Here is a 53,886-nt window from a genome sequence, read left to right as displayed (position 1 = left end):
CCGGCCTGGAACTGCACGGCACGCAAGGCTCGCTGTTTGCGCGCGACGTGATGACGCAGCGCCCGGTGGGCGAGATCGTGCTGCGCAGCGCCGATGGCGAACGCGTGATCGAGGTCGAACACGCCAGCCTGTACGACTACGCCGTGCAGCGCTTCCATGCCGCCATCGCCGGCGAGGGCACGCCTGCCGCCACCGGCCAGGACGGCTACCGCTCGCTGCTGGCGGCCCTCGCGCTGGCGCAGTCGGCGCAGTCGGGTGCGCATGTCACGGTCGACAGCCGCTTCGGCAAATAAACACCCCTTAAAAAACCAGGAGAAACACCGTGGTAGCAAGTAAAGTCATGACAATGGCGGACGCCGCACGCCTGATCAAAGACGGCGACGTCGTCACGGTCAGCTCGTCGAGCGGCCTGGGATGCCCCGATGCGCTGCTGGCCGCCATCGGCGCGCGCTATGACGAAGAGCAGCATCCGCGTGCGCTGACCATGCTGCACCCGATCGCCGCCGGCGACATGTATGGCATCAAGGGCATCGACCACCTGGCCAGGCCCGGCCTGATCGATACGATTATCGCCGGCTCGTTCCCCAGTGGCCCGTCCAGCCTGCCGATGCCGGCCATCTGGCGCCTGATCGAAGACAACCAGGTGCGCGCCTTCAACCTGCCCAGCGGCGTGCTGTTCGACATGCACCGCGAAGTGGCCGCCAGGCGCCCGGGCGTGCTGACCAGGGTCGGCCTCGACACCTTCGTCGATCCGGAGCGCCAGGGCGGTGCCATGAATGCGCGCGCCGCGGCCGATCCCGTGGTGTCGAAAGTGATGTTCGGCGGCGAGGAGTGGCTGCACTACCAGAATGTGGTGCCGCGGGTGGCCATCGTGCGCGCCACCACCGCCGACGAAAAGGGCAACCTGTCGTTCGAGCATGAAGGCGCCTTGCTGGGCGGGCGCGACCAGGCGCTGGCCGCCCGCAACAACGGCGGCATCGTGATCGCCCAGGTCAAGCGCGTGGTCAAGGCCGGCTCCCTGCCGACCCAGTCCGTGCATATTCCATGCAACCTGGTCGACGTGATTGTGGTCGACCCGCAGCAGCAGCAAACCACGCAGATCGCCTACGACCCGGAAATCAGCGGTGAAATCAAGCTGCCCGACAGCGCCTTTGCCTATGCCGAATGGCATGCCGACAAGATCATCGCGCGCCGCGCCGCGATGGAAGTGGCGCACGGCGACGCCGTCAACCTGGGCTTCGGCATTTCCGCCAACGTGCCGCGCATTTTGCTGGAAGAGGGCTATCGCGACGACGTGACCTGGGTGATCGAGCAGGGCGCCGTCGGCGGCGTGCCGCTGCTGGGCTTTGCCTTCGGCTGCGCCGGCAATGCCGACGCCATCATGCCGTCGCCGTCGCAGTTCGTGTATTTCCAGGGCGGCGGCTTTGACGTCTCGCTGCTGTCGTTTTTGCAGATCGACCGGCACGGCCATGTGAATGTCTCGCGCCTGCCCAGCAAACCCTACCTGACGGCCGGCTGCGGCGGCTTTATCGACATCACCACCCATGCGCGACGGCTGGTCTTCAGCGGCTACTTCACGGCCGGCGCGCAGCTGGCGGTGGGCGACGGCAAGCTGTCCATCCTCAGGGAAGGCAAGCGCAAGCTGGTCGCCGAGGTCGACCACGTCACCTTCAGCGGCCGCATGGGACGCGAGCGGGGCCAGGAAGTGCTGTATGTCACGGAGCGCTGCGTGATGCGCCTGACGGATTGCGGGCTGGAACTGACGGAAATCGCGCCCGGCGTCGAGCTGCAGCGCGACATTCTCGACCAGGCCGGCTTTGCCCTGGCGGTCTCGCCAGACCTGAAACTGATGGATGCGGTCATCTTTACCGATGCGCCATTTGCACTGCAACTGAAGGAGGCCCGCCATGGCTGAAGCAGACCTGATCCGGATTGAAACGCGCGGCGAGATCGCCATCGTCACCCTGGACCGGCCGGCCAAGCTCAATGCACTGACGCCGGCCATGCTGGACCAGCTGGAAGCGGCGGCCGATGCGCTGGAAGCCGACACCGGCTTGCGCGCGGTGGTGCTGACCGGCGCCGGCGAACGGGCTTTTTGCGTGGGCGCCGATATCAATGAATGGGCGGCGCTGGCGCCGCTGGACATGTGGCGCCGCTGGGTCACGCGCGGCCACCGCGTGTTCGACCGCTGGGCCGGGCTGCGCCTGCCGGTGGTGGCCGCCATCAATGGCCCGGCCATGGGCGGCGGCCTGGAGCTGGCCGCCGTGGCCGATATCCGCGTCGCCGATCCTGGCGCCACCTTTGCGCTGCCCGAGGCCAGCATCGCCACCTGCCCGGGATGGTCCGGCACGCAGCGCCTGGTGTCGCTGATCGGCCCGGCCCACGTCAAGGCGATGGCGCTGACGGCGCGCCGCATCGATGCGCAGCGTGCGCTGGCGATCGGCCTGGTCGATGAGATCGCCGAAGCCGGACAGTCGCTGGCGGCGGCGATTGCGGTGGCGCGGCAGATCGCCACCCTGGCGCCGGTCTCGGTGCAGCTTACCAAGCAGTTGATCAACGCCGCCGCCGGCCACGGCACCGGCGCCACCCTGGAAGCGATGGCCGGCGCGCTGTCGGCCACCACCAGCGACGCCCAAGAGGGCATGGCCAGTTTTCGCGAACGCCGCAAGGCATACTACAAGGGACAATAAGATGAACCAGAGCACCCATAACCAGACCCTGCCAGCCGCGCCTGCACTGCTGGCCGGCGCACCGAAGCCTGATCACGCCGTCTTCCACGGCCAGCTGTATATCGACGGCGCCTGGCGCGAAGCGCTTGACGGCGCGCGCTTCGAGCGGCGCAGCCCGGCCCATGGCCATTTGGTCAGCACCTTTGCCGAAGCGGGCAGCGATGACGTCGAGGAAGCGATCGGCGCCGCCCAGCGGGCGTTCGACGATGGCCGCTGGGCCGGCCTGAAAGGCGTGGAGCGCGCGCGCATCCTGCTGGCGGTGGCCGATGGCATCACGGCGCGCATCGACGAGATGGCGCTGCTGGAGTCGCTGGAAACGGGCAAGCCGCTGGCCCAGGCGCGCGGCGAAGTGAGCGGCTGCGTCGACCTGTGGCAGTACGCGGCCAGCCTGGCGCGCACCCTCAGCGGCGACGCCTACGACAGCCTGGGCCAGGACATGCTGGGCATCGTGCTGCGCCAGCCCATCGGCGTGGTGGGCCTGATCACGCCGTGGAATTTCCCGATCTGGATACTGTCGCAAAAGCTGCCGTTCGCGCTGGCCGCCGGCTGCACCTGCGTCGTCAAGCCCAGCGAACTGACGTCGAGCACCACCGCCATCCTGATGCAGATCCTGGCGCAGGCGGGCGTGCCGCCGGGCGTGGTCAACCTCGTCACGGGCCAGGGACCGACTGTCGGTCAGCCGCTGGCTGAACACCCTGCGATTGCCATGCTGTCGTTCACGGGCTCGACCCGGGTCGGCAGCCTGCTGGGCGGCATCGCCTCGAAGGGCCTGAAAAAAGTGGCGCTGGAACTGGGCGGCAAGAATCCGCAGATCGTCTTTCCCGATTGCGACTGGGACGCCATGATCGACGCGGTGGTGTTCGGCGTGTATTTCAATGCCGGCGAATGCTGCAACAGCGGCAGCCGGGTGCTGGTGCATGCCTCGATCGCCGAACGATTCACGCAGGCCGTGGTCGAGCGTTCGCGCCAGGTAGCGATCGGCGATCCGCTCCATCCCGACTGCAAGGTGGGCGCCATCGTCAGCGAACGGCAGATGGCCGACATCCTCGGTAATATCGAACGGGGCGTGGCGGCCGGGGCGCGCCTGCGCCTGGGCGGCAAGCGCTATGACGCCGACGGCCTGTACCTGGAGCCGACCGTCATCGGCGACGTGACGCCCGACATGCCGATCGCGCGCGAGGAAGTGTTCGGCCCGGTGCTGGTGATCATTGCGTTCGACGACGCGCGGCAGGCGGTCAGCATCGCCAACGATACGGCCTACGGCCTGTCGGCCGCCGTCTGGAGCCGCGATATCGACACTTGCCTGACGGTGGCGCGCGGCGTCCATGCCGGCACCGTATGGGTCAATACCTTCCTCGACGGCTATCCGGAACTGCCGTTCGGCGGCGTCAAGGCCAGCGGCGTGGGCCGCGAACTGGGCAAGCAGGCGGTGGAGGACTACACCGAAACCAAAACCATTCAACTGCATATGGGAGGACGAAGCAACTGGTGGCTGCCACGCCCGGCGGCCTGAAGCAAGGTAGGGAATCACCGACAAGCCCACAGACAAAAAATGCCCAACAAGGGTGTGTTCAAAGGAGACGAAAATGTTGAAGAAAACCGTAGCTGCCGCCGCCGTCGCGCTGATCGCGGCGCAAACCCTGCCTGTACTGGCGGCCGATGTCAAACAGGTCGAGGTCATGCACTGGTGGACTTCCGGTGGCGAGGCCAAGGCCCTGGGCGTGCTCAAGGACGATCTCAAGCAGCGTGGCTACAGCTGGAAGGACAGCCCGATCGCGGGCGGCGGCGGCGAGGCGGCGCGCACGGTGCTGCGCGCGCGCGTGGCGTCGAACAATCCGCCGGACGCGATGCAGATGCTGGGCTTCAGCGTGCAGGATTATGCCGACGAAGGCTTGCTGACCAATCTGGATGCGATCGCCGCCAAGGGCGGCTGGGACAAGCTGATTCCGGCGCCCATCCAGCGCTTTTCCCGCGCCGGCGGCAACTGGTTCGCGGTGCCGGTCGGCGTACACAGCACCAACTGGCTGTTCATCAACAAGAAGATCTTCGACGAACTGAAACTGACGCCGCCGCAGACCTTCGACGAGCTGGTGGTGACGGCCGACAAAATCCGCAAGGCCGGCTATATTCCGCTGGCCCACGGCGGCCAGGCCTGGCAGGACGCCACCCTGTTCGACAGCGCCGTGATGTCGGCCGGCGGCACCAGATTCTATACCGATGCGCTGGTCAGACTGGACCCGAAGGCGCTGGGTTCGAAGACCATGGAAAAGGCCTTCGACCAGATGCGCAAGCTGCGCGGCATGGTGGACGCCAACTTCTCGGGCCGCGACTGGAACCTGGCCAGCTCCATGGTCATCAACGGCAAGGCCGCCATGCAGATCATGGGCGACTGGGCCAAGGGCGAATATGCCAACGCCGGCAAGAAGCCCGGTGTCGACTATGTCTGCGCGCACTACCCGGGCACGCAGAACGCCTTCATCTTCGTGACCGACCAGTTTGCCACTTTCAAGGCGGGCAAGGAGCGCACGGCCGGTCAGTACGCGTTTGCCGAAGCCATCATGGACAAGAATACGCAGGCCAGGTTCAACCAGACCAAGGGCGCCGTGCCGGCCCGGCTCGACACGCCGATGGACGGTTTCGACGAGTGCGGCGTGAAAGCCATGACCGACATGCGCTCGGCCCTGCAGGCCGGCAATATGGTGGGCAGCTTCGCCCACGGCCAGGCCATGCCGGAAGCGTCGAAGACGGCCGTGTATGACGTGGTGACGCACTTCTTCAACTCCAGCCAGAGCTCCGCCGACGCCGTCAAGCGCCTGGTGGCGGCCGTCGAGGGCTCGAAGTAAGCCGGCAGCAGCAAGGGTGGCGGGGGCCCGGTTCGCCGTCCCCGTCCCGATCCACTCCGTTCTTTGTCCTGCAGGTGACGCCATGTACCTTGAAAATCGCGCTCCGGTGGCTTCGGCCGCCGTCGCCAATGCCGGGCGCGGCGCAAGCGCGCCGCTGACCCGGCGCTCGCTGCGCAACCGCTTCGAAGCGCTGCTGCCGAAGCTCGTGCTCGGCCCCACCCTGATCATCACCCTGGTGTTCGTGTATGGCTTTATCGCCTGGACCACCATGCTGTCGTTTACCCGCTCGCGCGCGTTCGCCAAGTTCGACTGGGTCGGGCTGCTGCAATATGCGCGTGTGTGGGACCATCCGCGCTGGCATGTGGCGGTGTCCAACCTGGCCGTGTACGCCACCTTGTACGTGGTGCTGTGCCTGGCCATCGGCCTGTTCCTGGCCATTTTGCTCGACCAGCGCATCCGCGCCGAAGGCGGGCTGCGCGCCATCTTTTTGTATCCGATGGCGCTGTCCTTCATCGTCACCGGCACGGCCTGGAAGTGGATACTCAATCCCGGCCTGGGCTTGACCAAGCTGTTTCACGACTGGGGCTGGACCAGCTTCGAGTTCGACTGGATCATCAACGACATGGCCATCTACACGGTGGTGATCGCGGCGGTCTGGCAGGCCTCGGGTTTCGTGATGGCGATGTTCCTGGCCGGCCTGCGCGGCATCGACCAGGAAATGATCAAGGCCGCGTCCATCGACGGCGCGCGCATGCCGGCCATCTACCGCCGCATCATCATCCCGCAGCTGCGCCCCGTGTTCATCTCGGCGCTGGTGATCCTGGTGCACCTGGCCGTGAAAAGCTATGAGCTGGTGATCGCGCTGACCGGCGCCGGACCAGGCTACTCGACCGAGCTGCCGTCGACCTTCATGTATTCGTTCACCTTCACGCGCAATGAGCTGGGCATGGGCGCGGCCAGCGCCGTGATGATGCTGTGTACCGTGGCCGCCATCATGGTGCCGTATCTGTATTCCGAAATGCGGCCCCGCTCGTCGGCTGGCGGCCATTAAATAACAACAAGGAGACAACAATGGCTGCCAAATCATGGGACTCGCCGCAAATGGTGGTGGGCAAGCACAATACGATGTCGCGCGTGGTGATCTACACCTTGCTGCTGGTGCTGGCCGCGGTGTACCTGACGCCGCTGCTGGTCATGCTGCTGACCTCGTTCAAACCGCTGCCCGAGGTCTACTCGGGCAATATCCTGGCGCTGCCGCAGGAATGGACCACCGCCGCCTGGCAAAAAGCCTGGGGCACGGCCTGCGTGGGCCTGGAATGCGAGGGCGTGAAAGGCTATTTCTGGAACTCGTTCCGCATGGTGTTCTGCGCCGTGGCCGTATCGACCATTATCGGCGCGCTGAACGGCTACGTGCTGACCAAGTGGCGCTTCAAGGGCGACAACGTGCTGTTCGCGCTGGTGCTGTTCGGCTGCTTCATTCCATTCCAGATCGTGCTGATCCCGATGGCCACCTTCCTCGGCAAGGTGGGGCTGGCGCAGTCGATCACCGGCCTGGCCTTCGTGCACGTGGTGTACGGCCTGTGCTTTACCACGCTGTACTTCCGCAACTACTACATCGCTTTTCCCGATGAACTGGTCAAGGCGGCGATGATCGACGGCGCACGGTTTTTCCGCATCTTCTTTCGCATCCTGCTGCCCAATTCGGTGCCCATCATTACGGTCACCGTGATCTGGCAGTTCACCAATATCTGGAACGACTTCCTGTTCGGCGCCTCGTTCACCACCGGCAGCGCGGCGCCGATCACGGTCGCGCTGAACAATATCGTCAACACCTCGACCGGCGTCAAGGAATACAACGTGCAGATGGCCACGGCGATGATCGCCGCGCTGCCCACGCTGCTGGTGTATGTCGTCGGCGGTCGTTATTTCGTGCGCGGCCTGATGGCCGGCTCAGTCAAGGGGTAAATCATGTCTTCTTTATACGTATCGAATGTCAGCAAGTCCTACGGCGCCACCGAAATCCTGCGCGATATTAATATCGACGTGGAAGATGGCGATTTCCTGGTGCTGGTCGGCCCTTCGGGCTGCGGCAAGTCCACCTTGCTGTCGCTGATCGCCGGCCTGGACACCCTCTCCGGCGGCGAAATCCGCATCGGCAAGGACAAGGTCAACGACCTGCATCCGAGCGAGCGCGATATCGCCATGGTGTTCCAGAGCTATGCGCTGTACCCGAACATGACGGTGGGGCAGAACATCAGCTTCGGCCTGGAAATGCGCAAGGTGCCCAAGCCTGCGCGCGACAAGGCGGTGCAGGATGCGGCGCGGCTGCTGCAGATCGAACACCTGCTGGACCGCCGCCCGGGGCAATTGTCGGGCGGCCAGCGCCAGCGCGTGGCGATGGGGCGCGCGCTGGTGCGCGACCCGAAGATCTTCCTGTTCGACGAGCCGCTGTCCAACCTGGACGCCAAGCTGCGGGTCGACATGCGCACCGAAATCAAGAAGCTGCACCAGCGCCTGGGCGCCACCATCGTGTATGTCACGCACGACCAGATCGAGGCCATGACCCTGGCCACGCGCATCGCCGTGATGAAGGGCGGCATCCTGCAGCAACTGGGCACGCCGGCCGAGATCTACAACACGCCGGCCAATACCTTTGTCGCCACTTTCATGGGTTCACCGTCGATGAATCTGCTGCCGGCGCGCGTCGAGCGGCGCGGCGACGCACTGCATTTGCTGGTGGGCGAGGGCGCCGCCGCCATCGACCTGCCGCTGCCGCCGCAGTCAGCCGCCATCGACAGCCATGTGGGCCGCGAGGTGATCGCCGGCCTGCGCCCGGAAGCGATCGGCGTGGAACACGGCCGCCCCGGCGCGGTGCTGCGCAGCGTGCCCGTCACCATCAATGTGCTGGAGCCGACCGGCCCCGACACCCTGGCCATGCTGGAACTGGGCGGCATGGAAGTGTCGGCCCGCCTGGGGCCGGACCTGTCGCGCCTATGCGGCGAACGCTGCGAGCTGATGGTCGACCTGTCCAAGCTGGTGCTGTTCGACGCGCAAACCCGGCAGCGCATCGCGTGAACCTGCAAGGAGATCATTCATGAACCATATTCCTGCCAGCCGCCCGACGGCGCTGGTCACGGGCGGGCGGCGCGGCATCGGCCGGGCGATCTGCGTGGCCCTGGCCGAACGCGGCTACGACATCGTGCTGACCGACGTGGTGCAAGACGCCGAGGCCGACGCTACCTGCGCACTGGTACGCGCGGCCGGCGCGCAGGCCTGTTTTGTCGTCTCGAACCTGAGCCAGCTGGACTCGCACCAGGCGGTGCTGGACGCGGCGCTGGCGTTCAAGGGCGGCATCGACTGCCTGGTCAACAATGCCGGCATCGGCTCGCCCAGCCGCGGCGACCTGCTCGATGTCTCGCCTTGCGCCTTCGATGCGGTACTGGACGTCAACCTGCGCGGCACTTTTTTCATGACGCAGGCGGTGGCGCGCCATATGGTGTCGGTGCCTTCGCCGCACCCGCGCGCCATCATCACCGTGTCGTCGGTGTCGGCCGAGATGGCCTCGGTCGAGCGGGCCGAGTACTGTCTGTCGAAAGCGGCGCTGCCGATGCTGTCGCGCCTGTTCGCCTTGCGCCTGGCCAGCGCGCAGGTCGCCGTGTTCGAGGTGCGGCCCGGCATCATCCGCACGCCGATGACCGAGGGCGTGGCCGAACGTTACGAGGCGCGCTTTCGCGACGGCCTGGTGCCGGCCGCGCGCTGGGGCGAAAGCGATGAGGTGGCCCGCGTGGTCGCCACCCTGGCCGACGGCTCGCTGCCTTTCTCCACCGGCAGCGTGCTGCACGTCGACGGCGGCCTTTCGATTCCCGTTCTTTGAAAACAAACCAGATGAAACCACACTACGACTATGTGATCGTCGGCGGCGGTTCAGCCGGCTGCGTGCTGGCCAACCGCCTCAGCGCCGACCCGTCGGTGACGGTGCTGCTGCTCGAAGCGGGCGGCTCCGACCGCCACCCGTTTTTCGCCATGCCGGCCGGTTTTGCCAAGATGACCAAGGGCATAGGCTCCTGGGGCTGGCACACGGTGCCGCAACAGCATCTGAACAACCGCGTGCTGCGCTATACCCAGGCCAAGGTGATCGGCGGCGGCTCGTCGATCAACGCCCAGCTCTATACACGCGGCGTGCCGGCCGACTACGACGAATGGGAAAGCCGCGCCGGCGCCACCGGCTGGTCCTACCGCGACGTGCTGCCGTACTTCAAGCGCTCCGAGAACAACCAGCGCTACGCGAATGAATTCCACGGCTATGGCGGCCCGCTGGGCGTCTCGAACCCGATCAGCCCGATGCCGATCTGCGAAGCGTTTTTCCAGGCCGGGCAGGAACTGGGCATCCCCTTCAATCCCGATTTCAACGGCGCCAGCCAGGGTGGCCTCGGCTACTACCAGCTGACCCAGCTCGACGCGCGCCGCTCGTCGGCGGCCACCGGCTTTGTCAAGCCCGTGCTGGACCGCCCCAACCTGACGGTACAGATGCAGGCGCGGACCTTGCGCGTGCTCGTCGACGCCAAGCGCGCCACCGGCGTGGAAGTGGTGCTGGGCGGCAGCCGTGATGTACAGGTCGTGCGCGCCGCGCGCGAGGTGATCGTCTCGTCGGGCGCGATCGGCACGCCCAAGCTGCTGATGCAGTCGGGCATCGGTCCGGCCGAACACCTGGAGTCGGTCGGTGTGCCGGTGCGCCACGGCTTGCGCGGCGTGGGTGCCAACCTGCAGGACCACCTGGACCTGTTCGTGATCGCCGAGTGCACGGGCGACCATACCTATGACAAATACAACCGGCCCCACCATGCGGCGTGGGCCGGCCTGCAGTACCTGCTGCTGAAAAAAGGCCCGGTGGCGTCCAGCCTGTTCGAGACGGGCGGCTTCTGGTATGCCGACCGCGATGCGGCCGAACCTGCCCGTTCGCCCGACATCCAGTTCCACTTGGGCCTCGGTTCCGGCATCGAGGCCGGCATGGCCAAACTGCGCAACGCGGGCGTGACCCTGAACACGGCTTATTTGCGGCCCCGTTCGCGCGGCACCGTGCGCCTGGCGCATGCCGACCCGGCCAGCGCGCCGCTGATCGATCCGAATTACTGGTCCGATCCGCACGACAAGGCGATGGCCCTGAAAGGCCTGCGCCTGGCGCGCGAGATCCTGCGCGCGCCGGCCCTGCGCCGCTACGTGCAAAGCGAAGTGCTGCCCGGCAGCCGGCTTGAAACCGACCAGGAACTGTTCGAGTACGCCTGCGCCAACGCCAAGACCGACCATCACCCGGTCGGCACCTGCCGCATGGGGCAGGAAAACGATCCGGACAGCGTGGTCACGCCGGACCTGCGCCTGATCGGCCTGCAGGGCCTGCGCGTGGTCGATGCGTCCGTGATGCCGTTTGTCCCCTCGTGCAATACCAACGCCCCCACCATCATGGTCGCCGAAAAGGCGGCCGACATGATCATGCAATCGCGCCAGGAGAGAACATGAAGATTATTTTACCGACTGAACTGGCCACGCTGCATAGCCATGCCATGCTGCAGGTCGACGACACCGTGGCGCCCACGGCGCTCCCCCCATTCAACCGCATCGCCTACGCGGCGGCGCACGTGGTGATCGATCCGCGCCGCCCTTACGATCCTTCCGGCCAGGCGCCGCCCATTGACTGGGATGCGACCCTGGCCTTCCGCGGCTATCTGTATGGCCTGGGCTTCAAGGTGGCCGAGGCGATGGATACGGCGCAGCGCGGCATGGGCATAGGCTGGCCGGTCGCGGCCGAGCTGATACGGCGCAGCATCGCCCATGCGCGCACCATTCCCGGCGCGGACCTGGCCTGCGGCGTCGGCACCGACCACCTCGATGGCGGCGTGGCGCATGGCCTGGATGCCATCACCGGCGCCTATGGCGAGCAGTTCGAGGCGGTCGAAAAGGCCGGCGGGCGGCCCGTGATGATGGCCAGCCGCGCCCTGTGCGCCAGCGCGCGCGGTGCGGCCGACTACCAGCGCGTATATGGCGATGTCCTGAGCGCCTCGCGTGAAAAAGTGATCCTGCACTGGCTGGGCGATGCGTTTGATGCTTCGCTACGCGGCTACTGGGGCAGCGAGGACGTGCCGACCGCGATGGCCACCGTGCTGGAGATTATCCGCCAGCACCGCGACAAGATCGACGGCATCAAGATTTCGCTGCTGAACGCCGGCCATGAACGCCTGCTGCGCGCCCAGCTTCCCGACGGCGTGCGCATGTACACGGGCGACGATTTCAACTACGGCGAACTGATCGCCGGCGACGAGACCGGCCATTCGCATGCGCTGCTCGGTATTTTCGATCCGATCGCGCCGGTGGCCGCGCGCGCGCTGGCGGCGCTGGCGGCAGGCGATAGCGACGGCTACCAGCGGCTGATCGCGCCCACCGTCACCTTGTCGCGCCATTTGTTCGCCGCGCCGACCCAGTACTACAAGGCCGGCGTGGTGTTCCTGGCCTGGCTCAATGGCCATCAACCGCATTTCACCATGGCCGGCGGCATGCACGCCATGCGCAGCGTGGTCCATTACGCGCAGCTGTTCCGGCTGGCTGACGCGGCCGGGGTGCTGATCCGCCCCGAACTGGCGCGCCGGCGCATGGCGCAATTTCTCCAGCTGCAAGCGGGCATCGATCAATGACGGGAGCGTACACCATGACACAACAGATGCAATCAGACCTGGCGCGCATCGCCGAGCAGGAACGCCGGCTGCAATTCCCCACGCTGGACCTGGACCAGCTGTGGCGGCTGGGCAGCCTGCTGCGCACCATGGCCCGGGAACGCGGCATGGCGCTGGCGATCGAAATCCGGGTCGGCGCCGACACCGTGTTCCAGTCCATCATGCCGGGCGCCAGCCCGAACAACGCCGACTGGGCGCGCCGCAAGCGCAATACCGTGCAGATGCTGCACACCAGCTCCTATGCGGTGGGCCTGGCCGCGCGCCTGAAGGGCGTCAGCCTGGAACAGGAATCGGGCCAGCCGCTGCGCGACTATGCCACCCATGGCGGCAGCTTTCCGCTGCTGCTGGCCCATTACGGCGTGGCTGGCGCCATCACGGTGTCCGGCGCGCCCGAGCGCGACGACCACGCGCTGGTGGTCGAGGCGCTGGCGCAGCTGCTGGGCGTGGAGCATGCGGCGCTGGCCTTCGACCGTCCAGCCTGACCGCGCGCGGCTGGTGGATTCGGCGCAGCCTGGCGTCGCCGGCCGGTGACCGATGCTGCAAATTCACCAGTTGGCGCGGCGATAAGGGGATTTCCCCCGGTTTTTGCTGGCACGTATCCTGCCTATAGGTGCTCAAGCGCAGGCGATGCCGTCTGCGCGTCCTTCCACCTACAGGAGCCACCATGAGCCATATCGCCGTCGCGGAACAAGTACAAGTCGACATCGTGAAATTCGTCCAGCAGTTCGAACAGGAATTCGAGCAGGCGCATCAGCTGCTATTGAAAAGCAAAACCCTGTCCGTTACCGAAGCGGGCAACCTCAGCCTGCGCGTGCCGGGCCAGGACAAGCTGGTGATCGCCAGCTTCAACGGCGCCGGCCACGGCGTGGCGGGCGTGGTCGATTTCGACCTGAACGGCCATATCGGCACGCTGTCACCCAGCCTGGCCGAAGTGGCGGCCCTGCATATCGCCATTTTGCGCGAGCGCCCGCAAACCAATGCCGTGATCCACACCCATTCGCCCTACCTGACGGCCTGGTCGATCGCGGGGCGGCCGCTGCCCGTGCGCTATGCCACCTTGCTGGGCCATGGCACCGACGACGTGCCACTGGCGGCCTGGGGCGCGCGCTACGCGGCCGAACCGGTGGTCGCCGCACTGCGGGCCCATCCGAACGCCTACGCCACCCTGTTGGCCAACCACGGGCCATTTACCTGGGCCGACAGCGTGCTGGGCGTGGCCAAGCAGCTGGTGTTCCTGGAAGAAGCCGCCTATTTTACTTTCCTGGCCGAACAGCTGGGCGGCGCCAAGCCCTTGCCGGAAGGCGCGTTCGAGGCGGTGCAGGCGGGCAAAAAGAAGTTTTACGCGGCTTGAATAGTGGTGTTTGGCCCGACCTGCGGTTATTTGACGAGCAGGTCGGGTTAGCGGGGCCGCCGAGGCGCGCAGCGCGTAAGCCGACAATATTGCTGGCGGCGCTGGTGGTGTAGGGTTACGCGCGCAGCGCTAACCCGACCTACGCGACATGCGCTTATTTTTCCAGCGACTTCAATGCCTCCTTCAAATAGCTGTCATCGGCCCACTGGCTTACCTCGAAATCGTTCTCGATATAGCCCTGGGCCAGCAGGAAATTCTTCTTGATCGCTATCCCCTTCAGGTTTTGCGCCGATAGTGCCGGCACGAAGTCGCGCTCGCCGATGGCCAGGGCGGCGATCCGGGCATTGGGCAAAAACGTCACCCTCGGGAAGATCTCGGCCGCCGCCGCGCGGTGGGTGTTGATCCATCGCCCGGCCCGTATCGAGGCGCGCAAAAAGGCGATGATGACTTCCGGGTGGGCTTGCGCGAAATCCGTGTTGACGGCATTGGTGTAAGGGCCGTTGGCGATCTGCAGGGTCCAGTCGGGCTGGGTGGACAGATCGAGGATGACCTTGAACTGGCCGCTGTCGACCAGCTTGCGCGTACGCGCCAGGCTGCTGTGAATGGCGTCGACGCGGCCGTCGCGCAGGGCGTCCGCTTCCGGGTCGCCATGTTCGCGGGCGGCAGCCTTGAGCTGGCTCCACAGTTCCACCGGCCGTGCCGCCGGTGCCAGCGCTGGCGCGTCCGCCGCCTGCGCAATATCGACGATTTCGACGTCGGCCAGACCCACGCCGCCCAGCTTCAATGCCTGGTGCAGGCCGAAATGGCTGGCCGCGCGCGAAAAATCGATGCGCTCGGGATTCGACGAGCGGGACAGGCCGATGCGCTTGCCGCGCAGGTCGTCGATGCGGTACAGGTCGGCGTCGGCGCGCACCACGATCTGGCCGCCGGACTGGGTGGCCGTGCTGGCGATCAGGGTGGTATCTGTCAAATCGGCTTTCGCCCAGATGGTGGGAATGGCGCCGCCGTCGCGAAACAGCGGGTTCAATGAATGGCGGTAATGCGGCAGCCAGCCCGCGTTGCCGGCCAGCGAGCGCAGATAGGTGGGCGTTGCGCCCACGCGCTTGAATTCCTCGTCGAGCCAGCCGAATTCGACGGCGATATTCGAGGCGACCAGCACCGGGCAGATGGTGTAATAAGCGTGCGGGGAGGTACTGCTGTCGTTCAGTTTCGTCATGGTGGTTTCCTAGTGTGGATCAGGGTGTCAGGCTTCGATCGGCGCGCCGACCAGGCTGCCCCATTCCGTCCACGAGCCGTCATAGACGCGCACCTTGTCAAAGCCCAGCAGCTCGGTCAGCACAAAAAAGGCCAGGGTGGAGCGGTGGCTCAGACGGCAGTAGACGGCCGTCTCGCGCCGGGCATCGATGCCCTTGCCGGCCACCAGCGCGCGCAGCGCGTCGACAGGCCTCAGGCGGCTGTGCTCGTCGAGCAGCTCGGCAAACGGCAGCAGCACGGCGCCCGGGATATGGCCACTGCGTTCGGCGCCATGGTTGCCGCCGTCCGGTCCCACTCGCAGGCCGGCATATTCTTCCGGCGTGCGGATATCGAGGATCTGCAAATGATCGTCGCCGAGCCTTTGCTGCAGCTGGTCGCGGCCGATGCGGATATCGTTCGTCTCGCGCGCCGGCGCCTGCAGGTCGCCATCGGCCGGCGGCAGCGGCGTGTGCACGGTGGCCAGCGGCGTGGTGGGCAAGCCGCCGGCCAGCCAGGCGCGCAGGCCGCCGTCGAGCACGCTGACATTGGACAGCCCCGCGCGCAGCAGGACCCAGCGCGCATAAAAGGCGAACTGGCTATGGTCGCCGTACAGCACCAGTTGCCGTTCGGGGTCCACGCCGGCGGCGCGCAGGCGGCGGCGCAAGGTGTCGGCGCCAACGAACTGGCGCTGGCGTTCATCCCACAGCAGTTCCTTCCAGTGGAAAGCGTGCGCGCCTTCGATGGCGACCGCAGGGCCGCCTTCCTCGGGGCGCCTGCTGAGGATGGCGATCACGTTGACGGACGGGTCGTGCAGGTGTTCGGCCAGCCAGGCGGCCGGCGCCAGCAGCGGGAGTGTGGTGGAAGCTTGAGCGGGTGCGTTCATGGTTTTCCTGTCGTGGTGGGTGGTCGTGCTGCTGATACAGCAAGGACCGGGCCAGATGGCGACAGGAAGGGAAAGCGTGGATTTATGAGGCGTTGCGCCGGATGGTGAAGGGCAGCGCTGCTGCAAACGCAACGCCCGCCGGTGAAAAATCACCGCCGTGGCGGCCCGATTACGCCAGCCGCGCGCTCCATACCACGCCGCCCACCACGGCCAGGCTGGCCGGGTCGACGTCGATGGCGCGATAGGCGGGATTGTCCGGCACCAGCCGGATACGCCCGCCCACTTCCAGCTGGATGCGGCGCAGCAGCAGGTTGCCGCTGTCTTCCAGCAGGAACACCTGGCCGTCGGCCAGCTCCTTGCGGGTGATATCGATCAGCAAGGTGTCGCCCGGCAGGAAGTGGGGCGCCATGCAGTCGCCGGGCATGATCAGGGCTTTCAGGTGCGAAGCGTCGAGGCCGTTGCGCTGCAGCCAGAAGCGGCAGAAGGCCAGTTCAGTCAGGGTGGTCGGGTCCAGCCGTGGTGGCGCGTGGTCGTTGGCCGCCTGGCCCTCGTACAGCGGCAGCAGGGTCAGGCTTTGCTTGGGCATGCCGGACGTCATTTCGCCGTGGCCGGTGGCCAGCCACGCCAGGTCGACATTGGCCGCCTGCGCCAGCGCGACCAGCACCTTGCGCGACGGGTCGCCGCCACCGAGGTAGCGCAATAGCCCGCTATGCGAAATGCCGGCCTTTTTGGCCAGCGCGCTGACCGAACCGGCGCGGGCGACGAGGGCTTTCAGGCGCAAGGTGAAGTCGTCGAGGATATCGAGCTGCAGTGTTGCCGTGGATTCGTTCATAGTTCGCTTTAGCATAAGGTCATGCCAAATTCTTCGTTAAGTATCAGGGGTTGATCATGCTATCGTTACAATGTAACACGGTGCTTATCGCGCTTTAGTAAAGCTTTTCACACTTTAGCGCAAAGCTGCCGCTACTTTCCACTTTTATTGAAAGCCGCTTATCGTGAGTGTCCTGCTGACCCTGCCCACCTCGAGTGGCGCCGCGCTGTCGATCCGAGCCAAGGCGCTGGTGTTCAACGATCCCCGTTCCGAAGCGCTGCTGGCGCTGGCCACGCATATCGCACCGACCGACGCTACCGCCCTGATTATCGGCGAAACCGGCACCGGCAAGGAATTGCTGGCGCGCTATCTGCACACGCACAGCAAGCGCAGCGGCCCGTTTATCGCCGTCAATTGCGGCGCCTTCAGCGAAACCCTGATCGACGCCGAGCTGTTCGGCCACGAAGCGGGGGCATTCACGGGCGCCACCCAGGCGCGCCAGGGCTGGTTCGAGGCGGCCAATGGCGGCACCCTGTTCCTCGATGAAATCGGCGACTTGCCGCTGTCGATGCAGGTCAAGCTGCTGCGCGTGATACAGGAGCGGCAGATCGTGCGCCTGGGATCGCGCCGCACCACGCCGCTCGACGTGCGCCTGGTGGCCGCCACCAATATCGACCTGTACGACGCGGTGCAGGCCGGGCGCTTCCGGGCCGACCTGTATTACCGGCTCGGCGTGGCCACGTTGGCCCTGCCGCCGCTGTATGCGCGCCAGGGCGATATCCTGCCGCTGGCCCAGCACTTCATGAAATACTATGCCGAGCGCCTGAAGATCGCCGATATCGTTATCGACGAGGCGGCGCGCCAGGTGCTGCTGGACTATGGCTGGCCCGGCAATATCCGCGAACTGGAAAACACGATTCACTACGCGATGATCGTCTGCCGCGATGGCGTGCTGCGCGCCGAAGACTTGCGCCTGGGGCGCCAGCCGGCCGCCACGCGCGCGCTGGCGCAGGTCCACCCCTTGCCGCTGCGCGAGCCGGAGACTCACATACCTGTGCCGGTACAGGAAGTGGTAGAACCGGTCGAAGCTGGCCTGCAGCAGCAACTGCGCACCATCCTCGAAGCGCTGCTCGACGCCGGCGAGGATGCCGCCTTCGACCAGATCGAGGCGGCCGTGACGGGCGCCGCGCTGGCGATCGCGCACAACAACCAGACGCAGACGGCGCGCCTGCTGGGCATTTCGCGCAACGTGCTGCGCACCCTGCTCAAGCGCCACCATTTTTCCGGTGGCGAGCAGGAAGCCGGCGAGGCCTGCACCGCCTGAGCACATGGCTTGCTTATTGTCGTGCTCGGGCATATGTAAACGCGCCTAGTGCGTGATCGAGATCGGCGATCAGGTCCCCCACCGATTCCAGCCCCACGTGCAGGCGGATGATCTGCCGTTTCGGATCGAGCGGCTGGAACGTGCGTGTCGCATGCGGCAGCTTGACCAGGCTCTCGTAGCCGCCCCAGCTTGCGCCCATGGCGAACAGCCGCAGGTGGTCGAGAAAGGTATTGAGCACCTGCGGTGCCGTCGCCGGCAATTCGAATGAAAACAGGCCCGACGATCCCGTGAAGTCGCGCTTCCACACGGCGTGGCCCGGATGGTGCTCGAACGCCGGGTGGCGCACGCCGAGCACCGCTTCGTGGCGCGACAGCCATTCGGCCACCTCGATCGCCGAGCGCTCGTGGCGGTCCAGCCGCACGCCCAGGGTGCGCAGGCCGCGCAGCGCCAGGTAGGCGTCGTCGGGGCCGGCGATATAGCCCAGGCCGCGCACGGTGGAGCGTACATCGCTGTAAATCTCCTTGCGCGTGACGATCAGGCCCAGCATCGCGTCCGAATGGCCGACCAGGTATTTGGTGGCCGCGTGCAGCGAGATATCGACGCCGTGCTCGAACGGCTTGAAGAAATAGGGCGTGGCCCAGGTATTATCGAACAGCACCAGCGCGCCATGGGCATGGGCCACTTCGGCGATACGCGGCACGTCCTGCACTTCGAAGGTGTCGGAGCCCGGTGCTTCCAGGTAGACCACGCGCGTATTCTTGCGGATATGCAGCGCCAGGTTGTCCACATCCAGGGGATCGAAGAAGCTGGTGTCGATGCCGTAGCGCGTCAGCACGTTGAGGAACACATTGCGTGCGCTGGGGTAGACGTTGTCGGTCACCAGGATATGGTCGCCCGACTTTGCCACGGCCAGCACGGCGCCGACGATGGCGGCCAGGCCCGAGGGCATGATCAGGCCGCGATAGCCGCCTTCCAGTTCCGCCACCGCGTCTTCGAAGGCCACCGTGGTGGGGTTGCCCAGGCGGCCGTACATGGTGCCGCGATACGCCGGATCTTGCGCCAGCTGGCGTTGCGCCTCCAGGCTGGCCGTGTCGGGCCAGATAAAGGTCGAGGCGCGATAAATCGGCGTGTTGACCGTGCCGCCATGCGCGGCCGGGTCGCGCCCCACATGGCCCAGGCGGGTGGCGAAACTGTGATCGCGGCTGGCGCCGCCTGCGTGCTTGTCAATGCTCATTACAAAACCCTCTCCAGAAATGCGCGCGTGCGGCTGTCGCGCGGCGCGGTAAAAATATGCTCGGGCGTGCCCGATTCGACGATGCGTCCGCCGTCCGTGAAGTGGACGACGTCGGCGATTTCGCGCGCAAAGCGCATTTCGTGCGTGACGATCAAACAGGTGACGCCGCTGGCGGCCACGTCGCGGATGGTGGTCAGCACCTCCTTGACGGTTTCCGGGTCCAGCGCGGCCGTCACCTCGTCGAACATCATCACGCGCGGCTGCATGGCCAGGCTGCGGGCAATCGCCACGCGCTGCTGCTGGCCGCCGGACAGCTGGCCCGGGTAGGCGTGCTCCTTGCCGGTCAGCTTGACCTTGGCCAGCAGGGCGCGGGCGCGCTCTTCGGCCGGTCCCCGTTCTTCCTTGAGCACCGTCAGCGGCGCCAGGGTGATGTTGTCCAGCACGGACAAATGCGGGAACAGGTTGTAGCTCTGGAAGATCATGCCGACCTGGCGGCGCAGTTTCAGCAGGTCCGGCGCGGCGTCCGTCACGCGGATGCCGCACACGTCGATGGTGCCGCTGTCGACGCCGGCCAGCGCATTGATGGTGCGCAGCAGGGTGGACTTGCCGGAACCGGAAGGGCCGATCAGGCAGGCGATCTCGGACTGGCGCACGTCGAGCGACACGCCATTGAGCACGGTGTGGCTGCCGTAGGACTTGACCAGGTCGCGGATCACGATCTGGTGTTCGCCGGTGGATGACTGGCTCATTCTTTCACGCTCCATTTTTTTTCAAGACGGCGCGACAGGCGCGAAATCGGATAGATATAGACAAAGAACACGATGAAGGTATAGGCGTGGGCCGGCAGCAGCAGGTCGGGCCGGGTTTCGCCGGCCAGGCGCAGGCCGACCGAGGTCATCAGCTCTTCCACGCCGAGGATATTGGCCAGCGAGGTGGACAAGGTGACGATGCAGTACAAGCTCATCCACGGTGGCGTCATGCTGCGCAGCGCCTGCGGCAACACCACCTTGCGCAATATCTGCCGGCGGTCCAGGCCCAGGGCGGTGGCCGCTTCCCATTGCTGCAGCGGGATAGAACGGATGCCGCCGCGCACGATCTCGGACATATAGCCCGAGGCGGGCACGCCGATGCCGATGGCCGCCTTCAGCCAGTCGGGCAGGAAGAGGTATTCGCCGAACACCTTGATTTCATACGGCACCAGGTACATCAGGTAAAACACCGCCACCAGCCACGGCGCATTGCGCAGCACCAGGGTGAGCTGGCGCGCCACGGCCGCGCGGCGGCGGTGCGGCGAGCACTGCACGATGCCCAGCACGGTGCCGCCCGCGGTGGCAAAGGCAATCGCCACCAGGCCCATGACGATATTCAGGACGAAGCTGGACAGCAGGCCCGGCGTCCAGGCCACCAGGTAGCTTATCGGTTCGCGGTAGCGGTCATGCGTCCAGGCGGCCAGTGCCAGCAGCGCCGCCCAGCGCGCCCAGCGCCACAGCCGGGAGGCGCCGTTGCCATTGGTGGCGGTCAGGCGGGCGCTCATGCGGCCACGCTTCCCGGCAGCTGCAGCCGGCGTTCGATGGCGCGCATGCCGGCCGATACGCCGCCGATCAGCAGCAGATAGGTGACCAGCAGGATCTGTATCATCACCGGCACATTGAAGCTGTCGGACCAGATGCGGTTGCAGGCATAGGTCAGTTCGGGCACGGCGATGGCGAACGCCACCGAGGTCGCCTTGATGGTCTGGGCGATGCTGTTCGACAGGGCCGGCAAGCTGTGGCGCAGGGCCAGCGGCGCGATCACCTGGCGGAAGATCTGCAGCCGGCTCAGGCCCAGCGCTTCGGCCGCTTCGACCGTGGCGCGCGGCACGGCGTCGATGCTGCCGCGCAGCGCCTCGATCTGGAAGGCGCCCGAATGCAGGCCCAGCACGATCACGGCCCAGCCGAAGCTGCCCAGCAGGCGCACCTGTTCGCCGTGCTCGTTGACCACCATCGGCAGCAGCGAGCCGACGCCGAAAAAGAAGAAATACATTTGCGCCAGCAGCGGCGTGTTGCGGAACACCTCGACATAGGCATTGATCGCTTTCTGGCCGGCGGCAAAGCGGGAGCCTTTTACGGCCGCACCGGCCACGCCGATGGCCAGCGACAGCGCCACGGCCAGCACGGCCAGCGCCAGCGTCAATCCAAGACCGAGCAGGAAGCGCCGGCCGTCGGCCGGGTCCCATAGTATGGTCAGGTTCAGGCCGTGTTCGATCAGCCATTCCCTGGCCGCGCCGCCTTCCGGAAAAAACCCTGCGCTCATCGTGCGCTGACCTTCACCGCGTAGCGCTCGGCCATCTGCTGCGCCCACACATTCGGCGGCAGCTGGTACTTGTGTTCCAGGCCGATGATAAAGCGCTCGCGGTGCCAGCGTTCGACGATGCTGCCCAGCAGTTGCTTGAGTTCGGGTTCGTTCTTTTTCAGCGCCACGCCCCAGGGCAGGCGCTCGTCGCCGATCAGCTTGAGTTCGAAGCCGCTCCAGCTATGGTTGTCTTCCTTGATCCTGGCATACCCCGTATCGTCGCCGATCGAGGCCACGCAGCGCCCGTCGGCCACCGCCTTGTGCACTTCCGCAAAGCCGGGGAAGGCGGCGATCTTCAGGCCCTTGGCTTCGTAGGGGCGCACCCACACCGACGCGGCCGGCGCGCAGACGGTCTTGCCCTGCAGGTCGGCCCAGCTTTCGATGCGCGTGCTTTTCAGCGCGAACACGGCCGCCGCCGCGCTGTAGAAGCCGGGCGAGGCGAAATCGATCTCGCGGCGCCGCTCGGGCGTATCGAGCAAAGACGTCACCATGAAATCGCAGCGGCCCTGCTTGACGAAGATGATGCGGTTGACCGGCGTGATGCGCACCAGGTTCAGTTTCAAGGGCTTGCCCACGGCCGCGCCCACGCGCTGGTGCAGGTCGACGATCAGGTCCCAGGTCAGGCCGGCCGGCTTGCCCGCCTGGTCCAGGTAGGCGAAGCCGGGCGACTCGAAGCCGCCGTAGCAGACCGACAATTGTCCCCGGTCCTTGATCTTGTCCAGTGCCGTATCGGCGCGGGCCGGCGTGGCCGCGAGCATCAAAGACAAGGCGATGGAAATGGCGAGTGGTGATTGCATGTCGAAACTCCTCTAATGGAACATCAGAACGCGGTGGCCAGGCGCAGCGAGTAATAGGTGCCGAAGGCGCCGACCGGCGCCTGGCTGGAAGGGTAGACATAACGTCCGCCGGCCAGGCGCAGTTCCGGGCGCGTCTTGTCCGGGTAGGAATCGAACAGGTTGTTGGCGCCGAAGGTGATGCTGGTATGGCGGCCCAGCTTGTAGGCCAGGGTCAGGTCGGTGACCCATTGCGCGCCGAATACCTGGTCCAGCGCCGGGTTGTTGCCGGTGTCGACCACCGTGAACTTGCCGTAGCGCGCTTCCGTCACGCCGACCGTCCAGTCGCCCACCGCATAGCGGCCCGTCAGGCGCAAGGTCGAACGGGGCGAGTACGACTCGATATTGCCGCGCGTGGTGCGGCCCACCAGCGCCAGGCCGCTGCCGGCCAGCTGGCCCGAGTTGTCCTTCACGCCCGTGATCTTGGTCACGCCGTAGTTGTAGCCCAGGCCCAGGTCCAGGTTGCCGTAGCCTTGCAACGCCAGGCGGTGATTGCCCACCACATCCACGCCGCGCGTGCGGGTGTCGAGCGCGTTGACAAAAAAGGAGGCGCCGCTGACACCAGCGAAGCCGGCCTCGCGCAGCAGCCGCTCGACCAGCGCGCCGCTGAGGGTTTCGGACAAGGTGATGCGGTCGCGGATGGCGATCTGGTAGGCGTCGATGGTCAGCGAGGTATTTTTCGCCGGCTGGAACACCAGGCCGGTGGAAAAGTTGACCGATTTTTCGGGTTTCAAGGCGGTGGCGCCCAGGGCCCGCGCGGCAGGGTGATCGACCGGGAAATTGCGCACGTCGAACGGTTCGCCGGCGCGGAAAGTGGTTTGCGTGGACGACAGGTTGGCCTGGCCCAGCGACGGCGCGCGGTAGCCATTGCTGGCCGTGGCGCGCAAGGCAACCGCGGGCGTAAAATCGTAGCGCAGCGACAGCTTGCCGTTCCAGGTATTGCCGAAGTCCGAATAATGCTCGGCACGGGCGGTGGCGCCCCACTGGAATTTCTCGGTCAGCTGGTTTTCCAGGCCCGCATATACGCCTTGCACGCTGCGCGTGAGGCTGCCCGCGTCGTCGGGACGGTAGCCGGGGAAACCCTGGGCGCCGGCCGGCGCGCGCGCGCCCGCGCTGGGGCCGTCAAGAATCGGCACGGTGCCGGCGATCCACGACGCCTCGTCGCCCGCGTCGATCGAGAATTTCTCATGCCGCAAGGCCGCGCCGGCCGACACCACCAGCGGCTCGGTGGAAAAGCCGACGGCGGCATTGCGCACATAGTCGAGCGTGAGATTGGTCTGGGTGTTTTTCATGCCGCCCGCATAAAAGCTGCGCGGGCTGGCCTCGCCCAGGCTGGCGTTGATGGAATCGGGCACGTCGAACTTGATGCGGTTGCCGCCATGATTGACGCCCAGGTCGAATTGGCCCGTCTTGTCGTTACCGTAGCGCAGGCCGGCATTCAGTGCGCCATCGTTCGAAGTGGTATTCAATAGCGGCAGGAATCCGTCGGGAAACAGCGAGCGCACCGTGCCGTTGTCGTTGGGACGGCGGAACAGCCCCTGCGAGCGGCCCAGGCGGTGGCCCACGTTGCCGAACACATAGGCGCGCAATTCCGGCGCCAGGCCCCATTCGGCATTGAGCACGCCGTTATATTCTTCCAGCGCGGGCGAGCCCACCAGCCATTCGCGCCTGGCCGCGCCCGAGGTTTCGCGCGGGTCGTTGGCAAAGTAGAACTGGCGCGAGTCGGCCCCTTCGCGCAAGGTGGTGCGCTGGGTGTTGATGGCTTCGCCGGCCACCGTCAGAAAGCCGTCGCCGGGCAGGGCAAAGCCGGCCGAGCCGCTGGCGCTCTTGGAAAAGCCGTCGCCTTCGGCAAACTTGCCCACCTGGACCGCCGCCGCGCCACCCGCATCCTGGCTTTTCAGCACGATATTGATCACGCCGGCAATTGCATCGGAACCATATTGGGCGGCCGCGCCATCGCGCAGAATCTCCACCCGGTCGATGGCGGCCAGCGGGATCTTGGCCAGGTCGAACGCCTGCGCGCCACGGCCCAGGCCACTCTTGTTATTGACGAAGGCCGACAAATGGGCCCGCTTGCCATTGATCAGCACCAGCGTCTGCGACGGCGCCAGGCCACGCAGGGCGGCCGGCCGCACGGTGGCCACGCCATCGGAACCGGCCGTCACATTGTATTGAAACGAGGGCGCCAGCGCCTGCAGCGCCTGGTTCAGATTGACGGCGCCCGTCTCGGCCAGCTGCCGCGTCGAATACACATCGACCGGCGCCTGGCTGCTCAGCTCCGTGGTATTGGCCCGGCGGGTGCCGATCACCACCACATTGCCGGCGGCGGCGGCCGCACCGGCCAGCGCCTCGGCGCCGGACGCGCCGCCGTCCTGGGCCTGGGCGGGCGCCAGGAAAGCGGTCAGCAGTGGAAGGAAAACAAAATTGCGCGATGAAGGAGATGGCATGGCGGGGTCGTTCCTGATAGTGAAGATATCCTCCTATCAGCACGATGCATGCCATGCGTTTTTCAGCTGAAAAGCGGCTTTTTCACCATAAAACTGGTCAAAATCCACCGCTGCGCGCGCTGCCAGGCGCGGCGCCGTTGCGATTTCAACGGCCAGCCACCAGCGCCTTCTGCCCCATCGCCAGCGCCGCGCCGATCAACAGCAGCACGCTTGAAGCGACCAGGCCACGCTCCAGCCCCGCCTGGCCATCGGCGATCCAGCCGACCAGCACCGGGCCGGCGATCTGGCCGAAGGCGAACACGGCGGTGAAGGCGCTGATGCCGGCCGGCCACGATTCCGGCGGCAGGTTGTGCCGCACCAGGGCCGTGGTGGAAGCCACCACCGACAGGAACACGGCGCCGAACACCAGGCCGGACAGGAAGATGAACGGCGCGGCGCTGGTCAGTGCCGGTATCAGGGTGGCCAGGCCCAGCAGGGCGTTCAGGATGGCCAGCGACTGGCCGCCCTTGTTGCGGTCCAGCATGCGGGCCCAGATGCGCGAGGAGGCCACCACCGCCAGGCCCAGCAAAGTATAAAACACGGTGATCAGCTGCGGCGACATGCCCTGCTGCTTGAGCAGGGCGACGACAAACGTCATGTAGCCGATATAGCCGGCGCCGAACATGAAATAGGCGGCAAGGCCGCAGCCAAAGTCCTTGCTGGAAAAACGCTGCGCCTGGCCCTGCATCAATCGCGCCTCGCCGATGCTTCTGGCCGGCAGGGCCATCAGGGCGGTGGCCAGCAGGCAGGCGATGCCCAGCGCCAGCCAGGCCGATTGCCAGCCGTGCGCCGCGCCATGCTGCTGGGCCGACGACAACGTGGCCGGCACCAGCAAGGCGGACAGTGCGATGCCGAAGCCCGTGCCGCCGTAGTACAGGCCGATGATAAAGCCGGCCCGCTCGCCCTGCAGCGAGCCGAGCCGCGCGGCCAGTACGCCGCCAGCGACAAACACAAAGGCGCTGGCCGCGCCGGCGCACAAGCGCTGCAGGAACAGGGCGGTGGTGTCGCTCACAAAACCGGACAGCAGCATGAAGATGCTGGCCAGCACGCTGCCAGCCATCAGCAGGCGCCAGGTGCCCATGCGGCGCAGCAGGGCGGGTGTGGCCAGGGCGCCGAGGAAGTATCCCAGCGCATTGCAGGTGTTCATGGCGCCGGCCAGCAGGTAGGACCAGCCCAGGTCGTCGCGCATGGGCGGCAACAGCAGGCCATAGGAAAAGCGCGACAGGCCCAGCGCCACGGCGGCGCCCAGCGACAGGGCCAGCGCGACGGCCAGCGGATGCGAGATGGTGGGAGAGGGTGTGCTCATGACAGCCAGTGTAGCGAATCGGCCGGCCTGGGCGCGTGCTTTGGTTTGCCCGCGCCGCAGCTCAGATGCCGGCGCCGGCAAACTGACACAATCTTGCCACAATAATTATGCCGTCTGGCCCAGTGCGGTCAAATGGGCCAGGGTATCGGCCGCATTCATGGTCTTGGCCAGCGAGACGGCCGTCATGCCGCGGCTGTCGACGGCGTCGATGCGGGCGCCGTGCTTCAGCAGCAACTCGAGAATGGCCAGGCGGTTGAACATGGCGGCCATCATCAGCGGCGTCTTGCCGTCGGGGCTGCCGCCTTCGACCTTGGCGCCGTGCTGCAGCAGCAGTTCGGCGATCTCCAGGTAGCCCTTGTAGGCGACGCCGGCCAGGGGCGTCTGGCCCTGGTCGTTCGGCACATTGGCGTCGGCGCCCGCTTCGAGCAGCAGGCGCGAGGTGTCCAGGTGGCCGTGATAGCTGGCCAGCATGATCAGGCTGTCGCCTTTTTCATTGCGGAAGTTGACCGGCACGCCCTTGGCGACCATGGCGCCCAGTTGCGCCGTATCGCCTTCGCGCACGAGGGCGAACAGGCCGCGGATGAATTCCAGCGTTTCCGCATCCATCGCGGGTTTGTTGGGGGTATCGGCGTTCATGTTTTTCTTTCAGCAAGGTTCAAGGCGCGCAGTTTACTATGGACACGGCGACGGCGCCGTGCCGCTTGTTATCGCTTATTTGACCACGCCGCACGCCATGCGCGCGCCGCCGCCACCGAGTTTTTCAGGATGGTCGCTGTGGTTGTCGCCGCCCACGTGCACCATCAGCGCGTGGCCCTTGAAGTCGGCGGCTTTCAGGCGCGGCGCCAGTACCGGATAAGTGGCCGTGCCATCGGCGGCCACGTAGATGGCGGGCAAATCGCCCTGGTGGCCGGAGGCGTCGTACGGGCCCTTGTGCGCGGCGGTCTTGGCCGGGTCCCAGTGGCCGCCCGCGGCGCCGGCCGGGGTTGGCTTGCCGTCCGTCACGCTGGCGTCGCACGATGGCTTTTCATGCAGATGAAAACCGTGCGTGCCGGCCGGCAAGCCTTTCAGGTCGGGCGTCAGCAGGGCGCCGTATTGGGTTTGCGAAATGCTGACCGTGCCGGCCGCCTGTTCCGCACCGTTCGGCCCCGCGAAGAATAATTCCACCGTCTGTGCGTGCGCCAGTTGCGCGCCAAGCGCCAGTACCGCCGTCAAAAGCATTTTCATGTCGTTCTCCCGAGGTTGAATGTCAAATAGGCCGCATCGTGATCGTGCTGTAGCAATTGTCGCATTTCAAACGGATTTGCCGCGTCCGGCTGGCAGTGTCCATTCAGGCCAGGCGTTCCGCAAGATAGTCGATAAAGGTGCGCACCTTGGCCGACAGGTGCTTGCGGCTGGGATACACAGCATGCACGCCCAGTTCGCCCGACTGCCATTGCGGCAACACTTGCACCAGGCGGCCCGCCGCCAGGTCGCCGGCGACGATAAAGCGCGGCTGGAAGATCAGGCCGGCATCGCGCAGCGCGGCCAGGCGCAGGATGTCGCCGTTGTCCGCCTTGATGGGGCCGTTCACGGCGATGCTGGCCATGGCGCCGTCGCCGGTGTTTTCCAGCCGCCACTCGTTGCCGGCGCCGGTCAGGGTATAGCCCAGGCAGGCATGGCCGGCCAGGTCGGACGGCAGTTGCGGCGCGCCATGGCGGGCCAGGTAGGCGGGCGTGCCGCAGACCACGCTGCGTTCGCTGCCGATCTTGCGCGCCACCAGGTCCGATGGCGGCAGGGCGCCGATGCGGATCGCCAGGTCGAAGCCGTCTTCGACGAGGTCGAGCTTGCGGTCGCTGAGCGCAATGTCAAGCTTTACCTGCGGGTAGGCCAGCGCATAGTCGCCGACGATGGCGGCCAGCCGGTGCTGGCCGTAAGCGAGCGGAATCGTCACGCGCAGCAGGCCGCGGGCCGTGCGGGTCAGGCGTGCCGCGCCTTGTTCGGCGTCTTCCACGTCGGCCAGGATCTGCACGCTGCGCTCGTGGAACTCGCGTCCCGTTTCCGTCAGGCTGATGCGGCGCGTGGTGCGGTTGAGCAAGCGCGTGCCCAGGTGCTCTTCCAGCTTTTGCACCTGTTTAGACACCATCGCGCGCGACACGCCCAGCTTGCCGGCCGCCGCCGCAAAGCTGCCGCCATCGACCACCGCCGCGTACATCTTCATTGAAGCGAATACATCCATATTGGCAGGGCTTTCGCGATTGTCAATCAAATGGAAATAGTCTAGCGGTCGCACGCTACTTTATCAACCATATCAAGATGGTTACGATAGGTCTGTCGATAACACAAGGTAAGCGATGAGCGAACAATTGAATCACACCCTGACCGAACCGGTCTCCGGCCTGGTGTACCGGCTGCGCGAGGGCAGTCGCGGCGCGGGCAAGTCGCCCTGTTTGATCCTGCTGCATGGCGTGGGCGCCACTGAACAGGGCTTGATGGAACTGGCGCGCGGCATCGATCCGCGTTTCAGCGTGATCCTGGCGCGCGGCCCGCTGGCACTGGGGCCGATGCAGTTCGCCTGGTTCCGGGTCAGCTTCACGGCAAACGGCCCGGCCATCGATGCGCCGCAGGCCGAGCGGGCGCGCACGACCTTGCTGGCGTTTATCGGGCAGTTGCCGCAAGCGCATGCCATCGATCCGGAGCGCATCTGGATCGCCGGCTTAAGCCAGGGCGGCATCATGAGCGCCAGCGTGGCCCTGAGCGCGCCGCAGCAGCTGGCCGGTTTCGGCATCCTGAGCGGGCGCATCCTGCCGGAAGTGCTGCCGCTGGTCACGCCGGGCAAGCCGCTGGCAGCCTTGCACGCGTTTGTCAGCCATGGCCGCCAGGACCAGGTGCTGGGTCTGCATTTTGCGCATCATGCCAGGCAGGTGCTGGCTGGCCTGAACGTGCGCCTGCAGTACCGGGAGTACGAGGCCGGCCACCGCCTGGAGCCGGCCATGGTGGCCGACTTCGAACAGTGGCTCGTGGCCCGGCTGGCCGACAGCTGAATCAGCCCGGCGGCGTTTGCAGCGCAGCCAGGCTTTGCTCGATCGCCGCGCGCGCCGCCTGCAGCGCTTGCCGTAGCGCGGGCAGGCTCGCTTCGAAGCGCGACGCCGGCGCCGCCACCGAAATGGCCAGCGCCGGCAGGCCCGGCACGCGGATCGCCGTGCCGATCGCGCACACGCCCAGCGCGTGTTCTTCGCGGTCGTAGCTGAAACCGCTGACGCGCGCCAGCGCCAGGTCGGCCAGCAAGGCGGGCAGGGTGGCGATGGTGTGGGACGTCAGCGCAAGCAAGTTGTCTTGCAGCAGGCGTTCGACTTCCGCGTCGCTCATGCTGCCGAGTAAAGCCTTGCCGTTGGCCATCGCATGCAGGCGGCGCGGCTTGTTGGTGATCGGCACCACGCGCAACTCCTGGTCGGACACGATGCGGTCGAGAAAGGATACCTCGCTGCCCTGGCGCGTGGAAATATCGACGCTCTCGTGCGTCGCTTCGAACAGCGCTTCCAGGTGGGGCCGCGCCGCCAGCACGATATCGGACTGTGCCAGTTGCGCCAGCCGTCCCAGGCCCCATCCCAGCCGCACGCCCGCGTCGCCGGCCTCCACGAAATCCTCGGCCGCCAGCGCATCGACGATGCGCTGCACGGTCGAGCGCGGCAAGCCCGTCTGTTTTGCCAGCGCACCCAGGCTCATGCCTTCGCGCCCCAGCGCGCGCAGGATGGCGGCCGCCCGCGCAATCACCTGGATGCCACCCGTATCTTTTTGCATGGAATACCTTGTATCGTATGGTGATACACTATTGTATCGTTTAATTTGACTGCCCTAAACACACCATGACCAAGCCCATCGCCACCACGCCGTCCTACCACCCGATCTCGAAATTCCAGCACTGGCTGATGGCGCTGATCTGGATCGCCGCCTGGCTGATCGGCTTTGTGGCCGTGCATTTGCGCGACGAACTGAACCCCCATCACCAGCTGACCTTCTTGCACAAGGCCATTGCCAGCACGGTGCTGTTCCTGACGGCACTACGCCTGCTGTGGCGTTTTACCCATCCGGCCCCGCCGCTGCCGGCCTCGATGTCGCCGGCCATGCAGCGCATGGCGCACCTGGGCCATTATGGCCTGTATGCGGTGGCGCTGATCGCCTTGCCGCTGTCGGGCTGGATGTGGAGTTCGGTGGCCGACAAGCCCATCATGCTGCTGGGCCTGGTGCAATTGCCGCCGCTGGTGGCGCCGGCCCAGGAATATTATGGCCTTGCCAAGCTGGTCCATCAATGGCTGGCCTGGAGCTTCGGCCTGGTGGTGCTGGGCCATGCGGCTGCCGCCATCAAGCACCATGTGATCGACAAGGATGGCGTGCTGATGAGCATGCTGCCTGACTTCCTGCGCAAGAAGTAATTCCTGGCTGTAAGCCTTGTCCCACGCCCGGGCGCGAAGCGTACTGATGTGCGGATGCACCGTCCGTCTTGATAATGCATGCATACCGGCCGCCGCCCGACTCCCGCAGTCCGGCCAGGCCTCAACTCTTTCAAGGCACGGTCATGCACAGCTTGCTTTCCACTGCAGCACAACCTGTTCAACGCGACCAGGCAGCACGCCTGCCCAATGCGCGCGCCATCTACGATACCCTTGGCGCACCGGGCCATGCTGCCATGGCGCGCGCCACCGCCCGCCACTATCTGCAGCAGCAACTGCTGGCTGCGGACGATCTGCCCGATGGCTTGCCCGAGCAGCCGGAAGACTTGCTGAACTGGTCGCGCGGCAGCGCCGAACAGGTCGGCGTGGAATATCAGGCCTACCTGGCCGAACGCAAGAATGGCGCGCCACGCCGCTTTTTCACCAGCAAGTCGCACGCGCTGTACTTTTTGCGCGCCGCCGCGCCCACCAAGCTGGTCGACGGCTCCTGGCTGTACAGCGCCTTGCAGCAATGGCAGCACCAGCGTTTCCGCGCCCTGATCCAGATCTACCTGGAGGAGCTGGGCGATGGCGTGGAGGAAAAAAACCATGTGGTGCTGTACCAGAAGCTGCTGGCCAGCCATGGCTGCGACGACTGGCAGGACCTGGACGACCGGTACTTCGTGCAGGGCGCCATCCAGCTGGCCCTGGCCCACGACAATGGCAACTTTCTGCCCGAAATCATTGGCTTCAACCTGGGCTACGAACAGTTGCCCCTGCACCTGCTGATCACCGCCTATGAACTCAATGAGCTGGGCATCGATCCCTATTATTTCACCCTGCATGTGACGGTCGACAACGGTTCGACCGGCCATGCGCGCAAGGCCACCGATGCGGTGCTGCAATTGATGCCGCGCTTCGGCGACAGCAAGGCGTTCTACCGCCGCGTGCGCAACGGTTTTCGCCTGAATGACCTGGGCGCCGGCACCACCGACATTATCGCCGGCTTCGACCTGCGGCAGGAACTGGTGCGCATCCTGTGCGAGAAAAGCGTGGCCGGCAAAAACATGCATTCCGACTATTGCCGCATCGGCGGCAAGAGCATCAACGACTGGCTCGGCGACAAGAGCCAGGTGCCGGAGCTATTGGATAAATTGACCGCCACCGGCTGGATACAGCGCGGCGCACCGGTGGAGGACAGCCGCTTCTGGCGCTTGATCCAGAGCGAGCGGGCGGAAATGTTCGGCGTCTTCAGCCCCTACGAGCAGCAGGTGCTGCGCGACTGGATCGAGTCGCCAGTCGATGACACCGGCATCGCCGCGCCGCGCATCATGTCGCACCGCGCCGCCATGCGTTCCATCGAAACCCTGGCCGATGCCCAGCCGCGTCCGTCGCAGCCCGGCGTTCGCGGCGTGTTCCGCCGCCACCTGGGCTTGCGGCAGCCTGGGGAGCAACCTTTCGACGCGGACCTGCGTGCGCTGGAACAGACCGTGGCGGAGCAGGGCAGCAAGGGGTCGGCCATGGACATGTTGATACCGCTGATGTCGCCGGCCAACCATCACAGCGCGGCGGGGTTGATGGCAACCAGGCTGTACCGGCAGTTGCTGGCTTGACTTGATAGGATAGTCCTTCGAAATGTCATTGCCGGAGTGACATTTGGTGAGAATTATAATGTAAGTAATAAATTATAATTGCATTAAGGAAATTAACTTGCAAAAAATCACTATGCAAGCGTTTCCTTGACCTCTCACTTCTTAAGGGCATCATGAATAAAAATACCTGCGGCGCGCTGCTGATGGCCGCGCTGATCGGTGGATCGCTGGCCGGTTGCGCCACCGAAACATCGCAAGCCCTCGCTGTTCCTGCGGTCGCCAGTGCCGCCCGCCCTTATGTCGGCCAGCGCACGCTGATCGCCGTCGGCAAGTTCGACAACCGCTCCAGCTTCATGCGGGGCATTTTCTCCGATGGCGTCGACCGCCTCGGCAGCCAGTCGAAAACCATCCTGATCTCGCACTTGCAAGGTACCAACCGTTTCAACGTGCTCGACCGCGACAACTTGGCGGAAATCAAGCAGGAATCGGAATACAAGAAGCAGGCACAGAACATCAAGGGCGCCGATTTTGTCATTACCGGCGACGTGACCGAATTCGGCCGCAAGGAAGTGGGTGACCAGCAATTGTTCGGCATCATGGGCCGTGGCAAGACACAAGTGGCCTACGCCAAGGTATCGCTGAACGTCGTCAATATCGCCACCTCGGAAGTGGTGTATTCGGCCCAGGGCGCAGGCGAGTACAGCTTGTCGAACCGCGAAGTGCTGGGCTTTGGCGGCACCGCCAGCTATGACGCCACCCTGAACGGCAAAGTCCTGGACCTGGCCATGCGCGAAGCGGTCGAGCGCCTGGTGGCCGGCGTGGAAGCGGGCGCACTGCGCAAACAGCAATGATGAAGAACCTTATGAAAAAAGCCGGCGGCATGCTGGCGCTGGCGGCGTGCGTCGCATTGACTGGCTGCGCCACCGCGCCGAAGACCTTGTACCAATGGGACGGCTACCAGCCGCAGGTCTACCAGTACCTGAAAGGCGAAAGCCCGGAGCGGCAGATCGCCGAAATGGAAAAAGCCCTGGCGCTGATCAGTGCCAAGGGCAACAGCGTACCGCCGGGCTTCCATGCCCATCTGGGCATGTTGTACTCGATCGCCGGCAAGTCCGACCAGGTGGCCACGCAGTTCGAAGACGAGAAAAAACTGTTTCCCGAATCGAGCGCGTATATGGACTTCCTGCTGGGCAAACTGAAAAAAGGTGAGAAATTATGATGTCGCGCTTGAAAAAAATGGCGTTGCTGCTGGCGCCGGCCGTACTGATGGTCGGTTGCGCCACCAAGGCGCCATCGTACGACTACACGGCATTCAAGGCCGCCAAGCCGCGCTCGATCGTGGTCTTGCCGCCGCTGAACAATTCGCCGGAAGTCAACGCCGGCAACAGCGTCTACGCGCAAGTGTCGTATCCGCTGGCCGAGGCCGGTTACTACGTGCTGCCGGTGGCCGTGGTCGGCGAGACCTTCAAGCAGAATGGCCTGACCAATGCGGCCGATATCCACGGTGTCGACGTCAAGAAACTCAACGAGATCTTCGGCGCCGACGCCGGCCTGTATATCACCATCGACAAGTACGGCTCGACCTATACCGTGATCGACAGCGTGGCGGTAGTGGCAGTGACGGCCAAGCTGGTCGACCTGAAAAGCGGCACCCTGCTGTGGGAAGGCAAGGCCAGCGCCTCCAACAACGAGGGCGGCAACAACGGTGGCGGCGGGCTGATCGGCGCCCTGGTGGCGGCGGCCGTCAAGCAGATCATCAACAGCACCACCGATGCGGCGCATCCGGTCGCTGGCGTGGCCAATGCGCGCCTGCTGTCGGCCGGCATGACCAATGGTTTGCTGTACGGGCCACGTTCGGTCAAGTACCAAGTACAGTAATGACTGTTACAGTGCTGTCGTAGCGAGAAGCCCCTGTTCGCCAGGGGCTTTTTTAATATCTTGAAAAAATTGCTGATCCACGTTGAAACCATATGAATGAGAACCTTGCCCGCTTGATTTCGGATTACCAGAATAGCGTTCGCGCTGCATTGGTATTGATGAAACGATCTGGAATTCCCATGCCAGATAGCAGTACCGCATGGGCTGGAATGGACATTCCTTTTCGTGGCCAACTTGAAGGCGGTATTTCTTACTTCAAGCATGGCATTGGCTGTGCGGTAGGCCTGGCGACAGGCACGGTAGATTTCGATTTCGGGGACGATGGCGAAATCGACGGTGTTGACCTGGACCGGCTGACAGGATTTGCCAGGTCATCCCTGGAAAAATACGACTTTGAGGCCGAGGATTCATTGGCGCATTGTTTTAAGGCAGCGGTGGCGTCAGGTGCGTTGATATATTCCGGATATATGCTGTATTACCTTGCGAACCGGCCGCGTGCGCTGGCAGTTGATGTGGATGAATGATTGCCATATGGTGCGAGGCCAAGTCCAGGTATTAAGGAACCTTGTGCATCTTCACCTTGCGCATATCCGATAGCCCCACCGTGTGATGGCCGCCCGGCTCCACCGTGACGGTCAGCAGGTCATACGTCCTGACCATGTTCAGCAGGCCGGAATGGCCGAAGTTGGTCGGCGAGAATCCCGAGTCTGTCCGCTTCAGGTATTGTCCCAGCGCGCCCAATCCTACTTTTCCCTCGGCCGCATCGCCGACCAGCAGCCTGACCGCGTCGACCACCAGCAGCGGCTGCAGCTTGACGCCTTCCCTGGGCTTGGCTGGCGCAGGTTCAGGCTGCACCGGCGTCAGGATAACGGGCGCGGCGTGCGCCGGGCTGGCGGCAGGCTCTGGCGTCCACTCGAAGAACTGGTCGCTGGCGTTACGCAGCGCCGACGGCGTCTTGGCTTCGCCGACGATGCAGACGGAAGCGCCGCGCTCGCGCAGCTTGCGGCACAGATAGGCGAAATCGGAATCGCTGGTGATCAGGCAGAACACGTCGGCACGCTGGTCGAACATCGCCTCCAGGGCGTCGAGCGCCAGTGCGATATCGGCCGTATTCTTGCCACTGGCATACTGGAATTGCAGGCAGGGCGTGAATGCCTGTTCCACCAGCGCCGCCTGCCATTTGGCGCTCAAGGTCGTATGGTTGCCATAGCCGCGCCGCAAGACCACGCGCCCGAATTGCGCCACCATCCTGAGGGCATACGCCAGGATGGCCGGGCTGGTGTTGTCGCAGTCGACCAGCACGGCGACGCGGGTTTCTGTCACGCTTGAAGGAACACTCATTTGCACCTTTCCATGGTTGGCCAGCTTGCGGCGGTATGCGCAATGCTGTTTGCTTTATTGTAATCGCACCGCGACGCGCGCGACACATCGCCATAGCGTAAATGGCCGAAGTGGCCGCCTCCCTGCGCGGTTCAGGCGCCGCCATCCGCCGGCTTGCGCCGGCTTACGCCAGGTGTCTGGCCGGTGATGCGTTTGTAGGCGCGGCTGAATGCGGCCTGGGAGGCGTAGCCGAGGCGCTGCGCCACGGTCTCGACCGGCAGCCGGCCCTGGCCCAGCCACTGGCTGGCCAGGTGCATGCGCAGCTCGGTGGCATAGCGCAGCGGCGGCGTGCCGATCGTCGCCTGGAAGCGTTCGGCGAACGCGGAGCGCGAACTGTGGCATTCGAAGGCCAGTTCTTCCACCGTCCAGTTGCGGCCCGGTTGCCGGTGCAGCGCCAGGATGGCGCGCGCCAGGCGCGGGTCGCGCAGCGCCGCCACCAGGCCGGAAGCATGGTCGCAACCACATTCCACCCAGCCGCGCACGATCATGGCGGCCGCCACTTCGGCCAGGCGCGCCAGGATGCCGGCAAAGCCGACGCGGCCCGAACACACTTCGCTTTTCATGGAGCCGAGAATGGCCGCCAGGCCAGGGTAGCGCTGCCCCATCACATCGGCCACCATCACCTCGGACATCAAGGGCCCCAGGCCTTGCATGCCGCCGAGATCGAATTCCATGCAGCCATAAAACAAGATGGTCCCCGGTGTCATGCCGAGGCTGGGGCAAGCATCGACGGCGTCGACCTTGTCGCCCAGCGGCGAAGCCTGATAGCTGTCGATGCCGATGGCCGGCATGTCGGCGCTCGACAAAAGTTGATGCGCGCCGCCGTGCGGCATCAATACGGCATTGCCTGCCGCCAGCGCATGCACGGTGCCGTCGCTGGTGCGCAGCACGGCCGAGCCGACCGCGAGGAAGTGAAAATAAGCATGACCCGGCCTGGCCTCGAAGTGCAGGCCGAACCGGGCACCGGCCTGCACCCGGCGGTATTGCACGCCGCGCAGGCGCATGTCCGTCAGCAGGGCGCTGATCAGGTCGGAAGACAAGGCGAATACGTCGGTGTGCGTCATTGCCGGGGTTTTGATCAAAAAATGCAGGGTTTCCATCATAGACCATCCGAATCAGCGCGTCTACAGTGAGCGTCTTGTTCAAACCTTGAGGAACCATGCAATGAGCGATTGTATCTGTGATGTATCACCCGGGACCGGGACCGGGACCGGGACCGGCAAGGCTGCTGCCGGCGCCGAACCTGCGGCGCCGGCCTGGATGGCGGTGTTTTCGCTGACGATGGGCGTATTCGGCTTGCTGACGGCGGAATACCTGCCGGCCAGCCTGCTGACGCCGATGGCCGCCGACATGCGGGTGTCGGAAGCGCTGGCCGGGCAGGCGGTGACGATCACGGCCGTGGTGGCGCTGTTTGCCGGCCTGCTGGTGCCGCGCCTGACGCGGCGCTTTGACCGGCGCCTGGTGCTGCTGGCCTTTTCCACGCTGATGATCGCGTCGAACCTGCTGGTGGCCCTGTCTTCCAGCCTGGGCGTGTTGCTGCTGATGCGCATGCTGCTCGGTGTCGCCCTCGGCGGTTTCTGGAGCATGGCGGCGGCGGTGGCGATGCGGCTGGTGCCGGCCAGGCTGCTGCCGCGCGCGCTATCTATCATTTTCAGTGGCATCGCCGTGGGAACCGTGGTGGCGGTGCCGCTGGGCAGCTATCTTGGCGGCCTGTACGGCTGGCGCAGCGCATTTTTTGCCGCCAGCGCTATCGGCGTGGTCACCCTGGCATTCCAGTGGCTGACCTTGCCGCAGCTGCCGGCCCGCCCCACGGCCGGGCACGGCACGGTAATGGGCCTGCTGCGCCGTCCCGGCATTGCGGTGGGCATGCTGGGCTGCGTGCTGGCGCATACCGGACACTTCGCTCTGTTTACCTATATCCGGCCCTTCCTGGAAACCACGGCACATGTCGCACCTGACACGCTGGCGCTGATGCTGCTGGGTTTTGGCCTGGCCAACTTTGCCGGCACCTTGCTGGCCGGGCAGTTGATGCAACGCAGCCTGCGCCTGACCCTGGTGCTGATGCCGGCGCTGGTGGGTGTCGCCGCGCTGGCGCTGGTACTGTTGCCGGCCTCGCTGGCCGGGCAGGCCTTGCTGATGGCGATCTGGGGCCTGGCGTTTGGCGGCGTGCCGGTGGCCTGGTCGAACTGGGTGGCGCGCGCCCTCCCGGATCAGGCGGAAAGCGCCGGCGGGATGGTGGTGGCGTCGGTACAGTCCGCCATTGCGGCGGGGGCAGCGGCCGGAGGCGCCATGTTCAGCATCAGCGGCATCGCCGGCGTCTTCATGGCCGCCGGCGCCTTGATGCTGCTGGCGGCGCTGCTGATCGCGCTGCGCGTCAGGGTGCCCGCTGCGCAGGCTGGTGCGAACGCGGGCGCGGCGCTGCATGGTTGATCTGCCTGCAGCGGCACGGCAGGGAAGGTTCAAGCCTAGCCCTGCACCGCAATTGAACTGAGCAATTTTCTGACGGCGCCATGCGCCATGACGATCTCCGGCGCGTCGTGCAGCAGCGCGTTGTATTTGGCTTGGAACTCCTTGTCGCCGTCTTCGGACGGGCCGATCAGCGCTTCCAGCGCGCGGCGGTAGGTCAGGGCGACCGCCGGGGTGACCGGTTCCGGCTCGTCCAGGCGCTCGTCCATCTGCGCCATCAGGCCCGACAATTTCTGCAGCCAGGCGAAATGCGGGTGGTTGGTGACCAGTTGCAGCAGTTCCAGCGGGCTGCCGACGGCGCCGAAGTACTGGGTTTCCACGTTGATCAGGTGTTTGTGCAGGTCGCGCAGGGCGCGCGCCAGGGCGATCAGGCGGGCGCGTTCGGCCAGGTCGTTGTCGAGAGAGGTCATGCGTGGCTCCATGGGTGGCGATGCCTCAGTGTAGCGGCAATTGCGGCTTTTTTGTCCCTGTCTTTGGGTCAGGCGGATCATGGGTACTGGTCTTCCGGCAGGCGGCAAGCGCGCGTCTTCGCGCTAGCATGGTTCATTTGCCCCCGACATCATGAACAAGAGCCGCCTGGAAGCGTTTACCGATGGCGTGGTCGCCATCGCGATCACCATCATGGTGCTGGCGCTGAAGGTGCCCAGCGGGCCGCACTGGACCGAAGTGCTGGAGCTGGCGCCGGTGCTGTGCGCCTACCTGCTCAGTTTTGTGTATGTCGGCATCTACTGGGTCAACCACCATCACGTGCTGCAGCTGGCGCGCCAGGTCAACGGGCGCATACTGTGGACCAATCTGCACCTGCTGTTCTGGCTGTCGCTGGTGCCGCTGGTCACCGCCTGGGCCGGCAATTACCCGCTGACCCCGGCGCCGATGGCCTTGTACGGCGTGGTGCTCCTGATGTGCGCGGTGGCTTTTCGCATGCTGGTACGCTCGCTGGTGGCCAGCGAAGGCCCCGATTCGCCGCTGGCGCAGGCGCTGGGCCATAGCCGCAAGAAGGAATTGTCGATCGCGCTGTACCTGGTGGCGATTGCGCTGTCGCTATGGTATGCGCCGGCCGGCGCCGCCATCTATGTGGCGGTGGCCGTCTTGTGGCTGATACCGCAGCGCAGGAAAGATACACCGTAATCATCCACAGGAGAGCAATATGAGCCAGGCTTGCCAGCATTTGCACGATATCCATACGCGCGGCGCCAATTCCGAAGGCTGCGAGGAATGCCTGAAACTGGGCGACGATTGGGTCCACCTGCGCGTGTGCATGGTGTGCGGCCATGTCGGCTGCTGCGATGATTCGAAGAACAAGCACGCCACCAGGCATTTTCATGCGACCGGGCACCCGATCATCCGCTCCAAGGAGCCGGGCGAGACCTGGGGCTGGTGCTATGTCGACGAGCTGTTCTACGATCCGATCTGACCCTGGCGGTGCAGGTCGGGGGCTCAGACCGCCGGGCGCTTGCCGCTCCATGCCCGCTGCAGCAGTGCCCGCAAGGGCGCCGCTTCGACCGGACGCGGGTTCCAGTACGGGTTGGCCAGCGCGGTGGCGCAAGCGTGGTCCAGGCCATCGGCAGGCATGCCGATCTCGCTCAGGGCCAGCGCAATGCCCAGCTCCTGCGACAAGTCAAACATGCCTTGCGCCGCATCGTCGCTGCCCAGCGCGCGCGCGATGCGCCGCATGGCCTCGGGCGCCGCGTTGGCGTTGTAGGCCAGCGCATGGGGCAGGATAATGGCGTGGGTCTCGGCATGCGGCAGGTTGAACGAGCCGCCCAGGGTGTGGCACAGCTTGTGGTGCAGCGCCATGCCCACCTGGCCCAGCACCGTGCCGCACAGCCAGGCGCCATACAGGCAGCTGCCGCGTGCGTCGAGGTCCTGCGGGTCCTGGCGCAGCTTGCGCAGGCCGCTGGCCAGCGAGCGTATGCCTTCCTCTGCCATCAGCGACATGACCGGGTTGCCGTCCTGCGCGTACAGCCCTTCGGCCGCATGGGCGATGGCGTTGATGCCGCTCACGAACGACATGGCGGCCGGCAGGCCCCGCGACAGGCGCGGATCGTAGATGACGGTGCGCGGCAGCACTTTGCTGTCGCGGCCCGTGCGCTTGATGCCGTTTTCCGTAATGCCGTAGATCGGCGTCATCTCGGAACCCGCATAGGTGGTCGGGATTGCGATGATGGGCAGCGGCGACTCGAGCGCGATGGCCTTGCCCAGGCCGACGGTCGAGCCGCCGCCGATGGCCACCGCGCAGTCGGCGCCCAGGCGCGCCGCCACCGCCACCGCCTCGCGGGCGCTGGCGATCGGCACGTGCATGACGGCGCCCGCATGGATGCCGGCGCAGCGCCTGCCCAGCAGGCCGGCCACCATCTCGGCCTGCTGCGTCTGTTCTCGTGTGCACAGCACCAGCGCCCGGCTGGCGCCCAGCAGTTCGACTTCGCGCTCCACATGCTTGACGCTGTCGAGGCCGAATACCACGCGCGAGGCCAGCGCCGTATAGGTAAAGTCATACATGATCATTCCTCTCTTCGGTTGACGGTGGCGGGGACGGCGTAGTCGACCTGGTGGCGGGCGATGCGGCTGTCGCCCAGCAACTGCTTGACGCGCAGGTGCTCGGGGTGGCTGGCGTAGGCGGCCAGGCTGGCCCGGGAGTCGAAGTCCATGCACAGCACCACGTCGCAGGCATAATCGACCCCGCTCATGTCCAGCCCCACCTCGACGCTGCGCATGCCGGGGATGCGGCCGGCCAGCGCTTCGAACGTGGCCTTGATCAAGTGCGCCGCCGCGTTTTTTTCCTGCGGCGTCTCGCCGCGCACATCCCACATGACGATGTGCCTTACCACAGGCGGGTGCGATCCCGCCGTCGTTGCCTGTTCCATTGCGTATCCAATCGAGCGTGTTGTAAAGGCCGGCGCCTGGCGGCCGGCGCGAAATCAAGCCTTGTTCTTGTTGTAGACATCGAAGAACACGGCCGCCAGCAGCACCAGCCCCTTGATGATCTGCTGGTAGTCCACGCCGATGCCCATGATCGACATGCCGTTGTTCATCACGCCCATGATGAAGGCGCCCACCACCGCGCCCATCACCTTGCCGACGCCGCCCGAGGCCGAGGCGCCGCCGATAAAGCAGGCCGCGATCACGTCCAGTTCGAAGCCGGTGCCCGCTTTCGGCGTGGCGCTGTTGAGCCGCGCCGCGAACACCATGCCGGCCAGCGCCGCCAGCACGCCCATGTTGACGAAGGTGTAGAACACCACGCGCTCGGTGCGCACGCCCGACAGCCGGGCCGCCTTGGCGTTGCCGCCGACGGCGTACACGCGCCGGCCCATGGTGGTGCGGTTCATGACAAAGGTGTAGACGGCGATCAGCAGGCCCATCACCACAAGCACGGTCGGCATGCCGCGATAGCTGGCCAGGATGGCGGACAGGCCGACGACCATGCCGGCCAGGATGGCGTTCTTCAGCACGAACAGATACACAGGGCCGGTGTGCAGGCCATGTTTTTTCGCATTGCCGCGCTGGCGCCAGTCGAGCACGAAAAAGCAGGCGCCGACCAGGCAGCCCAGCAGCATGGACGTCAGCCGCAGCGGCGTGGTGCCCAGCAGCTCGGGGATGAAGCCGGCGCTCAGCAGCGAGAAGCCGGCCGGGAAGGGGCCGATCGACTGGCCTTCGAGCACGACGATAGTCAGGCCGCGAAACACCAGCATGCCGGCCAGCGTGACGATAAACGAGGGCATGTGCCAGAACGCCACCCAGTAGCCTTGCGCCGCGCCGATCAGGGCGCCGGCCGCCACGCACAGCAGGGTGGCCGTGACGGGGTCGAGCCGGTAGTTCACCATCAGCACGGCGGCCAGCGCGCCGACAAAGCCGGCGATCGAGCCGACCGACAGGTCGATATGGCCGGCCACGATGACCATCAGCATGCCCAGCGCCATGATCACGATATAGCTGTTCTGCAGCACCAGGTTGGTGAGATTGAGCGACTGCATCAGCACGCCGCCGGTCGACCACTGGAAGAACGCCATGATGAGTATCAGCGAGATCATCAGGCCGTAGTCCTGGAAGCCGCGCTTGAGCGCGCCCGAAAAATCCCCGTTGGGGAGCAGCGCGCCCGTGGGCGCGGCCGGTGTCGATAAGGTTGTCATTTCAATTGCCTCCATTTTTTACGATTGCCCGCATGATTTTTTCCTGGCTGGCTTCCTGCGCGCTGAACTCGGCCACGAAGCGGCCCTCGTTCATTACATAGATGCGGTCGCACATGCCCAGCAGTTCTGCCATTTCCGACGAGATCATCACCACGCACTTGCCCTCGGCGACCACCTCGTTGATGATGGAATAGATCTCGTACTTGGCGCCCACGTCGATGCCGCGCGTCGGTTCGTCGAGCATCAGCACCTCGGGCTGCGCATACAGCCATTTGCTGATCACCACTTTCTGTTGATTGCCGCCCGACAGCTTGCCGACCGCCTGCGCGCCGTTCTGGCAGCGGATGCGCAGCTTGCGCAGGAACTCGTGGCCGACCGTCACCTCGCGCTGCTCGTCGATCACCGCATAACTGGCCACGCCGCCCAGGTTGGCCAAGGTGATATTGCGTTCGATCGAGTCGTCCAGCAGCAGGCCGTCGCCCTTGCGGTCTTCCGTCACATAGGCCAGGCCGGCGGCGATCGCTCTGGGCACGCTGGAGACGTCGACCTTTGCGCCGCGCAGAAACACTTCGCCACGGATATCGGCGCCATAGGCGCGGCCGAATATGCTCATCGCCAGTTCCGTGCGGCCCGCGCCCATCAGGCCGGCGATGCCGACCACTTCGCCGGCACGCGCCTCGAAGCTCACGTCATTGACCACCTTGCGTTCGCGGTGCACGGGGTGGCGCACGTGCCAGTTGCGCACTTCGAACACGGGTGCGCCCACATGTGGCGTGCGTTTCGGGTAGCGGTCCGCCATGTCGCGGCCCACCATGGCGCGGATGATGCGGTCTTCGCTGACGCTCTCCGTATGGCAGTCCATGGCGTCGACCGTGGCGCCGTCGCGGATCACGGTGATGGCGTCGGCCACGCGCGAAATCTCGTTGAGCTTGTGCGAGATGATGATCGACGTCACGCCGCGCGATTTGAGTTCCAGCAGCAGGCCGAGCAGGCGTTCGCTGTCGTTTTCGTTCAGGCTGGCGGTGGGCTCGTCGAGGATCAGCAGCCTGACTTCCTTCGACAGCGCCTTGGCGATTTCCACCAGCTGCTGCTTGCCCACGCCCAGGCGGCCGATCGGCGTGTCCGGGCTGTCGCTCAAGCCGACTTTGTCGAGCAGCTGGCGCGTCTTCGCATACGACATGGCCCAGTCGATCACGGTGCCGCGCGCCTGCTCGTTGCCGAGGAAGATATTCTCGGCAATCGACAGCATCGGCACCAGCGCCAGTTCCTGGTGGATGATGATGATGCCCAGCGTTTCGCTGTCGTGGATCGAGGCGAAGCGCCGTTCTTCGCCCGCGTAGCACACCGCGCCGTCGAAGGAGCCGTGCGGATAGACGCCACTGAGGATCTTCATCAGGGTCGACTTGCCGGCGCCGTTTTCGCCGCAGATGGCGTGGATCTCGCCCTGCCGCACCGTCAGGTTGACGTTGTTGAGCGCTTTCACGCTGCCGAAGCTTTTCTGTATGCCCCGCATTTCAAGGATGGCTTGCATGGTTTTCTCGCTGTTGTCCGCCAGGCGCGATCTGGCCGCGCCTGGCAAAGTGGGTGGCGCTTACTTCAGCTGCGCTTCGGTGTAGAAGCGGCTGCGCGTGACCAGCACATCCTTCCAGTTGCCGGCATTGACCAGCACCGGCGCCACCAGGTAGGTCGGCACGATCTTCACGCCGTTGTTGTAGTTCTTCGTGTCGTTCACCTGCACCTGCTTGCCGGCCAGCGAGTCGGCGACGATGTCGGCCGTGCGCGCTGCCAGTTCGCGCGTATCCTTGAACACGGTGGTGGTCTGGTCGCCGCGGATGACGGCCTTGATGTTGGGGATGTCGGCATCCTGGCCCGTAATGACCGGCATTTTTTGCTGGCCGCTGCCGTAGCCGACGCCCTTGAGCGAGGAAATGATGCCGATCGCCACGCCGTCATTGGGCGACCACACCGCGTCGACGCGGCCGTTGCTGTAGAAGGCGCTCAGCAGGTTGTCCATGCGCGACTGCGCCGTGGCGCCGTCCCAGCGGTAGACCGAGACTTTTTCGATCGCCACCTGCTTGCTGCGGATGACCATCTTGCCGCTGTCGATATAGGGTTTCAGCACGGCCATGCCGCCGCCATAGATCTTGTGCGCGTTGTTGTCGTCGATCGAGCCGGCGAAGACCTCGACATTCCACGGCGTCTTGCTGCCGCTCTTGTCGTAGGCGCTGGTGATGCTTTGCGCCTGCAGCACGCCGACCTGGGCGTTGTCGAAGGTGGCGTAGTAATCGACCTTGGCCGTCTGCGTGATCAGGCGGTCGTAGGAGATGATCTTGATGCCCCTGCTGCTGGCGTTCTGCAGCACTTCGGACAGCGTCTTGCCGTCGATGGGGGCGATCACCAGCGCCTTGACGCCCTTGGTGATCATGTTCTCGATCTGGCTGACCTGGGTCGGCACATCGTAGTCGGCGTACTGCAGGTTGGCCGCATAGCCCTTGGCTTTCAGCGCGGCGACCATGTTCTGGCCGTCGCTGATCCAGCGCGCTTCGGTCTTGGTCGGCAGCGAAATGCCGATGGTGCCCTTGTCCTGGGCCAGGGCGGGGGAGGAGGCCACCAGCGCGGCGGTGAACGACAGTGCCATGACGGCGTGGTTAATCAGTTTCATCTTGCGTCTCCGTATAGTTATGTGGGCGTGCCGGAATTTCAGGGCGAACGCTGCCAGCGAACCTCGCGGGAGGTTCGGCACAGGGTGCTGGCAGCGTGGTGAAAATCAGTCGATAAAGACTTCCGCGCCGGCCTGCTTGCTGGACGCAAACATGGCTTCGATGACGCGGCTGATGTTCCAGGCCTGGCTGGCCGGGACGACCGATGGCGCGCCCGTGCGCAGAGCGTGGAAGAAGGCGTTCGCCTCGCGGTCGAAATACACGGGATTGCCGATTTCGGCCAGTTCCGGCGAATACTCGGTTTTTTTGGTGGCCCAGATTTCAGGGAAACTGGTTTCCTGCCATTCGGTCCAGCCGGCCGGGCGCGAGCCCTTGCCCGAGTCGTAGACCTTGTAGCTGGCCGGCAGCGAACGCGAGGACATGATGCCTTCGGTGCCGTAGGCCGTGATATCCCAGCTTTCCGTCCATGGCAGCACGTCCCACGACATGAAGTCGAGCACCACCACCTTGTCGTCGTAATTGAGCACCGCGCCGGCCGCATCCTCGCGCGACTCGTCGCCACGGAAATTGGCGAACTTGGTGATGCGCGCATTGACCGATTTCGGCACGCCGAAGTGCAGCAGGATGCGGTCGACCAGGTGGCAGCCGATCACGAACACGGCGCCGCCGATGTCGCCCGGCTGCGTCATGTGGCTGGTGGCAGCCTCGTCATGCGAGCAGCCGCCATGGGCGCGCACCTGCACCACCTTGCCCAGCCGGCCAGACTTCAACGCGTCCTGCATGGCGTCGACCGACGGCGCGAAACGCCAGCAATAACCCACCTGCAGCAGGCCGCCCGTGCGCTCGACCAACTGCACGATGCGGCTGGCGTCCTGCGCGCCGCGTCCGGCCGGCTTTTCCACCAGCACCGCCTTGCCCGCTTCCAGCGCCTCGATCGCCAGGTCAGCCATCTTTTCGCTTTTTGAGTGGATCAGCACCGCGTGCACGGCGGGGTCGCCCAGGATGGCTTCCTTGCTGCGCACTTCCAGGCCCAGCGCCTCGACAAATGGCTGCAGCAGCGGGCTGTTGTCCCAGGCGCCCATCATTTTGGCGTCAGTACGGCGCTGGATGGCTTTCACGCGACCGGAGGTGTGCGGGTGGGTCACGCCCAGGCAGGCAATCCCGGCCACCTGGTTCTGCGCAAGTTGGTAAGTCATGTCGTCTCCTTCGATCGATTATTCACGCGACAGGCTGGCCACCGCCACCGTCAGGCCCGTGCGCGCCGATTCCACCGCGCACTCGGCCAGCAGCAGCGCCTGCAGGCCATCCTGGATGGTGACCGGCATGGCCGACTTGCCGGCCAGCGCGTCGACAAAGGCCGTCATTTCATTGCGGTAGGCGTCGACATAGCGCTCCAGGAAGAAGTTCAGCAGCGGTTCGCGCGCGTCGGTGGCGTCGGCCGTCCAGCGCCGCGCCGTCGATGGGCGCAGGTTGTCCTGCAACAGCATGCCTTTCGAGCCCGACACTTCGAAGCGCTGGTCGTAGCCATACACGGCTTCGCGGCAGCAGTTGATCTGGCACTGCTTGCCCGACGCCGTCTGCAGCAGCACCATTACGGTATCGTAGTCGTCCAGTTCGGCCAGCGAGCTGTCGACCAGGCGGCTGCCGATGGCCGTCACCTGAACCGGCTCCTCGCCCAGCAGCCAGCGCGCAAAATCGAGGTCGTGGATCACCATGTCGCGGAAGATGCCACCCGAATGCAGCACGTACTCGCGCGGCGGCATGCCGGGGTCGCGGCTGCTGATGATCACCTGGCGCACCTCGCCCACTTCACCCGCATCGATGGCCTTGCGGAAGGCCTGCGAGGTGGGGTCGAAGCGGCGGTTAAAGGCCAGCATCACGCGCCCGTCCAGGCGCAGCACTTCAGCGGCAGCGGCGCGCGATTTTTCCAGGTCCAGGTCGATCGGTTTTTCGCACAGCACGGCCTTGCCCTGGCGCACCGCGCGCAGCATGTAGGTGATATGGGTGTCGGTCGGCGTGCCGATGACGATGGCGTCGATGTCGTCGCGGTCGATCAGGGCCGCGCAATCGGTGGACGCTTCGCAGCCATGCTTGCTGGCCAGCGCCTGCGCCGCCGCTTCGATGGGGTCGGCCACGGCCACCAGGATGGCGTTGGGATTGGCGGCCACGTTGGCGGCGTGGATTTTGCCGATGCGGCCGGCGCCCAGTACTGCGATTCTGATCATGCTTGTCTCCAGTTGGTGTTGTTGTCGTTGCTTATTGAGCTGCTTGTTTTGCCTTGCGTGCTTCCAGCGCCGCGAATTGCGCCATCGTCGTGTCGAAGGCGCGCTGCGCCATCACCTCGAGCGGCAGGCGGCGGTAGGATTCGGAAATCATCTCGACGCCGTAGTATTTGCCCGTGTAGCCGGCCTGCTGCACCGCGCCGATAAAGCCGGGAATGTCATAAAAGCCTTCGCCGCACAGCTGGCGGTTGAAACGGGTGTCCTCGAACAGGGTACCCACCACTTTTTCGTCGGCGTCGTCCAGTTCCACCGACTTGATGAAGCGGGCCGGGATGGCGGCCACCTTGTCGAAGCCGTCGCCGCTGCGCACCACGTGCCAGCTGTCGACCGTCAGGCCGCCGTTGTGCTGGTCGGCCGCCTGCACGATGGCCAGGCCGTCCGCTATATTGCGGACGATGGAAAACGGCATGAATTCCAGCGACACGGTGGCGCCGATGCCGTCGATCTCTTCGCACAATCTGGCAAATTCGGCCGCCATGCGGGGAAAATCGGCCGGGCCCGGGTCGGCGAAGCTGGCGCAGACCTTCAGGTTGCACATGCCCAGCGCGCCACCCAGTTCCAGCACGTCGCGCTTGAACTGGTCGGAACTGGCGCGCAGTTCGCCGTCCTTGTACCAGTCGGCCAGGATCTCCAGTTCGAAATACTTCATGCCATTGTCGGCCAAAATATTGCGCACGCCATGGACGCCAACGCGGGCAATCGTCGCTTTCAGGTCGTCGAGTACCAGGCCCAGGCCTTTCCAGCCCACCCTGGCGGCCGTTTCGGCGCGCGCTTCGAGCGGGAAGGGGCTCACTTCGCTCGGTGAACAGGGGTAGACATCGCCCGCGATGGTCCAGTAGGCGGCCAGTAAATCAATCGGTGATGGTGTCGCTTGCGTCATGCTGTGCTCCGTGGTTCTGAGGTTGGGGTGGGATCAAGGTTGCTGGGGCGCCAGCGTGAAGTTCCAGTCGACGCGCCAGAACGGCGCCGTGGTGCCAAATTTTTCCGCTTGCGCCGCGTCGTCGACCTGCACGAAGTCGGCCACCAGCTCGCGCTTGACGCCGAACACCGTGTCCTGCGCCAGGTAGGGGCAGTCGGGCGTGAAGATATGCGTGATGACGGGCGCGTAGCCGGGCGCCGTGACGATGAAGTGCAGATGGGCGGCGCGGTTCGGATGGCGCCCCAGGCTGGCCAGCAGCTTGCCGACGGGGCCATCGTCCGGGATCGGATAGTGGCGCGGCTTGACCGATTTGAACCAGTAATTGCCGTCCGCGTCGCTGGTGAACACGCCGCGCAGATTGTGTTCGGGCTGGATGCCCTTTTGCTGCACGTCGTAAAAGCCGTCGTCATTGGTCTGCCACACTTCCAGCGTGGCGCCGGCCGCCGGCTCGCCATCGAGTCCCGCGACGCGGCCCAGCACCACCATGGGCTGGCCCTTGCCGTCCTGGCAGATATTTTCTCCCAGCGGGTAATGGGGGGCGTTGGCGATATAGAACGGTCCGAGGATGGTGTTCGGCGTGGCGGCGCTGGGGCGGCGGTGGTTGATGGCGTCGACCAGCATCGACACGCCCAGCACGTCCGACAGCAGGATGTATTCCTGGCGCCAGTCCGAGCACATCTGGCCCGTCTCCGTCAGGAACTGGATGGCCGCCAGCCATTCCTCGTGCGTGGGTTCGACTTCCTTGACGGCGGCGTGCAGGTGGCGCACCAGGGCGCCCATGACCTGGCGCAGCCGTGGGTTGACGTCGGCGCCCATGCGGGCGTTGACGACCTCGGCGGAACCGGCTTCGTCAAAATAGCCGGGCGCGTGCTGCTGCCCGGGTGGGGGTGGCGTTTGCATGACTTGTCTCCTGTCTGTTTTTTTGCTGCTTTTGTATGAAACGAGTATATATTGACTCCATTCGATAAAACAGAGCAGCAAAGGCAAAGTCTTTTGCTAAAAACGGGACAATCGCATGAATCAATTACGGGAAATCGAGTTGTTTGTCGGCGTGGCCGACCTGGGCAGCATCAGCAAGGCGGCCGAGCACCTGGAAATCTCCATTTCGGCCGCCAGCCGCCACCTGATCGCGCTGGAAGAGCGCCTCGGCGTGCAACTGGTCAAGCGCACCACGCGCCGGCTGTACCTGACCGAGGCGGGCGTCAAGTTCCACCAGCAGTGCAAGACCATCCTCGACAGCCTGCGCGAAGCGGAGAACATGGTGACGGCCACCGCCACCAAGCCCACCGGCACCTTGCGGGTAACCGCCTCGCTGTCGTTCTGCCTGCTGCATATTGCGCCGCTGCTGCCCGAATTTAACCGGCAATATCCGGACATCCAGGTGGAAGTGATTGCCGCCAACCGCTATTGCGACATCATCGAGAACGGCGTCGATATCGCCATCCGCACGCGCCAGGTGGAAGCGGACAGCAATATCACCATACGGCGGCTGGCCGAAACGCGCCGCATCCTGGCGGCGGCGCCAGGTTATATCGAGCAGCATGGCATGCCTATCCTGCCGCCCGACCTGCACCGCCACAAGGTGCTGAACTATGCGCTGGCGGCCAGTCCGCGCGAACTGCCGCTCAAACGGGGCAATGAAAAGATCGTCACGAAGATCCGCCCGCTACTCGAATCGAACGACGGCCAGATACTGCGCCACGCGGCGCTGGCCGGCATGGGCATCCTGGTGCAGCCGAAATACATCGTGTATGACGACCTGGTGGCGGGGCGCCTGGTGCCGGTGCTGGACGACTGGGACTTGCCGCGCCTGACCATCAATATCGCCTTCCAGACGCGGGCCCATATGCCGGCCAAGGACCGGGTCTTTATCGATGCGCTGGTGGAACGGTTCAGGAAGAATGATTACGAGCGGCTGTGGATCGCCTGAAGCGCTGTTGTCCGCGGAGGACTTAGCAGCGGTAATTGCGCCAGCATGCGTTTGAGTGCCACAGCGTCCCACGGCAGATGCTCGGCGATGCCCAAGCCCACCACGTCGGCCGCGTGCGCCACGTCGCTGATCAGGCGCAGTACCTGCGCCATGCTGGCCTTGCCTTGCGCCACGCCGTCAAAGGCGCCGGCCGGTGCATCGGGCTGGGCGAACAGCACCGAACGAAACAGGGCAGGATCGAGCACGTCGAGGTCGAGGTGGATGGCGACATGGCGCGCGCCGGTTTCCTTGAGCCAATCCAGCACAGGGGCGCTACCTTCGGCCATGGCAGCCGGACCGATGGCGTGCAGGCCCAGGCGCTCGATAAACTGCGTCTCCACGCCTGTCGTTTGCTGCAGGCCGGCATACATCACTTGCTGTGGCAGCAATGGCAGGCTGACGGCGGCCGTGAAATCGGCGTCGCCTTGGCCCAGCAGATTGCCCAGCACCATGGCGTGCGCATGTTCAAAGTCGTGCGGCGTCATGACATCGGGATGGGCATCGATCCATAGCACGGCGAGGTCACCCTGGTAGTGCTGGTTCAGATAGGCAAATGGCGCCAGGTCCACTAGGCAGTCTCCGCCGAGCACGGCGATGCGTTCCGGCTGATGGCGCTCGATGATGGCGCGCGCCGAATCGAGCTGCCTGAGTAGCGCCGCGCGTCCGACGATGCCATTTTCCATTAGCAGCGGCGCGTCGGTGGGGGCATCGACGTCGACCTGTTCCACCGGCCCATCGTTGGCAGGCGCCAGCCAGGCCAGCAATTGCGCGCCCAGGTGATAGGGAGGATTATTGCCGCCTTGCCATTGGGGGAACAGCAAACGCAGGGTGGTGTTGGAGTCTGACATGGGGCTGGCCTTGAATGTAAAGCGCCATTCTGCCCCGATGGATCGGCTGGCGCTGTGCTGCAGGCGCCTGTCACTATGCCGTGCGCGCCATCAGTTCCTGTGGCGACTGGCCATACTGCTGGCGAAAGGCGCGGCTGAAATGGGCCAGGTTGACAAAGCCATGACTGAGCGCCGTTTCGCTGACCGAGCGATAGCGTCCGGCCCGCAAAGCCACGTGGCAGGCCTGCAGGCGCTGTTGCCATAGCCAGCGCATGGCGGTGGTGCCTTCTTTTGCAAACAAGCGATTCAGGGTGCGCGGCGAGACATGGATGGCCAGCGCCACTTCGTCCAAGCCCAAGCCGTGCGTGGCCAACCTGGCCAGCATGAACTGTTGTGCGCGCCTCAGCAGCTCGGTTTGGTGGCTGGCTGGTACGGCGTCGCTGGTAGCGTCGAAGGCGGTGCCTACCACGTCCAATAGTGATCCCATCAGTTTTTCGCCCGTGGCCGGAGGCTGGGCGCCTGCTTGCCAGGTGGCCAGCATCAGCGAGGCCGCCAGTTTGCCCAGCGCCGAGGCGCCGGCGAGTGTCACGCTCAGCTGCTTTTCTGCTGTGGGCAGGTGGGCCAGCAGCAGGGCGCGCGGCACGGCACAGACGATCTGGTCGTCGCCCCGGGGCAAATCGCAGATATAGGGCCGGGCGCTATCGTACAGCACGATGTCGCCAGCTTGTTGCCTTGACTGGCGGCCTTCCTGCAGTACGCTGGCCTGTTCGCACAGCGAAAGTGATAGAAAGAAATGGTCGATATTGTCGCCGCCAGCCTCGCGCCGGTAGCGCATCGGCACCGAGCGGATGCGCGTGATCGAGGATTGCCCCAGCGCATGTGCCTGCAGCGCGCCATCGAAGGGCGCGTCCGTCAGGCGCAGATTGCGGGTGGGGCCGTAGTTGCTATCGAGCAGCACCTGCCAGGACTCGAAAGACATGGCGGGCGGCGCGCCGTTGGCGGTGGTGTGCATGGTTGTCGCTTGTTTGCGCAAACCCTGATGATACCGCCGTATCGGCTCGGCTGTTTTTTTATTGCGCCTTGCCCGACTGCGCCGCCAGGTGTTCGCCGATAAACCAGCTTTGCAGCTCGTTGCTGCGCACCACCTGGCTGACGATCAGGTCGTTGCTGCCGTCATCGCCCATGTCGGCGGCAGCGCGCGCCAGCGGACGCGCTTCGAGCAGGATGGTTTCATGCGCGTCGAGCAGGCGCGACAGCTGCGCCAGCGCCGATTCGCGGCCGCGTGGGGCCCGTGCGATCGACGATTCGTCGACCACGTCCTGCGCCAGCGCGAAAGTGACGCCGCCCAGTGTCTGCACGCGCTCGGCGATGGCGTCCATGATCAGCACTTGTTCGCCATAGTGCTTGTCGAACAGCAGGTGCAGCTGGTGGAAGGTGGCGCCGGAAGTCTGCCAGTGGGCCTTTTTATAGGCGTCGCGGATCGCCATGGTGTGGGCCAGCAGGCGGTTCAGCGCATGCACGCCTTGCGCGCGCACTTCGGCCGACAGGCCGATGCGTACATTGGCCAGGGAACCGAAGTCTTGCAGGATGTCAGGAGAGTTGCTCATGATGTGCTTTCAAAGTGAGTGAAAATGCGGGCCGCGATGGCCCGTGCCGAAAAGATCAAGGTGCTGGCGGCAAGCCGTCGTAGTTCACGGGCAGCCATTCGTAGCGCTTGCCGTCCTGGTGCAGATGGCCGAGGCCGGGAAAGGCGATATGCGCGGCGCCGACCAGTACATGGTCCTTGCCGAGCTTGCTTAACAGCGCCGCGCGCGTGTTGCGCGCCACATCCTGCTCGCTGTCGTACTGGACGGTGGCTTCCGGGTGCGGCAGCTGCAGCGCCGCCATATGGATGATGTCGCCCCACACCAGCAATTGCTGCTTGCCGCTTTGCACCATATACATGGCGTGGCCGGGCGTATGGCCGGGCGCGGGCATGGCGGTAATGCCGGGTGTCAGTTCGCCATAGCCGGAATAAGGACGGAATCGTCTGGCCGCGATATACGGCGCCGTGCTGGCAACGGCGGCGTCATAAAAGGTGGCGAGAAATGCCGGCCCCTTCGCCTTGCTGGCAGGGTCCAGCCAGTAATCGGCTTCCTGCTGCGACAGGCGCACGGTGGCGTTCGGAAACGCCATCTTGCCGTTGGCGACAATCCCGCCGGCATGGTCCTTGTGCAAATGCGTCAGCAGCACTTCGTCGATTTGCTCCGGCTGGTAGCCGGCGGCGCGCAGATTGTCCAGCAAACGGCCGCAGCAATTACCGTACAGCACGCCGGCGCCCGCGTCGATCAGCACCAGCTTCTTGCCCGTGTTGACCAAAAAGGCGTTGATCGAGCCCTGCACCGGCGCCGCCAGGTCGGCGTCAGCCAGGCCGTGTCGTATCTGGTCCGGCGTGATGCCGCGCATTACCGTGTCGATCGGGAACGCATGCGTGCCGTCGGACAGGGCCGTGATTTCAAACTCGCCCAGCATCATGCGGTACCAGCCCGGTGCCTGCGTGTGCTGCTGCGGCGCGGCCGCGTACACGCTGGTGGCGGGCAGGGCAAGTGGCAGCAGCATGGCGCCGGCCAGTAACAAGGAGGGGATGCTTGTCATGCGTTTCATGCGTGTCTTTCTGTGGTGTTGAGCCTGGATGCCATGTTAGCGGCGGGGCGTGCCGAATACGACTATCGGAAGACCAGTCAGGCCGGCGCGGATCAGGAGATGGCCATTGTGCGAAACGGCCGCGCGCTTGCCTAGTCATACGTGGGTATAGGACCAGGCTTGCCTTAAACCTTGGTATGGGGTGACATACCTAAGTCTGATTTTCCTCCGCCGGCAAGCTGCCTATAGTGGCCGGCATCGGCAAGCGAGCTGCGTGCCGCGACCACACTCGTGAGGAAAAAAATGATGCCGATTGATCTGTTGCAGCGCCTGCCGCGACCGCGCCGCCGCGGCGCCGAATGGCTGGTGCTGGCCGGGGTGCTGCTGATGAGCGCACTGATGGTGGGTTACTTCATCTGGAGCGAGCGGCGCCTGCTGATCGCCTCCGACATCGAACGCATGCGCATGCAGACCCTGATCATCGATGAAAACCTGCAGCACCAGTTCGAAGGCGTGCGCAATGCGCTCGACAGCGCGCGGCGCGCCTTCCACCCCGGCAGCGGCTGCACGGCGGAGTGCCGGCGCGTGCTGCTGCAGTCGCTCAAGCGCGCCATGCCCGGCGTGCGGGCGCTGGTGGTGGTCGACCGGCGCGGCCATATCGTGCTGTCCGAC

Annotated in this window: 56 protein-coding genes (2 of these 56 only partly in view); 26 read left to right on the top strand and 30 right to left on the bottom strand. The window is 65.2% G+C overall.

Annotated elements, in window-relative coordinates:
- From ACP7B7_RS08220 to ACP7B7_RS08160, 13 genes are all read left to right on the top strand, one after another.
- Positions 1–293, top strand: the final stretch of a protein-coding gene (locus ACP7B7_RS08220) for a Gfo/Idh/MocA family protein (protein WP_426076328.1). It extends 724 nt beyond the left edge of the window; only the last 293 of its 1,017 coding nucleotides appear in the window; the start codon falls outside the window, past its left edge; it ends in the stop codon at positions 291–293.
- Positions 294–340: 47 nt separating this feature from the next.
- Positions 341–1,915: an acyl CoA:acetate/3-ketoacid CoA transferase gene (locus tag ACP7B7_RS08215; RefSeq protein WP_426076327.1), complete on the top strand. Its 1,575-nt coding sequence runs from the start codon at positions 341–343 to the stop codon at positions 1,913–1,915.
- Complete coding sequence (locus ACP7B7_RS08210) at positions 1,908–2,690, top strand: enoyl-CoA hydratase/isomerase family protein (protein ID WP_426076326.1); 783 nt, start codon at positions 1,908–1,910, stop codon at positions 2,688–2,690. The genes ACP7B7_RS08215 and ACP7B7_RS08210 overlap by 8 nt, the downstream gene beginning before the upstream one ends.
- A gap of 1 nt (position 2,691) precedes the next feature.
- A complete protein-coding gene (locus ACP7B7_RS08205) occupies positions 2,692–4,242 on the top strand; it encodes an aldehyde dehydrogenase family protein (protein ID WP_426076325.1) in 1,551 nt (516 codons plus the stop codon).
- A gap of 73 nt (positions 4,243–4,315) precedes the next feature.
- Positions 4,316–5,572, top strand: coding sequence for an ABC transporter substrate-binding protein (locus tag ACP7B7_RS08200; protein WP_426076324.1), 1,257 nt, complete (start codon positions 4,316–4,318; stop codon positions 5,570–5,572).
- An 82-nt stretch (positions 5,573–5,654) separates the two neighbouring features.
- On the top strand, positions 5,655–6,623 hold the full coding sequence (locus ACP7B7_RS08195; protein ID WP_426076323.1) for a carbohydrate ABC transporter permease: 969 nt from the start codon (positions 5,655–5,657) through the stop codon (positions 6,621–6,623).
- A 20-nt stretch (positions 6,624–6,643) separates the two neighbouring features.
- Positions 6,644–7,537, top strand: coding sequence for a carbohydrate ABC transporter permease (locus ACP7B7_RS08190; RefSeq protein WP_426076322.1), 894 nt, complete (start codon positions 6,644–6,646; stop codon positions 7,535–7,537).
- A 3-nt stretch (positions 7,538–7,540) separates the two neighbouring features.
- Positions 7,541–8,647, top strand: coding sequence for an ABC transporter ATP-binding protein (locus ACP7B7_RS08185; RefSeq protein ID WP_426076321.1), 1,107 nt, complete (start codon positions 7,541–7,543; stop codon positions 8,645–8,647).
- A gap of 19 nt (positions 8,648–8,666) precedes the next feature.
- On the top strand, positions 8,667–9,446 hold the full coding sequence (locus ACP7B7_RS08180; protein WP_426076320.1) for a 3-ketoacyl-ACP reductase: 780 nt from the start codon (positions 8,667–8,669) through the stop codon (positions 9,444–9,446).
- An 11-nt stretch (positions 9,447–9,457) separates the two neighbouring features.
- On the top strand, positions 9,458–11,086 hold the full coding sequence (locus tag ACP7B7_RS08175) for a GMC family oxidoreductase (RefSeq protein ID WP_426076319.1): 1,629 nt from the start codon (positions 9,458–9,460) through the stop codon (positions 11,084–11,086).
- Positions 11,083–12,255 (top strand): dihydrodipicolinate synthase family protein, encoded by a 1,173-nt coding sequence (locus ACP7B7_RS08170; RefSeq protein ID WP_426076318.1) that lies wholly within the window; start codon positions 11,083–11,085, stop codon positions 12,253–12,255. Before ACP7B7_RS08175 ends, ACP7B7_RS08170 begins: the two co-directional genes overlap by 4 nt.
- A gap of 14 nt (positions 12,256–12,269) precedes the next feature.
- Complete coding sequence (locus ACP7B7_RS08165; RefSeq protein ID WP_426076317.1) at positions 12,270–12,776, top strand: heme-degrading domain-containing protein; 507 nt, start codon at positions 12,270–12,272, stop codon at positions 12,774–12,776.
- Positions 12,777–12,958: 182 nt separating this feature from the next.
- The gene (locus tag ACP7B7_RS08160) at positions 12,959–13,645 is read left to right on the top strand and encodes a class II aldolase/adducin family protein (protein WP_308920753.1); all 687 of its coding nucleotides are present in this window, start codon (positions 12,959–12,961) and stop codon (positions 13,643–13,645) included.
- Between the two features lie 154 nt (positions 13,646–13,799).
- On the opposite strand, the gene ACP7B7_RS08155 is transcribed toward ACP7B7_RS08160, so the two are convergent.
- The 3 genes from ACP7B7_RS08155 to ACP7B7_RS08145 form a co-directional block, all read right to left on the bottom strand.
- The gene (locus ACP7B7_RS08155; protein ID WP_426076316.1) at positions 13,800–14,861 is read right to left on the bottom strand and encodes an ABC transporter substrate-binding protein; all 1,062 of its coding nucleotides are present in this window, start codon (positions 14,859–14,861) and stop codon (positions 13,800–13,802) included.
- 27 nt (positions 14,862–14,888) lie between these two features.
- The gene (locus ACP7B7_RS08150; RefSeq protein ID WP_426076315.1) at positions 14,889–15,761 is read right to left on the bottom strand and encodes a sulfurtransferase; all 873 of its coding nucleotides are present in this window, start codon (positions 15,759–15,761) and stop codon (positions 14,889–14,891) included.
- A gap of 169 nt (positions 15,762–15,930) precedes the next feature.
- On the bottom strand, positions 15,931–16,593 hold the full coding sequence (locus ACP7B7_RS08145; RefSeq protein ID WP_426076314.1) for a LexA family transcriptional regulator: 663 nt from the start codon (positions 16,591–16,593) through the stop codon (positions 15,931–15,933).
- 163 nt (positions 16,594–16,756) lie between these two features.
- Between ACP7B7_RS08145 and ACP7B7_RS08140 the strand changes: the two genes are divergently transcribed.
- The gene (locus tag ACP7B7_RS08140) at positions 16,757–17,896 is read left to right on the top strand and encodes a sigma-54 interaction domain-containing protein (protein ID WP_308920757.1); all 1,140 of its coding nucleotides are present in this window, start codon (positions 16,757–16,759) and stop codon (positions 17,894–17,896) included.
- Between the two features lie 13 nt (positions 17,897–17,909).
- Here ACP7B7_RS08140 and metC read toward each other — a convergent pair whose 3' ends face one another.
- The 10 genes from metC to ACP7B7_RS08090 form a co-directional block, all read right to left on the bottom strand.
- A complete protein-coding gene (metC, locus tag ACP7B7_RS08135; RefSeq protein WP_426076313.1) occupies positions 17,910–19,130 on the bottom strand; it encodes a cystathionine beta-lyase in 1,221 nt (406 codons plus the stop codon).
- On the bottom strand, positions 19,130–19,879 hold the full coding sequence (locus ACP7B7_RS08130) for an amino acid ABC transporter ATP-binding protein (protein ID WP_308920759.1): 750 nt from the start codon (positions 19,877–19,879) through the stop codon (positions 19,130–19,132). The genes metC and ACP7B7_RS08130 overlap by 1 nt, the downstream gene beginning before the upstream one ends.
- Positions 19,876–20,664 (bottom strand): amino acid ABC transporter permease, encoded by a 789-nt coding sequence (locus tag ACP7B7_RS08125; protein ID WP_426076312.1) that lies wholly within the window; start codon positions 20,662–20,664, stop codon positions 19,876–19,878. Before ACP7B7_RS08125 ends, ACP7B7_RS08130 begins: the two co-directional genes overlap by 4 nt.
- A complete protein-coding gene (locus ACP7B7_RS08120) occupies positions 20,661–21,422 on the bottom strand; it encodes an amino acid ABC transporter permease (protein WP_426076311.1) in 762 nt (253 codons plus the stop codon). The genes ACP7B7_RS08125 and ACP7B7_RS08120 overlap by 4 nt, the downstream gene beginning before the upstream one ends.
- Positions 21,419–22,258: a transporter substrate-binding domain-containing protein gene (locus tag ACP7B7_RS08115; RefSeq protein WP_426076310.1), complete on the bottom strand. Its 840-nt coding sequence runs from the start codon at positions 22,256–22,258 to the stop codon at positions 21,419–21,421. Before ACP7B7_RS08115 ends, ACP7B7_RS08120 begins: the two co-directional genes overlap by 4 nt.
- Positions 22,259–22,281: 23 nt before the next feature.
- Positions 22,282–24,741 (bottom strand): TonB-dependent receptor plug domain-containing protein, encoded by a 2,460-nt coding sequence (locus ACP7B7_RS08110; RefSeq protein ID WP_426076309.1) that lies wholly within the window; start codon positions 24,739–24,741, stop codon positions 22,282–22,284.
- A gap of 145 nt (positions 24,742–24,886) precedes the next feature.
- Complete coding sequence (locus tag ACP7B7_RS08105) at positions 24,887–26,086, bottom strand: YbfB/YjiJ family MFS transporter (RefSeq protein ID WP_426076308.1); 1,200 nt, start codon at positions 26,084–26,086, stop codon at positions 24,887–24,889.
- Between the two features lie 105 nt (positions 26,087–26,191).
- Positions 26,192–26,722, bottom strand: coding sequence for an ankyrin repeat domain-containing protein (locus tag ACP7B7_RS08100; protein ID WP_308920765.1), 531 nt, complete (start codon positions 26,720–26,722; stop codon positions 26,192–26,194).
- A gap of 75 nt (positions 26,723–26,797) precedes the next feature.
- Positions 26,798–27,310 (bottom strand): superoxide dismutase [Cu-Zn] SodC, encoded by a 513-nt coding sequence (gene sodC, locus ACP7B7_RS08095; RefSeq protein ID WP_308920766.1) that lies wholly within the window; start codon positions 27,308–27,310, stop codon positions 26,798–26,800.
- Between the two features lie 103 nt (positions 27,311–27,413).
- On the bottom strand, positions 27,414–28,283 hold the full coding sequence (locus ACP7B7_RS08090; RefSeq protein WP_426076307.1) for a LysR family transcriptional regulator: 870 nt from the start codon (positions 28,281–28,283) through the stop codon (positions 27,414–27,416).
- A 133-nt stretch (positions 28,284–28,416) separates the two neighbouring features.
- On the opposite strand from ACP7B7_RS08090, the gene ACP7B7_RS08085 reads away from it, so the two are divergent.
- Positions 28,417–29,106: an alpha/beta hydrolase gene (locus ACP7B7_RS08085; protein ID WP_426076306.1), complete on the top strand. Its 690-nt coding sequence runs from the start codon at positions 28,417–28,419 to the stop codon at positions 29,104–29,106.
- Between the two features lies 1 nt (position 29,107).
- Here ACP7B7_RS08085 and ACP7B7_RS08080 read toward each other — a convergent pair whose 3' ends face one another.
- On the bottom strand, positions 29,108–29,863 hold the full coding sequence (locus ACP7B7_RS08080; protein ID WP_308920769.1) for an IclR family transcriptional regulator: 756 nt from the start codon (positions 29,861–29,863) through the stop codon (positions 29,108–29,110).
- Between the two features lie 65 nt (positions 29,864–29,928).
- Between ACP7B7_RS08080 and ACP7B7_RS08075 the strand changes: the two genes are divergently transcribed.
- The 6 genes from ACP7B7_RS08075 (at position 29,929) to ACP7B7_RS08050 (ending at position 34,486) form a co-directional block, all read left to right on the top strand.
- Positions 29,929–30,495, top strand: a complete 567-nt coding sequence (locus ACP7B7_RS08075) for a cytochrome b (protein WP_308920770.1) — start codon at positions 29,929–29,931, stop codon at positions 30,493–30,495.
- Positions 30,496–30,638: 143 nt separating this feature from the next.
- Complete coding sequence (locus ACP7B7_RS08070; protein ID WP_426076305.1) at positions 30,639–32,105, top strand: iron-containing redox enzyme family protein; 1,467 nt, start codon at positions 30,639–30,641, stop codon at positions 32,103–32,105.
- Positions 32,106–32,257: 152 nt separating this feature from the next.
- Positions 32,258–32,935: a CsgG/HfaB family protein gene (locus ACP7B7_RS08065; RefSeq protein ID WP_308920772.1), complete on the top strand. Its 678-nt coding sequence runs from the start codon at positions 32,258–32,260 to the stop codon at positions 32,933–32,935.
- Entirely contained in the window at positions 32,932–33,303 is a 372-nt protein-coding gene (locus ACP7B7_RS08060) for a DUF4810 domain-containing protein (protein WP_426076304.1), read from the top strand. Before ACP7B7_RS08065 ends, ACP7B7_RS08060 begins: the two co-directional genes overlap by 4 nt.
- Positions 33,300–33,962 (top strand): DUF799 domain-containing protein, encoded by a 663-nt coding sequence (locus ACP7B7_RS08055; protein WP_426076303.1) that lies wholly within the window; start codon positions 33,300–33,302, stop codon positions 33,960–33,962. The genes ACP7B7_RS08060 and ACP7B7_RS08055 overlap by 4 nt, the downstream gene beginning before the upstream one ends.
- A gap of 92 nt (positions 33,963–34,054) precedes the next feature.
- Positions 34,055–34,486, top strand: coding sequence for a DUF6896 domain-containing protein (locus ACP7B7_RS08050; RefSeq protein ID WP_308920775.1), 432 nt, complete (start codon positions 34,055–34,057; stop codon positions 34,484–34,486).
- 31 nt (positions 34,487–34,517) lie between these two features.
- Here ACP7B7_RS08050 and ACP7B7_RS08045 read toward each other — a convergent pair whose 3' ends face one another.
- Together ACP7B7_RS08045 and ACP7B7_RS08040 are read right to left on the bottom strand one after the other, a co-directional pair.
- The gene (locus tag ACP7B7_RS08045) at positions 34,518–35,303 is read right to left on the bottom strand and encodes an NYN domain-containing protein (RefSeq protein WP_426076302.1); all 786 of its coding nucleotides are present in this window, start codon (positions 35,301–35,303) and stop codon (positions 34,518–34,520) included.
- Between the two features lie 131 nt (positions 35,304–35,434).
- A complete protein-coding gene (locus ACP7B7_RS08040; RefSeq protein WP_426076301.1) occupies positions 35,435–36,445 on the bottom strand; it encodes an AraC family transcriptional regulator in 1,011 nt (336 codons plus the stop codon).
- 61 nt (positions 36,446–36,506) lie between these two features.
- Here ACP7B7_RS08040 and ACP7B7_RS08035 point away from each other — a divergent pair, with 61 nt between their 5' ends.
- Complete coding sequence (locus ACP7B7_RS08035; RefSeq protein WP_374694183.1) at positions 36,507–37,772, top strand: MFS transporter; 1,266 nt, start codon at positions 36,507–36,509, stop codon at positions 37,770–37,772.
- A 35-nt stretch (positions 37,773–37,807) separates the two neighbouring features.
- Here ACP7B7_RS08035 and ACP7B7_RS08030 read toward each other — a convergent pair whose 3' ends face one another.
- Positions 37,808–38,218 (bottom strand): hypothetical protein, encoded by a 411-nt coding sequence (locus ACP7B7_RS08030; protein ID WP_426076300.1) that lies wholly within the window; start codon positions 38,216–38,218, stop codon positions 37,808–37,810.
- Between the two features lie 151 nt (positions 38,219–38,369).
- Between ACP7B7_RS08030 and ACP7B7_RS08025 the strand changes: the two genes are divergently transcribed.
- Entirely contained in the window at positions 38,370–38,936 is a 567-nt protein-coding gene (locus tag ACP7B7_RS08025) for a TMEM175 family protein (RefSeq protein ID WP_308920779.1), read from the top strand.
- A 19-nt stretch (positions 38,937–38,955) separates the two neighbouring features.
- Positions 38,956–39,222, top strand: a complete 267-nt coding sequence (locus ACP7B7_RS08020) for a UBP-type zinc finger domain-containing protein (protein ID WP_426076299.1) — start codon at positions 38,956–38,958, stop codon at positions 39,220–39,222.
- Positions 39,223–39,245: 23 nt separating this feature from the next.
- Here ACP7B7_RS08020 and ACP7B7_RS08015 read toward each other — a convergent pair whose 3' ends face one another.
- From ACP7B7_RS08015 to ACP7B7_RS07975, 9 genes are all read right to left on the bottom strand, one after another.
- On the bottom strand, positions 39,246–40,307 hold the full coding sequence (locus ACP7B7_RS08015; RefSeq protein ID WP_426076298.1) for a maleylacetate reductase: 1,062 nt from the start codon (positions 40,305–40,307) through the stop codon (positions 39,246–39,248).
- A 2-nt stretch (positions 40,308–40,309) separates the two neighbouring features.
- Positions 40,310–40,672, bottom strand: a complete 363-nt coding sequence (locus ACP7B7_RS08010; RefSeq protein WP_308920782.1) for a Dabb family protein — start codon at positions 40,670–40,672, stop codon at positions 40,310–40,312.
- A gap of 54 nt (positions 40,673–40,726) precedes the next feature.
- Entirely contained in the window at positions 40,727–41,941 is a 1,215-nt protein-coding gene (mmsB, locus tag ACP7B7_RS08005; RefSeq protein ID WP_426076394.1) for a multiple monosaccharide ABC transporter permease, read from the bottom strand.
- The gene (mmsA, locus tag ACP7B7_RS08000) at positions 41,937–43,466 is read right to left on the bottom strand and encodes a multiple monosaccharide ABC transporter ATP-binding protein (protein WP_426076297.1); all 1,530 of its coding nucleotides are present in this window, start codon (positions 43,464–43,466) and stop codon (positions 41,937–41,939) included. The genes mmsB and mmsA overlap by 5 nt, the downstream gene beginning before the upstream one ends.
- 60 nt (positions 43,467–43,526) lie before the next feature.
- Positions 43,527–44,597, bottom strand: coding sequence for a multiple monosaccharide ABC transporter substrate-binding protein (gene chvE, locus ACP7B7_RS07995; protein WP_308920785.1), 1,071 nt, complete (start codon positions 44,595–44,597; stop codon positions 43,527–43,529).
- A gap of 105 nt (positions 44,598–44,702) precedes the next feature.
- Complete coding sequence (locus ACP7B7_RS07990) at positions 44,703–45,791, bottom strand: Gfo/Idh/MocA family protein (protein WP_426076296.1); 1,089 nt, start codon at positions 45,789–45,791, stop codon at positions 44,703–44,705.
- An 18-nt stretch (positions 45,792–45,809) separates the two neighbouring features.
- Positions 45,810–46,820: an inositol 2-dehydrogenase gene (gene iolG / locus ACP7B7_RS07985; protein WP_426076295.1), complete on the bottom strand. Its 1,011-nt coding sequence runs from the start codon at positions 46,818–46,820 to the stop codon at positions 45,810–45,812.
- 31 nt (positions 46,821–46,851) lie between these two features.
- Positions 46,852–47,757, bottom strand: coding sequence for a sugar phosphate isomerase/epimerase family protein (locus ACP7B7_RS07980; RefSeq protein ID WP_308920788.1), 906 nt, complete (start codon positions 47,755–47,757; stop codon positions 46,852–46,854).
- Between the two features lie 33 nt (positions 47,758–47,790).
- Positions 47,791–48,612 carry an intradiol ring-cleavage dioxygenase gene (locus ACP7B7_RS07975; RefSeq protein WP_374694314.1) on the bottom strand — a complete coding sequence of 274 codons (822 nt, stop codon included), beginning with the start codon at positions 48,610–48,612 and terminating at the stop codon, positions 47,791–47,793.
- A 199-nt stretch (positions 48,613–48,811) separates the two neighbouring features.
- On the opposite strand from ACP7B7_RS07975, the gene ACP7B7_RS07970 reads away from it, so the two are divergent.
- Positions 48,812–49,726, top strand: coding sequence for a LysR family transcriptional regulator (locus tag ACP7B7_RS07970; RefSeq protein WP_426076294.1), 915 nt, complete (start codon positions 48,812–48,814; stop codon positions 49,724–49,726).
- Here the strand turns inward: ACP7B7_RS07970 and ACP7B7_RS07965 are convergent.
- The 4 genes from ACP7B7_RS07965 to ACP7B7_RS07950 form a co-directional block, all read right to left on the bottom strand.
- Complete coding sequence (locus ACP7B7_RS07965; RefSeq protein ID WP_426076293.1) at positions 49,702–50,613, bottom strand: arginase family protein; 912 nt, start codon at positions 50,611–50,613, stop codon at positions 49,702–49,704. The genes ACP7B7_RS07970 and ACP7B7_RS07965 overlap by 25 nt on opposite strands.
- A gap of 73 nt (positions 50,614–50,686) precedes the next feature.
- The gene (locus ACP7B7_RS07960; protein ID WP_426076292.1) at positions 50,687–51,604 is read right to left on the bottom strand and encodes a helix-turn-helix domain-containing protein; all 918 of its coding nucleotides are present in this window, start codon (positions 51,602–51,604) and stop codon (positions 50,687–50,689) included.
- 58 nt (positions 51,605–51,662) lie between these two features.
- The gene (locus ACP7B7_RS07955) at positions 51,663–52,199 is read right to left on the bottom strand and encodes a Dps family protein (protein ID WP_426076291.1); all 537 of its coding nucleotides are present in this window, start codon (positions 52,197–52,199) and stop codon (positions 51,663–51,665) included.
- A gap of 55 nt (positions 52,200–52,254) precedes the next feature.
- Positions 52,255–53,235, bottom strand: coding sequence for an MBL fold metallo-hydrolase (locus ACP7B7_RS07950; RefSeq protein WP_426076290.1), 981 nt, complete (start codon positions 53,233–53,235; stop codon positions 52,255–52,257).
- 282 nt (positions 53,236–53,517) lie between these two features.
- Here ACP7B7_RS07950 and ACP7B7_RS07945 point away from each other — a divergent pair, with 282 nt between their 5' ends.
- Positions 53,518–53,886, top strand: partial view of a bifunctional diguanylate cyclase/phosphodiesterase gene (locus tag ACP7B7_RS07945; protein WP_426076289.1) — the 5' portion only. 2,370 nt of this gene lie beyond the right edge of the window; 369 of the gene's 2,739 nt are visible here — the first part of the coding sequence; the start codon lies at positions 53,518–53,520; its stop codon lies beyond the right edge, outside the window.

Origin of the sequence: Janthinobacterium sp. PSPC3-1, assembly GCF_049896105.1 — a bacterium.
GTDB lineage: Bacteria > Pseudomonadota > Gammaproteobacteria > Burkholderiales > Burkholderiaceae_D > Janthinobacterium.
Note: the sequence above shows the minus strand (reverse complement) of the source record. Positions and strands in the feature narration are given on the sequence as shown.

What these genes read in the sequence shown, in the direction of transcription:
- ACP7B7_RS08050 (WP_308920775.1), top strand. Translation starts at nt 34,055, where the DNA reads ATGAATGAGAACCTTGCCCGCTTGATTTCGGATTACCAGAATAGCGTT.
- ACP7B7_RS07960 (WP_426076292.1), bottom strand. Translation starts at nt 51,604, where the DNA reads ATGCACACCACCGCCAACGGCGCGCCGCCCGCCATGTCTTTCGAGTCC.
- ACP7B7_RS08190 (WP_426076322.1), top strand. Translation starts at nt 6,644, where the DNA reads ATGGCTGCCAAATCATGGGACTCGCCGCAAATGGTGGTGGGCAAGCAC.
- iolG (WP_426076295.1), bottom strand. Translation starts at nt 46,820, where the DNA reads ATGATCAGAATCGCAGTACTGGGCGCCGGCCGCATCGGCAAAATCCAC.
- ACP7B7_RS08020 (WP_426076299.1), top strand. Translation starts at nt 38,956, where the DNA reads ATGAGCCAGGCTTGCCAGCATTTGCACGATATCCATACGCGCGGCGCC.
- ACP7B7_RS08170 (WP_426076318.1), top strand. Translation starts at nt 11,083, where the DNA reads ATGAAGATTATTTTACCGACTGAACTGGCCACGCTGCATAGCCATGCC.
- ACP7B7_RS08010 (WP_308920782.1), bottom strand. Translation starts at nt 40,672, where the DNA reads ATGGAACAGGCAACGACGGCGGGATCGCACCCGCCTGTGGTAAGGCAC.
- ACP7B7_RS08015 (WP_426076298.1), bottom strand. Translation starts at nt 40,307, where the DNA reads ATGTATGACTTTACCTATACGGCGCTGGCCTCGCGCGTGGTATTCGGC.
- mmsA (WP_426076297.1), bottom strand. Translation starts at nt 43,466, where the DNA reads ATGCAAGCCATCCTTGAAATGCGGGGCATACAGAAAAGCTTCGGCAGC.
- ACP7B7_RS08110 (WP_426076309.1), bottom strand. Translation starts at nt 24,741, where the DNA reads ATGCCATCTCCTTCATCGCGCAATTTTGTTTTCCTTCCACTGCTGACC.
- ACP7B7_RS08180 (WP_426076320.1), top strand. Translation starts at nt 8,667, where the DNA reads ATGAACCATATTCCTGCCAGCCGCCCGACGGCGCTGGTCACGGGCGGG.
- ACP7B7_RS08070 (WP_426076305.1), top strand. Translation starts at nt 30,639, where the DNA reads ATGCACAGCTTGCTTTCCACTGCAGCACAACCTGTTCAACGCGACCAG.
- ACP7B7_RS08210 (WP_426076326.1), top strand. Translation starts at nt 1,908, where the DNA reads ATGGCTGAAGCAGACCTGATCCGGATTGAAACGCGCGGCGAGATCGCC.
- ACP7B7_RS08155 (WP_426076316.1), bottom strand. Translation starts at nt 14,861, where the DNA reads ATGACGAAACTGAACGACAGCAGTACCTCCCCGCACGCTTATTACACC.
- ACP7B7_RS07975 (WP_374694314.1), bottom strand. Translation starts at nt 48,612, where the DNA reads ATGGGCGCCGACGTCAACCCACGGCTGCGCCAGGTCATGGGCGCCCTG.
- ACP7B7_RS08065 (WP_308920772.1), top strand. Translation starts at nt 32,258, where the DNA reads ATGAATAAAAATACCTGCGGCGCGCTGCTGATGGCCGCGCTGATCGGT.
- ACP7B7_RS07980 (WP_308920788.1), bottom strand. Translation starts at nt 47,757, where the DNA reads ATGACGCAAGCGACACCATCACCGATTGATTTACTGGCCGCCTACTGG.
- ACP7B7_RS08185 (WP_426076321.1), top strand. Translation starts at nt 7,541, where the DNA reads ATGTCTTCTTTATACGTATCGAATGTCAGCAAGTCCTACGGCGCCACC.
- ACP7B7_RS08085 (WP_426076306.1), top strand. Translation starts at nt 28,417, where the DNA reads ATGAGCGAACAATTGAATCACACCCTGACCGAACCGGTCTCCGGCCTG.
- ACP7B7_RS08115 (WP_426076310.1), bottom strand. Translation starts at nt 22,258, where the DNA reads ATGCAATCACCACTCGCCATTTCCATCGCCTTGTCTTTGATGCTCGCG.
- ACP7B7_RS08165 (WP_426076317.1), top strand. Translation starts at nt 12,270, where the DNA reads ATGACACAACAGATGCAATCAGACCTGGCGCGCATCGCCGAGCAGGAA.
- ACP7B7_RS08100 (WP_308920765.1), bottom strand. Translation starts at nt 26,722, where the DNA reads ATGAACGCCGATACCCCCAACAAACCCGCGATGGATGCGGAAACGCTG.
- ACP7B7_RS08090 (WP_426076307.1), bottom strand. Translation starts at nt 28,283, where the DNA reads ATGAAGATGTACGCGGCGGTGGTCGATGGCGGCAGCTTTGCGGCGGCG.
- ACP7B7_RS08160 (WP_308920753.1), top strand. Translation starts at nt 12,959, where the DNA reads ATGAGCCATATCGCCGTCGCGGAACAAGTACAAGTCGACATCGTGAAA.
- ACP7B7_RS08035 (WP_374694183.1), top strand. Translation starts at nt 36,507, where the DNA reads ATGAGCGATTGTATCTGTGATGTATCACCCGGGACCGGGACCGGGACC.
- ACP7B7_RS08205 (WP_426076325.1), top strand. Translation starts at nt 2,692, where the DNA reads ATGAACCAGAGCACCCATAACCAGACCCTGCCAGCCGCGCCTGCACTG.
- ACP7B7_RS08060 (WP_426076304.1), top strand. Translation starts at nt 32,932, where the DNA reads ATGATGAAGAACCTTATGAAAAAAGCCGGCGGCATGCTGGCGCTGGCG.
- ACP7B7_RS08040 (WP_426076301.1), bottom strand. Translation starts at nt 36,445, where the DNA reads ATGATGGAAACCCTGCATTTTTTGATCAAAACCCCGGCAATGACGCAC.
- ACP7B7_RS08215 (WP_426076327.1), top strand. Translation starts at nt 341, where the DNA reads ATGACAATGGCGGACGCCGCACGCCTGATCAAAGACGGCGACGTCGTC.
- ACP7B7_RS08055 (WP_426076303.1), top strand. Translation starts at nt 33,300, where the DNA reads ATGATGTCGCGCTTGAAAAAAATGGCGTTGCTGCTGGCGCCGGCCGTA.
- ACP7B7_RS08120 (WP_426076311.1), bottom strand. Translation starts at nt 21,422, where the DNA reads ATGAGCGCAGGGTTTTTTCCGGAAGGCGGCGCGGCCAGGGAATGGCTG.
- ACP7B7_RS08195 (WP_426076323.1), top strand. Translation starts at nt 5,655, where the DNA reads ATGTACCTTGAAAATCGCGCTCCGGTGGCTTCGGCCGCCGTCGCCAAT.
- ACP7B7_RS07965 (WP_426076293.1), bottom strand. Translation starts at nt 50,613, where the DNA reads ATGTCAGACTCCAACACCACCCTGCGTTTGCTGTTCCCCCAATGGCAA.
- ACP7B7_RS08200 (WP_426076324.1), top strand. Translation starts at nt 4,316, where the DNA reads ATGTTGAAGAAAACCGTAGCTGCCGCCGCCGTCGCGCTGATCGCGGCG.
- ACP7B7_RS07955 (WP_426076291.1), bottom strand. Translation starts at nt 52,199, where the DNA reads ATGAGCAACTCTCCTGACATCCTGCAAGACTTCGGTTCCCTGGCCAAT.
- ACP7B7_RS08030 (WP_426076300.1), bottom strand. Translation starts at nt 38,218, where the DNA reads ATGACCTCTCTCGACAACGACCTGGCCGAACGCGCCCGCCTGATCGCC.
- ACP7B7_RS08105 (WP_426076308.1), bottom strand. Translation starts at nt 26,086, where the DNA reads ATGAGCACACCCTCTCCCACCATCTCGCATCCGCTGGCCGTCGCGCTG.
- ACP7B7_RS08045 (WP_426076302.1), bottom strand. Translation starts at nt 35,303, where the DNA reads ATGAGTGTTCCTTCAAGCGTGACAGAAACCCGCGTCGCCGTGCTGGTC.
- sodC (WP_308920766.1), bottom strand. Translation starts at nt 27,310, where the DNA reads ATGAAAATGCTTTTGACGGCGGTACTGGCGCTTGGCGCGCAACTGGCG.
- ACP7B7_RS07990 (WP_426076296.1), bottom strand. Translation starts at nt 45,791, where the DNA reads ATGACTTACCAACTTGCGCAGAACCAGGTGGCCGGGATTGCCTGCCTG.
- ACP7B7_RS08130 (WP_308920759.1), bottom strand. Translation starts at nt 19,879, where the DNA reads ATGAGCCAGTCATCCACCGGCGAACACCAGATCGTGATCCGCGACCTG.
- ACP7B7_RS08150 (WP_426076315.1), bottom strand. Translation starts at nt 15,761, where the DNA reads ATGAACGCACCCGCTCAAGCTTCCACCACACTCCCGCTGCTGGCGCCG.
- ACP7B7_RS08075 (WP_308920770.1), top strand. Translation starts at nt 29,929, where the DNA reads ATGACCAAGCCCATCGCCACCACGCCGTCCTACCACCCGATCTCGAAA.
- ACP7B7_RS08145 (WP_426076314.1), bottom strand. Translation starts at nt 16,593, where the DNA reads ATGAACGAATCCACGGCAACACTGCAGCTCGATATCCTCGACGACTTC.
- ACP7B7_RS08125 (WP_426076312.1), bottom strand. Translation starts at nt 20,664, where the DNA reads ATGAGCGCCCGCCTGACCGCCACCAATGGCAACGGCGCCTCCCGGCTG.
- ACP7B7_RS08080 (WP_308920769.1), bottom strand. Translation starts at nt 29,863, where the DNA reads ATGCAAAAAGATACGGGTGGCATCCAGGTGATTGCGCGGGCGGCCGCC.
- ACP7B7_RS07970 (WP_426076294.1), top strand. Translation starts at nt 48,812, where the DNA reads ATGAATCAATTACGGGAAATCGAGTTGTTTGTCGGCGTGGCCGACCTG.
- ACP7B7_RS07950 (WP_426076290.1), bottom strand. Translation starts at nt 53,235, where the DNA reads ATGAAACGCATGACAAGCATCCCCTCCTTGTTACTGGCCGGCGCCATG.
- metC (WP_426076313.1), bottom strand. Translation starts at nt 19,130, where the DNA reads ATGAGCATTGACAAGCACGCAGGCGGCGCCAGCCGCGATCACAGTTTC.
- ACP7B7_RS08025 (WP_308920779.1), top strand. Translation starts at nt 38,370, where the DNA reads ATGAACAAGAGCCGCCTGGAAGCGTTTACCGATGGCGTGGTCGCCATC.
- chvE (WP_308920785.1), bottom strand. Translation starts at nt 44,597, where the DNA reads ATGAAACTGATTAACCACGCCGTCATGGCACTGTCGTTCACCGCCGCG.
- ACP7B7_RS08175 (WP_426076319.1), top strand. Translation starts at nt 9,458, where the DNA reads ATGAAACCACACTACGACTATGTGATCGTCGGCGGCGGTTCAGCCGGC.